49 protein-coding genes and 1 riboswitch (2 of these 50 only partly in view) are annotated in these 56,555 nt (G+C 64.1%); of the genes, 22 read left to right on the top strand and 27 right to left on the bottom strand.

Annotated elements, in window-relative coordinates:
* The 8 genes from ACZ5Z2_RS15210 to ACZ5Z2_RS15175 form a co-directional block, all read right to left on the bottom strand.
* Window positions 1-110, bottom strand: the 5' end (the start) of a protein-coding gene (locus ACZ5Z2_RS15210; RefSeq protein ID WP_464759430.1) for an NADH-quinone oxidoreductase subunit H. 820 nt of this gene lie to the left of the window's left edge; 110 of the gene's 930 nt are visible here — the first part of the coding sequence; its start codon is at window positions 108-110; its stop codon lies beyond the left edge, outside the window.
* Window positions 107-1,588, bottom strand: coding sequence for an NADH-quinone oxidoreductase subunit D-related protein (locus tag ACZ5Z2_RS15205; RefSeq protein WP_181303081.1), 1,482 nt, complete (start codon window positions 1,586-1,588; stop codon window positions 107-109). The genes ACZ5Z2_RS15210 and ACZ5Z2_RS15205 overlap by 4 nt, the downstream gene beginning before the upstream one ends.
* A complete protein-coding gene (locus ACZ5Z2_RS15200; RefSeq protein ID WP_181303080.1) occupies window positions 1,585-1,929 on the bottom strand; it encodes an NADH-quinone oxidoreductase subunit A in 345 nt (114 codons plus the stop codon). Before ACZ5Z2_RS15200 ends, ACZ5Z2_RS15205 begins: the two co-directional genes overlap by 4 nt.
* A 63-nt stretch (window positions 1,930-1,992) precedes the next feature.
* Window positions 1,993-3,282: an acyltransferase family protein gene (locus ACZ5Z2_RS15195; protein WP_181303079.1), complete on the bottom strand. Its 1,290-nt coding sequence runs from the start codon at window positions 3,280-3,282 to the stop codon at window positions 1,993-1,995.
* Window positions 3,283-3,435: 153 nt separating this feature from the next.
* Window positions 3,436-4,458: a c-type cytochrome gene (locus tag ACZ5Z2_RS15190; protein WP_464759429.1), complete on the bottom strand. Its 1,023-nt coding sequence runs from the start codon at window positions 4,456-4,458 to the stop codon at window positions 3,436-3,438.
* A 13-nt stretch (window positions 4,459-4,471) separates the two neighbouring features.
* Window positions 4,472-5,899 carry a copper resistance protein B gene (locus ACZ5Z2_RS15185; protein WP_181303077.1) on the bottom strand — a complete coding sequence of 476 codons (1,428 nt, stop codon included), beginning with the start codon at window positions 5,897-5,899 and terminating at the stop codon, window positions 4,472-4,474.
* The gene (locus ACZ5Z2_RS15180; RefSeq protein WP_181303076.1) at window positions 5,896-7,674 is read right to left on the bottom strand and encodes a copper resistance system multicopper oxidase; all 1,779 of its coding nucleotides are present in this window, start codon (window positions 7,672-7,674) and stop codon (window positions 5,896-5,898) included. Before ACZ5Z2_RS15180 ends, ACZ5Z2_RS15185 begins: the two co-directional genes overlap by 4 nt.
* Window positions 7,675-7,785: 111 nt before the next feature.
* Window positions 7,786-8,178, bottom strand: a complete 393-nt coding sequence (locus ACZ5Z2_RS15175) for a hypothetical protein (protein ID WP_464759428.1) — start codon at window positions 8,176-8,178, stop codon at window positions 7,786-7,788.
* A 117-nt stretch (window positions 8,179-8,295) separates the two neighbouring features.
* Here ACZ5Z2_RS15175 and ACZ5Z2_RS15170 point away from each other — a divergent pair, with 117 nt between their 5' ends.
* Complete coding sequence (locus ACZ5Z2_RS15170; protein ID WP_255436847.1) at window positions 8,296-8,835, top strand: hypothetical protein; 540 nt, start codon at window positions 8,296-8,298, stop codon at window positions 8,833-8,835.
* A 193-nt stretch (window positions 8,836-9,028) separates the two neighbouring features.
* Here the strand turns inward: ACZ5Z2_RS15170 and ACZ5Z2_RS15165 are convergent, their stop codons facing one another.
* Entirely contained in the window at window positions 9,029-10,468 is a 1,440-nt protein-coding gene (locus tag ACZ5Z2_RS15165) for a DUF6035 family protein (protein ID WP_181303166.1), read from the bottom strand.
* 456 nt (window positions 10,469-10,924) lie between these two features.
* Between ACZ5Z2_RS15165 and ACZ5Z2_RS15160 the strand changes: the two genes are divergently transcribed.
* The 3 genes from ACZ5Z2_RS15160 to ACZ5Z2_RS15150 all read left to right on the top strand — a co-directional run bounded on the left by ACZ5Z2_RS15160 (window position 10,925) and on the right by ACZ5Z2_RS15150 (window position 13,450).
* Window positions 10,925-11,881, top strand: a complete 957-nt coding sequence (locus ACZ5Z2_RS15160) for a DUF932 domain-containing protein (RefSeq protein WP_181303075.1) — start codon at window positions 10,925-10,927, stop codon at window positions 11,879-11,881.
* Between the two features lie 8 nt (window positions 11,882-11,889).
* Window positions 11,890-12,384: a JAB domain-containing protein gene (locus ACZ5Z2_RS15155; RefSeq protein WP_181303158.1), complete on the top strand. Its 495-nt coding sequence runs from the start codon at window positions 11,890-11,892 to the stop codon at window positions 12,382-12,384.
* A gap of 88 nt (window positions 12,385-12,472) precedes the next feature.
* Window positions 12,473-13,450: a YqaJ viral recombinase family nuclease gene (locus ACZ5Z2_RS15150; RefSeq protein WP_181303074.1), complete on the top strand. Its 978-nt coding sequence runs from the start codon at window positions 12,473-12,475 to the stop codon at window positions 13,448-13,450.
* Window positions 13,451-13,528: 78 nt separating this feature from the next.
* Here ACZ5Z2_RS15150 and ACZ5Z2_RS15145 read toward each other — a convergent pair whose 3' ends face one another.
* On the bottom strand, window positions 13,529-13,876 hold the full coding sequence (locus ACZ5Z2_RS15145; RefSeq protein WP_255436846.1) for a helix-turn-helix domain-containing protein: 348 nt from the start codon (window positions 13,874-13,876) through the stop codon (window positions 13,529-13,531).
* A gap of 295 nt (window positions 13,877-14,171) precedes the next feature.
* Here ACZ5Z2_RS15145 and ACZ5Z2_RS15140 point away from each other — a divergent pair, with 295 nt between their 5' ends.
* The 6 genes from ACZ5Z2_RS15140 to ACZ5Z2_RS15115 all read left to right on the top strand — a co-directional run bounded on the left by ACZ5Z2_RS15140 (window position 14,172) and on the right by ACZ5Z2_RS15115 (window position 18,851).
* Window positions 14,172-14,729, top strand: a complete 558-nt coding sequence (locus tag ACZ5Z2_RS15140; protein ID WP_181303073.1) for a DUF4339 domain-containing protein — start codon at window positions 14,172-14,174, stop codon at window positions 14,727-14,729.
* Between the two features lie 120 nt (window positions 14,730-14,849).
* Window positions 14,850-15,272, top strand: coding sequence for a hypothetical protein (locus tag ACZ5Z2_RS15135; protein ID WP_181303072.1), 423 nt, complete (start codon window positions 14,850-14,852; stop codon window positions 15,270-15,272).
* A gap of 213 nt (window positions 15,273-15,485) precedes the next feature.
* Window positions 15,486-16,385, top strand: coding sequence for a recombination directionality factor (locus ACZ5Z2_RS15130; RefSeq protein ID WP_181303071.1), 900 nt, complete (start codon window positions 15,486-15,488; stop codon window positions 16,383-16,385).
* Window positions 16,386-16,724: 339 nt separating this feature from the next.
* Entirely contained in the window at window positions 16,725-17,072 is a 348-nt protein-coding gene (locus ACZ5Z2_RS15125; protein WP_181303070.1) for a hypothetical protein, read from the top strand.
* Entirely contained in the window at window positions 17,065-17,406 is a 342-nt protein-coding gene (locus ACZ5Z2_RS15120) for a hypothetical protein (RefSeq protein WP_464759427.1), read from the top strand. Before ACZ5Z2_RS15125 ends, ACZ5Z2_RS15120 begins: the two co-directional genes overlap by 8 nt.
* Window positions 17,403-18,851, top strand: a complete 1,449-nt coding sequence (locus ACZ5Z2_RS15115) for a YfjI family protein (protein WP_464759426.1) — start codon at window positions 17,403-17,405, stop codon at window positions 18,849-18,851. The genes ACZ5Z2_RS15120 and ACZ5Z2_RS15115 overlap by 4 nt, the downstream gene beginning before the upstream one ends.
* Before the next feature lie 99 nt (window positions 18,852-18,950).
* Here ACZ5Z2_RS15115 and ACZ5Z2_RS15110 read toward each other — a convergent pair whose 3' ends face one another.
* The 8 genes from ACZ5Z2_RS15110 to ACZ5Z2_RS15075 form a co-directional block, all read right to left on the bottom strand.
* Complete coding sequence (locus ACZ5Z2_RS15110; RefSeq protein ID WP_464759425.1) at window positions 18,951-19,700, bottom strand: MobA/MobL family protein; 750 nt, start codon at window positions 19,698-19,700, stop codon at window positions 18,951-18,953.
* Between the two features lie 221 nt (window positions 19,701-19,921).
* Entirely contained in the window at window positions 19,922-21,364 is a 1,443-nt protein-coding gene (locus tag ACZ5Z2_RS15105) for a hypothetical protein (protein ID WP_464759424.1), read from the bottom strand.
* Complete coding sequence (locus tag ACZ5Z2_RS15100) at window positions 21,361-24,417, bottom strand: type III restriction-modification system endonuclease (RefSeq protein ID WP_464759423.1); 3,057 nt, start codon at window positions 24,415-24,417, stop codon at window positions 21,361-21,363. Before ACZ5Z2_RS15100 ends, ACZ5Z2_RS15105 begins: the two co-directional genes overlap by 4 nt.
* Window positions 24,418-24,522: 105 nt before the next feature.
* Window positions 24,523-26,181, bottom strand: a complete 1,659-nt coding sequence (locus ACZ5Z2_RS15095; protein WP_464759422.1) for an RNA-binding domain-containing protein — start codon at window positions 26,179-26,181, stop codon at window positions 24,523-24,525.
* 10 nt (window positions 26,182-26,191) lie between these two features.
* Window positions 26,192-28,153, bottom strand: coding sequence for a site-specific DNA-methyltransferase (locus tag ACZ5Z2_RS15090; protein WP_464759421.1), 1,962 nt, complete (start codon window positions 28,151-28,153; stop codon window positions 26,192-26,194).
* A 51-nt stretch (window positions 28,154-28,204) separates the two neighbouring features.
* Window positions 28,205-31,063: a hypothetical protein gene (locus ACZ5Z2_RS15085; RefSeq protein WP_464759420.1), complete on the bottom strand. Its 2,859-nt coding sequence runs from the start codon at window positions 31,061-31,063 to the stop codon at window positions 28,205-28,207.
* Window positions 31,060-31,743, bottom strand: a complete 684-nt coding sequence (locus tag ACZ5Z2_RS15080) for a DUF4391 domain-containing protein (protein ID WP_464759419.1) — start codon at window positions 31,741-31,743, stop codon at window positions 31,060-31,062. The genes ACZ5Z2_RS15085 and ACZ5Z2_RS15080 overlap by 4 nt, the downstream gene beginning before the upstream one ends.
* The gene (locus ACZ5Z2_RS15075; protein WP_464759418.1) at window positions 31,740-35,027 is read right to left on the bottom strand and encodes a helicase-related protein; all 3,288 of its coding nucleotides are present in this window, start codon (window positions 35,025-35,027) and stop codon (window positions 31,740-31,742) included. The genes ACZ5Z2_RS15080 and ACZ5Z2_RS15075 overlap by 4 nt, the downstream gene beginning before the upstream one ends.
* A 505-nt stretch (window positions 35,028-35,532) precedes the next feature.
* Here ACZ5Z2_RS15075 and ACZ5Z2_RS15070 point away from each other — a divergent pair.
* From ACZ5Z2_RS15070 to ACZ5Z2_RS15055, 4 genes are all read left to right on the top strand, one after another.
* The gene (locus tag ACZ5Z2_RS15070) at window positions 35,533-36,132 is read left to right on the top strand and encodes an anthranilate synthase component II (RefSeq protein WP_464759417.1); all 600 of its coding nucleotides are present in this window, start codon (window positions 35,533-35,535) and stop codon (window positions 36,130-36,132) included.
* Window positions 36,129-37,184, top strand: coding sequence for an anthranilate phosphoribosyltransferase (gene trpD / locus ACZ5Z2_RS15065; protein WP_464759416.1), 1,056 nt, complete (start codon window positions 36,129-36,131; stop codon window positions 37,182-37,184). The genes ACZ5Z2_RS15070 and trpD overlap by 4 nt, the downstream gene beginning before the upstream one ends.
* A gap of 64 nt (window positions 37,185-37,248) precedes the next feature.
* Window positions 37,249-38,043, top strand: a complete 795-nt coding sequence (trpC, locus tag ACZ5Z2_RS15060; protein WP_464759415.1) for an indole-3-glycerol phosphate synthase TrpC — start codon at window positions 37,249-37,251, stop codon at window positions 38,041-38,043.
* A 5-nt stretch (window positions 38,044-38,048) separates the two neighbouring features.
* On the top strand, window positions 38,049-38,747 hold the full coding sequence (locus ACZ5Z2_RS15055; RefSeq protein ID WP_464759414.1) for an HAD family hydrolase: 699 nt from the start codon (window positions 38,049-38,051) through the stop codon (window positions 38,745-38,747).
* A 144-nt stretch (window positions 38,748-38,891) separates the two neighbouring features.
* Here ACZ5Z2_RS15055 and ACZ5Z2_RS15050 read toward each other — a convergent pair whose 3' ends face one another.
* The 3 genes from ACZ5Z2_RS15050 to ACZ5Z2_RS15040 form a co-directional block, all read right to left on the bottom strand.
* Window positions 38,892-40,529 carry an NAD(P)/FAD-dependent oxidoreductase gene (locus tag ACZ5Z2_RS15050; RefSeq protein WP_464759413.1) on the bottom strand — a complete coding sequence of 546 codons (1,638 nt, stop codon included), beginning with the start codon at window positions 40,527-40,529 and terminating at the stop codon, window positions 38,892-38,894.
* Between the two features lie 93 nt (window positions 40,530-40,622).
* Window positions 40,623-41,099 (bottom strand): hypothetical protein, encoded by a 477-nt coding sequence (locus ACZ5Z2_RS15045; protein WP_464759412.1) that lies wholly within the window; start codon window positions 41,097-41,099, stop codon window positions 40,623-40,625.
* Entirely contained in the window at window positions 41,096-41,671 is a 576-nt protein-coding gene (locus ACZ5Z2_RS15040) for an RNA polymerase sigma factor (protein WP_464759411.1), read from the bottom strand. The genes ACZ5Z2_RS15045 and ACZ5Z2_RS15040 overlap by 4 nt, the downstream gene beginning before the upstream one ends.
* A gap of 119 nt (window positions 41,672-41,790) precedes the next feature.
* Between ACZ5Z2_RS15040 and ACZ5Z2_RS15035 the strand changes: the two genes are divergently transcribed.
* The 4 genes from ACZ5Z2_RS15035 (at window position 41,791) to ACZ5Z2_RS15020 (ending at window position 45,852) form a co-directional block, all read left to right on the top strand.
* Complete coding sequence (locus ACZ5Z2_RS15035; protein WP_464759410.1) at window positions 41,791-42,114, top strand: hypothetical protein; 324 nt, start codon at window positions 41,791-41,793, stop codon at window positions 42,112-42,114.
* A 135-nt stretch (window positions 42,115-42,249) separates the two neighbouring features.
* Window positions 42,250-43,212 (top strand): ABC transporter ATP-binding protein, encoded by a 963-nt coding sequence (locus ACZ5Z2_RS15030; RefSeq protein WP_464759409.1) that lies wholly within the window; start codon window positions 42,250-42,252, stop codon window positions 43,210-43,212.
* On the top strand, window positions 43,209-44,525 hold the full coding sequence (locus ACZ5Z2_RS15025; protein ID WP_464759408.1) for an ABC transporter permease: 1,317 nt from the start codon (window positions 43,209-43,211) through the stop codon (window positions 44,523-44,525). The genes ACZ5Z2_RS15030 and ACZ5Z2_RS15025 overlap by 4 nt, the downstream gene beginning before the upstream one ends.
* A gap of 382 nt (window positions 44,526-44,907) precedes the next feature.
* On the top strand, window positions 44,908-45,852 hold the full coding sequence (locus ACZ5Z2_RS15020) for a hypothetical protein (protein ID WP_464759407.1): 945 nt from the start codon (window positions 44,908-44,910) through the stop codon (window positions 45,850-45,852).
* A gap of 406 nt (window positions 45,853-46,258) precedes the next feature.
* Here the strand turns inward: ACZ5Z2_RS15020 and dinB are convergent, their stop codons facing one another.
* From dinB to ACZ5Z2_RS14990, 6 genes are all read right to left on the bottom strand, one after another.
* A complete protein-coding gene (dinB, locus tag ACZ5Z2_RS15015) occupies window positions 46,259-47,341 on the bottom strand; it encodes a DNA polymerase IV (protein WP_464759406.1) in 1,083 nt (360 codons plus the stop codon).
* A 36-nt stretch (window positions 47,342-47,377) separates the two neighbouring features.
* Window positions 47,378-48,259 carry an ATP-grasp domain-containing protein gene (locus ACZ5Z2_RS15010; RefSeq protein WP_464759405.1) on the bottom strand — a complete coding sequence of 294 codons (882 nt, stop codon included), beginning with the start codon at window positions 48,257-48,259 and terminating at the stop codon, window positions 47,378-47,380.
* A 13-nt stretch (window positions 48,260-48,272) separates the two neighbouring features.
* Window positions 48,273-48,349: riboswitch (S-adenosyl-L-homocysteine riboswitch) on the bottom strand.
* 157 nt (window positions 48,350-48,506) lie between these two features.
* Complete coding sequence (locus tag ACZ5Z2_RS15005; protein ID WP_464759404.1) at window positions 48,507-48,860, bottom strand: hypothetical protein; 354 nt, start codon at window positions 48,858-48,860, stop codon at window positions 48,507-48,509.
* Window positions 48,853-49,347, bottom strand: coding sequence for an RNA polymerase sigma factor (locus tag ACZ5Z2_RS15000; protein WP_464759403.1), 495 nt, complete (start codon window positions 49,345-49,347; stop codon window positions 48,853-48,855). The genes ACZ5Z2_RS15005 and ACZ5Z2_RS15000 overlap by 8 nt, the downstream gene beginning before the upstream one ends.
* Window positions 49,348-49,356: 9 nt before the next feature.
* On the bottom strand, window positions 49,357-50,130 hold the full coding sequence (locus ACZ5Z2_RS14995) for a hypothetical protein (RefSeq protein ID WP_464759402.1): 774 nt from the start codon (window positions 50,128-50,130) through the stop codon (window positions 49,357-49,359).
* Window positions 50,131-50,219: 89 nt separating this feature from the next.
* Window positions 50,220-50,543: a hypothetical protein gene (locus tag ACZ5Z2_RS14990; protein WP_464759401.1), complete on the bottom strand. Its 324-nt coding sequence runs from the start codon at window positions 50,541-50,543 to the stop codon at window positions 50,220-50,222.
* Between the two features lie 111 nt (window positions 50,544-50,654).
* Between ACZ5Z2_RS14990 and ACZ5Z2_RS14985 the strand changes: the two genes are divergently transcribed.
* From ACZ5Z2_RS14985 to ligB, 4 genes are all read left to right on the top strand, one after another.
* Entirely contained in the window at window positions 50,655-51,986 is a 1,332-nt protein-coding gene (locus ACZ5Z2_RS14985) for an APC family permease (protein WP_464759400.1), read from the top strand.
* Window positions 51,983-54,100: a beta-galactosidase gene (locus ACZ5Z2_RS14980; protein ID WP_464759399.1), complete on the top strand. Its 2,118-nt coding sequence runs from the start codon at window positions 51,983-51,985 to the stop codon at window positions 54,098-54,100. The genes ACZ5Z2_RS14985 and ACZ5Z2_RS14980 overlap by 4 nt, the downstream gene beginning before the upstream one ends.
* A 46-nt stretch (window positions 54,101-54,146) precedes the next feature.
* Window positions 54,147-54,923: an NRDE family protein gene (locus tag ACZ5Z2_RS14975; RefSeq protein WP_464759398.1), complete on the top strand. Its 777-nt coding sequence runs from the start codon at window positions 54,147-54,149 to the stop codon at window positions 54,921-54,923.
* Window positions 54,924-55,018: 95 nt separating this feature from the next.
* Window positions 55,019-56,555 carry the 5' portion of an NAD-dependent DNA ligase LigB gene (ligB, locus tag ACZ5Z2_RS14970; protein ID WP_464759397.1) on the top strand. Its footprint extends 149 nt past the window's final position, so only the first 1,537 of its 1,686 coding nucleotides appear in the window; it begins with the start codon at window positions 55,019-55,021; the stop codon falls past the right edge of the window.

Genomic DNA, 56,555 nt, shown 5'->3' with positions numbered 1-56,555 from the left:
GGCGGTCGCTGCGCGATGAGCGCGAATGCCAGCGAATCGATCACGGCAACAAAAACGACGCTGCCACCCAGCAGCACCAGCGTGCCGAGCCAGGGCATCAGCGCGCTCACATTGCGTGCCCGTGATGGGTGGCGCCGGCTTCCTCTGGCGGATCCTTGGGCGGGCGATACATGCGGCGCAGCACGGCCACCTCGAAACTGTTGATCACCAGCATCGCCTCGTTCCACTCCAGGCCGCGCAGCAGGGTGGCGAAAGCGTCATGGTTGGGTGCCGGCATGTTTGCCGCGTCATCGGCCGGCAGCGGATCATGCCCAACATCCCGTTCATCCGCGTGCGACGCCGCGGCGGGTGCAAGATCGCCGGCGCGGCTCGCCAAGTGCATGGATTGTTCGGCCTCGTCCAGCCATTGATGCAAACGCGCGCGGACGTCGCCATCGCGTTGTGTGAGCACACGAAAGTTCAGTTCGCGGTAAGCCCGATCGTAAAGCCGCTCATCCACGGCGTGGCCGGCCGCACGCAGCGCAGCGCCGCCCAAGGCCCGCGCCATTGGTGGATCGAGCTGGCCCAGCCCCGCGGGAATCGCGGCGAACGCCCCGCTTCGTACCAGCGCCCTACGCAGTGGCGCGATCGGAACGCTATCGCCGTGCTGGATGGCGCACGCCATTCGCCGGCAGCGCTCGGCTAGCGGGGCCAGCTCAAGCACCGCCAGCATTCTCGCCACGCCGCGCAAATGCTGCGCGGCGCGTTGGTGTTCGCGGTGAGCAAGCGTCCGCGCAATGCCGGGTGTATAGCGGCTGTCATCCTGGCCACGCTGCCCGGCCGAGGAGCCGGTCGCGTCGGAATCACCGAGCTTGGAGCCTTTGGAGGCTGCGGCACTGGATCCCTGTTTGTGCAGGATTGACGAGTCATCGAGTGGTTCGACCTCTCTGACAGCGGCAGCGTGCGCAGCGTGCGGTGACGAAGGCGGTGCCGGCCACAGCGGCGGGCTTTCCATGCGCGCGTGCTGAATCACATCACCCTGCAGAGTGAGCGTCAGCACCAAGCCCGCCGGCAGCGTTGGCATGAACGGACCCAGCCGCAGCGTGTAGGCATCGAGCGCGAGGCCGTCGCGCAGGTCGTCGTCGGTCATCGGCATGGGCCGGCCGTACGGCGTGCCACCCATCATGCCCTTGCCGCCTTGGCCGTATTCGCCGATACCGCGCCATGGCGCGGGGGGTTCATCCGGCAGCAGGTCCGATTCGGACGGGTGCTCACCGGTCAACAGTTGCCGATACAACTCGCGCAACGCCGGCACGGGAGCGGCGTCCGGCGGCAGCGTGCGTGGCGTGCCGAAGTGGGCGGGAATGTCGCTGGCCCAGCACAACGTGGCACGCGGGTGCGGCAACTGATCGTGCAGGCGGCGCAGGGATGCAACGTCTCGCTCTCGTACTCCACCGGCCACCAGCAGCACGCTGGCGTGACGTGGGCTCGCCACGCGCTCGATTTCCGCGCGCAGGCACAGATCGTCGACGCGATCGCTGGTGCCTTCCCCCACGGCGACGAACACCGCCACCGGTGCGGCCGCAGCGAGTGCGCGCAGTGCGCTCATTGCCACCGGAAAATCCCTTCGCGCCAGCCGTACACGAGGCCGACGGCGAGAATGACCAAAAACATGCCCATTTCCATGAGCGCCTTGCCGCCCTCGGCCACGAACACCACCGCCCACGGGTACATGAACATCATCTCCATCTCGAAGGCGATGAACAGCAGCAGCATTGGATAGCAGCGCAGGTGATAACGCTGCCATGCATGTGTCTTCGCCTCCCCGCCGCCCATGTACGGCGCCTGTTGCGAGTACGAGACGGCGCGGTCGTACCCCAGGTATCGCAGTGCCGCTGCAATACCTGCCGACCACGCTAGAACCAAAATCAGGGAAACGACATTGTTCACATCGATAGTCCACTTCAAACGCAGTGAAAGGGAGATGTAATGCACAGCGATTGGCTGTGCCGCCTACGAGTTGGACGCATCCTCCGCCGAGGGTGGCTGCGCCGTCGCCGTGTCGATGGCCCGGCCAGTCGCCGGTGCTGTATGCGCCTGCTTGGTTGGCGCCAGCTTCTTTTGCGCGCCCTGCGGGCCGGTTCCCGGCCGACCGCCGTTCATCAGCGCGAACACCGGTGGCAGCCGGCGTGCCAGCACCAGTCCCACGGACATGCCGATGGCCACGGTAATCGCCACGCTTGCCACGTAATGCGCGATCAGCCAGCCGTCTGCATGTGAGGCCAGCAGTGGCCACAGCAGAATCTTGACCTCGGCGATCAGCGGGTAGTGCGCCGAATGCAGAAAAAACGCCAGGCCGCCAAACCGCGCGATGGCCGCGCCCGTACGGGTTTGTGCCCACTGCTGAAAGCAGCCCCAGCAGGCGAGCACGCCCAGCAGCCGCATCGAGCGGGTAGCGGCGGTGAGCAGCTCGGGGCGATGCGCGCTGAGATCGATGAATAGCGGCGCCACGGTGCGCAGCGTGACCACTACCAGATAAGCCACCAGCAACCACCAGCTCGTCGTACGTCCGATGTGCAGTGGAACGCGGCGGATGCGCAAAAATCCGCCCAGATAGAAGAAGAACACTACGTCGGTACGGAAGAAAATCAGCAGATCGCTGCCGATGATCCACGCCACCCCGAGAAACGCCATGCCCAGATACGGCGTGTGCTTGAGCGAAAGCCAGAGCAGCGGGCTCACCAGCGCGGTCACGAACAGATCGCGCACGAACCAGAACTGGAAGCCGACCGGATGGGCGGTGATGCCGAAGATCGCGTTGACGAAATCCATCGCGCTGGCGTGGCCGAGCCGGATGTTCATCTGGCCCAGCAACGGGTAGGCCCGATTCCACACAAACAGCAGGGCCAGCACGGCCAGGTACAGCACGTTCCAAGACACCATCGGCAAGTAAACCGAGGTGAACCGCCGACCGATACGCTGACGCAGGCTGGCCGAAGCGTTGCCTGCGTCGAACGAAAAGAACAACCACCCCGACACCATGCTAAGCAGCGGCACCACGCTGAAAAAAAAGAACAGCGTGAAGCTGTTGACGAAGGTGGCCAGCCGATGCCCCGACGCCTCCATGCCCGAGAACGGATCGGCGCTTACGTCGGGATACTGCTCGTAATGCAGAAACACCAGCCCGACGATCAGCACAATCCGCGCGAAGCTGATGGTTTGGGAGATCGCTTGCGACGTCAGCGCCGGCGCATCTCCCCGCAGCCTACGGCTCGTGATCTGGAGATACTGCTCGAAGGCCATGTCCCATGCCTGTGGTCGAAAGAGGTATTGCCGGGCGCGATGGCCTCGCACAGCGCTCATCGAGGTGACGATGAGGCCGAACCCTTCATCCGCATGACGGGTCAGGGCCCTCGCTATCCTGCCCCGAGTTTTGCCATCTCTAGACGACCTAAATCAATGCGAGGCGTTTTGCTCCTCCGACTGCCACTGCACGGAGCTGATTTTCCATTGACTGCCGCGCTTCTTCAGGGTCAGTAATTCCCGGCTGCTCACCGCACTCGGCTGGGTGCGGGCGTGGATGGCGATCATGCTTTCGCTGCCGACCATGGCGGTGCCGCCCATCGGCATCGAGACCATCGATAGCGGCGTGACGGAGCTCGACTTCAGAAAGGCGATGTCGCCACTCAGATGATCGGCGGCGTACGCCTCGCGCGACTGCGTCTGGCCGCTTTCGCTGATGGTCGCCTCCGGTGACAGCAGGGCTAGCACCGCATCGCGATCGCCACGCTGCAGCGCCTGTTGGAACGACTTCGCCACGGCCTCGGCCTCCGGCGCCGCGCCGGGCTTCATGCCATCGAACGAAAGCGGTGCAGCGGCGGCATGATGGTCATCCGCGCCAGCGGCGGCGCCATCGCCATGATCGTGGCTGTGGCCGCCGTCGCCCATCTCCATGTCCTCATCCGGCGGTGCCCGGGCGACGATGTCCTTGTATTGCGCCGCCGTCATGTCCGGCAGCTTCTGCAGGAACGCGACCATGCTCCAGATCGCCGGGTCTTCATGGCTGAAACCCCAGGCCGGCATCGCACTCATCTTGACGCCGTGCTTGATTACCCAGAAGGCATCTTTTGGATCGACCCGTTCCTGCGCCAGGTTGGGCGGCTGCGGGTACAGCCCGGGGCGGATCTCCGAATCGGTTTGGCCGGGTGTGAGATGGCATTGGGTGCACATGGCCGCGTACTGGCCGGCACCTTTGAGGATCAGTTGCGGGTCCTCCAGGTCGGGCACCTTGATGTCTTGCGAGCGCATATGGATCGAGCGATCGCGCAAGGTCTGCAACGCCGAATGGACGAGCTTGGTGTGGTGATCGTCTGCGCCAATGTTGTAAAGGCCCGAGTAGACGAACGCGCCGGCGCCCAGTGCGAGAACCGCCAGAACCACGACGACTGTGATGCCGTGATGCTTGATATGTTTTTTCATGATGAATTCCCCTTCAGAACCAGATGCGCACGCCCGCCACGAACTGCGGGTCGAATACGGGTTGATGGTCCCGCCGTGCGTAACCGGCGGTAGCGCCGAAACGGCGCACCCAGTTCACGCCGACATACGGCGCGAACTCGCGGCGGATCTCATAGCGCAGGCGCAGCCCCAGCGAAGCGTCGGAGACGCCGGCGCCGATCCGGCGCACCGGATCGGCCTTGCCATAGGCGTTGAGCTCGAACTCCGGTGTGAGGATCAGCCGCTGGGTGAACAGCACGTCATAGGTGGCCCGAAAGCGGGCTGCGGTTCGACCCGACTGACCAACGTAAGCCGTGGCCTCCACGTCGAAAAAGTACGGTGCCAGACCCTCCACTCCGACGGCCGCCCAGGTGCGCCCGGGGCCCACGCCGATGTCCCGTCGAATGCCCAGCTGGGTCGACCAGTAGGTCGCCACCAGATGGTTCCACAGCACTTCAGCATTGCCGTCTTCGAGGCGTCCAGCGCTGCGCTCGCCCTCGCTGCGCAGCCACAGCTTGTCGGTGTCGCCGCCGTACCAGGCCTGCAGCTCCCAGGCCTGGCCGTTGGCGTTCCGCCCGTGCACCGCTTCGAGGTTGTCCAGCAGCAGTCGCCCCACCTTGGGCGGCACCATGTCCATGCCCGACATGTCGCCGTAGCCGACGCCGTCGGAATAATCGGGACTGCGCGCATCCGCCGGGGCCTTGCCGCCCTGCATGGCACCCATCGCCATGCCGGACATGCCGTCGCCGGAAGCATTGCCCGACATCCCGGACATCCCGGACATCGACGACGATGCCGACGGACTCGCGCCTTTGGCATGGTCTGCATGGTCCATCCCGGGCATTGCCCCCTGCTGCATGCCGCCCATGTCCATCGAGCGCATGTCCATCGTCCCTGTCGAGGGTGTCTTGGCGGCAGGGGCGGGATCGGGCATTTGGCCGTGCTTCATCCCGGCCATGTCGCCATCTTTTGCGGCAGGGCTGGACCCGGCTGCTGCCGGGGTGCTGGACGCGCTGGCCGGCATCGGCATGTTGCCCATGTCCATGCCATCCATGTCCATCGAGCTCATGGATGAAGGCGGGCTGCTGGATGAGGTCGCCGGTGCGGATCCGGAGTGTTGCATGCCGGACATGGCCCCATGGTCCATGCTGGCCATGCGATCGCCTTGCTCGGAGCGAGTAGTCCCGGATGCTGCCGGAGCCTTCGTGCTGGACGTGCTGGCGGGCATCGCCATGCCGCCCATGTCCATGGAGCCCATGTCCATCGAACTCATATCCATCGAGTCCTTCGCCTGGGCAGTGCTGGCGGACGATGCGGGCGCCGACTGCGCGGCGACCGGCAGTGCCAGGGCGCTACCGGCAGCGAGCGCAATGCCGAGCGCCACGCGAAGCGGGTTTTGCAACGTGCTGATGACCTGGCTCATGACACCACCACTTCGCGAAACATGCCCGCTTCCATGTGGTAGAGCATGTGGCAGTGGTAGGCCCAGCGCCCCGCGGCATCGGCGCTCACGGCATAACTGACCCGCTGCGCGGGCTGCACGCTGATCGTGTGCTTGCGTACCTGGAACGCGCCGTCGGGATTCTCCAGCTCGCTCCACATACCGTGCAGGTGGATCGGGTGAGGCATCATGGTGTCGTTTACCAGCACCACGCGCAGCCGCTCGCCGGCGCGGAAATGCACTGGCTTGGCATCCGTGAACGGCACGCCGTCGAAAGACCACATGTAGCGTTCCATGTTGCCGGTGAGGTGCAGCTCGATCTCGCGGCCGGGCTCGCGCCGGTCGATCGGTCCGCCGAGGGTGTGCAAGTCGGCGTAAGTGAGCACGCGGCGACCGTTGTCGCGAAGGCCCACGCCCGGGTCGTCCAAGTTCGTGCGCGGCATATCCACGTGCATGTCCACGCTGGGGCCGTACTCGGTGCGGGCGTGATGCACCGTGGGCCTCTTGTTCCCACCCATGTCCATCCCGGACATGCCGGCCATCCCGCCCATGTCCATGCCCTGCATGCCACCACCGCTGTGATCGCCATTCCCCATCGCCATGACGCCCATCATGTCCACCATCGCCAGTCTCGTACGCGGGTCCATCGCCGGCACCTCGGCCTGCATGCCCAGACGCGGCGCCAGCGTGCCGCGGGCATAGCCGGTACGGTCGATCGACTGGGCAAACACGGTGTAGGCGCGGTCTTCCTGCGGCTCCACCAGCACGTCGTAGATCTCGGCCACGCCGATGCGGAACTCGTCCACCGGTACCGGCTCCACGTCCTGGCCATCGGCGGCGATCACGGTCATCTTCAGGCCGGGAATACGTACGTCGAAATACGTCATCGACGAGCCGTTGATGAAGCGCAGGCGCACCTTCTCGCCAGGGCGGAACAGGCCACTCCAGTTGCCGTTGGGCGTCGTGCCATTCATCAGGTAGGTATAGGTGTAGCCCGACACATCGCTGAGATCGCTCGGGCTCATGCGCATGGTGTTCCACATCTTGCGCTTGGCCAGCGCAGCCTGCAGGCCCATGCTGCGTACGTCACTGAAGAATTCCGGCGCGGTCGGTTCGGCGAAGTTGTAGTAGTCGCTTTGGCGCTTGAGCGTGGCGAAGATGTGTTCGGGCGAGCTGTCGCTCCAGTCGTTGAGCATCACCACGTAGTCGCGGTCGGGGCGGTACCGCTCGCCGCCCGACGGCTCCACCACGATCGCGCCATACAGACCGGTCTGCTCTTGGAAGCGCGAGTGTGAGTGGTACCAGTAGGTGCCGCTCTGGCGCACCGGGAAGCGGTAGGTGAAGGTTTCTCCCGGCGCGATGCCGGGGTAGCTAATGCCGGGCACGCCGTCCATCTGGAACGGCAGCAGGATGCCGTGCCAGTGGATCGAGGTCGGCACCGCCAGCCGGTTGGTCACGCGCAGCGTCACGGTGTCGCCCTCGCGCCAGCGCAACACCGGGCCGGGAAGGCTGCCATTGATGGTGGTGGCGATACGCCGCGCACCGGTGAAGTCGACGGGCGTTTCGCCGATGGTCAGGTCGAAGGTGTCACCGCGCAACTGCGGTATCGCTGAGGCGGGCATTGCCGGGCCGGCGGCGCTCCACGCACGGCCGGGCGCCAGCAGCCCGAGGCCGGCCGCGGTACCGCCGGCTGCCAGGCCGAGCACGAAGTGACGGCGTGAACGATCCACCCCGTCGGGAGGAAGGAAAGGATTCATAGGGGGACTCCATCTGCGCATCCACGGGCATGGACCATGCTTCGTGAATCGTAAAGAACGCGGGCGTGGAGCCTGAGGCTCAACGCACCACAGAGGTCGTGCAGGGCAGAGTCAGACGGACGGCGGTCGCAGCGGCGGCGTCATCGCCATGGCCGGCGCATGGGGCACGCGAAGGTGAGCGAAACGCGGGAGCATCGGCAATGCAGCAGGCAGGCCGATGCGTGAAAGAGGCAGCGCGCTCGCACACATGGATGCGCACGTGCAGTGATTCGTGCCGGTGTGGTCAGCGCAACATCCGTCTTGTGAGGCCGGAGCCATCGCATGCTGGGCGTGCGTCTGGGAGCGGCTGGCCATCGACATCGCGGTCGCGGTCGCGGTCATCGCCGGAAAAGTTGGCGGCTGGGCCATGGCTGCAAAACTTTGAAGGACCAGTGCAAACCACGCCAGCAACCCGATCACCCGAAGGCGACGAGAGCGCTGAATTTGGTGGAGGGCAGGCATCATGGCCCTACTACCATAAGCCGGCGAGGCAACGGACTCAACCATGGAGTAGGGTTCATGCGCCTCGCCGGGTAGCCAGCGATAGGCTGTTAGAGCTTTATGCCGTAGCGAGGAGACGGAATGTCCGCACTTTCATTCGACACCGTCCACGCGCTTCTACAGCGCTGGCGCGCCGATCCTGGCGGCACGTATCAGAGCTGGTTCCTGTGGGAAAGGCGTTTGAAGCATTTCCGCTCCATCCGTCGCGGCCTGCAAGCGGTGGTAGAAGAAATCGATACAGGGACCTTTGGCACGGCGTACCGCGGATTATCGCTGGAGACCGTTGTGCACTCGATCGCCGAGCAGCGTCAGATTTTCAAGGGGGCCGATCACGCGTTCATGTGGAAACCGAAGCTGCGGATGTCCGGACATCTACGAAAATTCAGCGCATCAACGGGCGTTCGGACGATTCTTGCAGACGTGTCTGTGCTGCGATGGCGAACAGGCGCTGGTGGAGGCGGTCCACACGCTGGATGGGCATGCCATCGCGGGCTTGGGGCCGGCGGCAGCCAATCTCCTCTATTTCATGCACCCCACTCTCGCCATGCCGTTCAATACAGCCATCCTCAACGGCTACAACGCGCTGATGGGGGCGAAAGCTCGTCTCGGTCGCTGGGATAGCTATCTCACGATGCGCCGCCAGGTGATGACGCTCAACGAGTCACATCGCAACTTCTTGTCGAACGATCTGGGTGCCGTGGTGGGCTTTCTGTTCGACATAGGCAGCGGCCGCTATCCGCTGCCCGTCGAAAATTCGCCGGGGGCGTGGTCAGCCTGGCAACTTGAACCGCTGGTCAAGCAGGCAGGCGGGGGTTCACCCATTGCCCGGCGCGCGGTGGGGGGGCAAGACGTCGCGAGGTGCTTTCACCAGCGTGTCCGCCACTTCCGGAAACAGGAAGGCCAGCAGTGCGTCGAACTTCCGGTTAGGCAGGTAGGCGGGGTCCCCTTGGCGCATCCGCTCCCGGTATTTCGCGGCTTTTCTCGCCCACTTTCCCTGTGGGTCGTGGCGCCGGATGTGTTCGTGCCGGCCATAGGCCTCGAGCATGAGCCGGTAGATCCAGAGGGTCTCCTTCCGTTGCTCAAAGACGTGGTGGCTCAGCTCCACCAGGTTGGAGTGGCCGCTCCACACGGACCGGCCGTTCTTGGCCGAGTATGCAGCCTGCAGGTAGATGTGCGGCCCTCCATCCGCCCGTGGCGTTGCTGGCAGAGTCAGACCATGCCGGGCGAATTGCGCCACGAGGGGTTGCCACCGGTCCTGAACGGCTTCTAGGGAAGGCAGCTTGTGGCCCCAGAGGTCCAGATAGAACGCTTCCAGCGCATCACGGAGCGGTTGCTCACGGGCCAGCTTCTGCTGGTGCGTCAACGCTTGTGCGACCTTGGCCTTCTCGGCGTCGTAGTCGAAGAAGAACGAGCGAGGAACGCCATGGGCGCTAACGTCGTGCTTCAGCTCATCGAAGAACACCGTCTGCGCTTTTAGCCGGTTCTCAATCGTCTCACCCACAAGCGTCGGCACAGCCCACACGCATTCCAAGGCGAACCGTCCACTGGCTTTGGAGAGGGCAACCGTTTCCTCGGTCACCCGGAAGCCGTTGCGGTTGTTCGAGTAGAAGATGTCGTCTTCGGTGAGCCGGAAGTGGCCGGGGTCGAGGTCCTGGAAAAGCCACAGCAGGCGCACGCCCTCGTGCGCGTAGAACGACATCCGCTGCGTGATGACATGCAGGAAGGTGGTCGACAGCTGTGCCTCGAACACCACCTGTTCGCCGTTCCAGGTGCTCTGCACGTCGGGCTGGCGCCAGCGCGAACCATCGGCACTGACGAACCGGGTTTCCGGCTGGCTGTCCGAGAACGCCGGGTCGGCGTCGAGGCTTTCCAGCACGCGCGCCTTGAAGCGCTTGTGCGCCTCGCTTTCCTTCGCCCCGTTGAACCGTTGGGCGCAGATCGCCCGGTCGCCTTTGCCCACGATGCCCGAGCAGGCGGTGTTCTCGAATAAGTGCTTGAAGTAGAAACGTTCGCTGACCTTGTCTTGCATACGCAGCGAAGCGAGGAACATGCCGTGGGCGCACCAAGGGCACACGTATTGCGGGCGGCCCTCCTTGATCAGCGCCATCTTCTGCGCCACGCGTTTGCGTTCGACCACGTCGCCGTAGTCCCCGTCGCCAAGGAAGGATTCGAGCGATACCCACAGGCCCGACTGCCGGTCCAGCACGTGGGGATGGGTCTGATCTTTGGCGGCAAGCGCAGCGAGGCGGGTCATCGCGGTTCCTCCTTACACCACCCTGCCAGGGGCAGGTCTCACAGCGCGAGACAGGCGATGCCTTCCTCCTCCGGGAAGAGGGCCGCTGAAAGGGCAGGCAACTCCGCGTGCATGAAAACCTGCATCGCCGAGCCCTCAACTGCTGGTCTGAGACAGGCCTTTCCTAAACAAAGATATTTCAGATCTATATCACCCACATGAGGCGGGGAGCTTCTCGCCTTGCGTAGGGGACATCCGCTCTGATGCTCCCGCTTCACCGAGTAATTCCATGATTCCTGAAAAACCCGACCCGCTGACGTGCGTCCTGGTGGTGACCGCCGCACTGCTGCTGGGCTTCGTTCGCTGCTCGGGGAACCTCAACAAGGTTCCTTGAGCCCATTTAACCAAGCAGGACTCGCCGAAGGCCCGGGAAACCGGGCCTTCGGCGTTTATGCCGTCTGAAACGAGGAATTGAACATGCATCTGGTCGAATCGATCGCCTATCGAGGCGAGAAACCGTGGCACGGCTTGGGCAGTCGGCTCGAAGCCGGTGAGCCCATTGAGGTCTGGAGGGAGCGCGCCGGGATGAACTGGTCCATCGAAGATGCCGACGTGCGCTACGTGGTGGGGAACCAGGGGCTGGGTGTCATCCAGTCCTTCCCTAGCAACAAGGTGCTGTACCGCTCGGATACCAAGGCGCCGCTGGCGGTGGTCTCCAAGCGCTTCCAGGTCGTCCAGCCGGGCGAGATTCTGGAGTTCTACCGTGACCTGACCGAGGTAGGCGGGTTCGAGCTGGAAACCGCCGGCGTGCTGCGCGAGGGCCGCAAGTTCTGGGCATTGGCTCGCACTGGCCAGAGCGTCACGCTGCGCGGCAAGGACAAGGTCGAGGGCTACCTGCTGCTTGCTACGGCCTGCGATGGCACGCTGGCCACCACGGCGCAGTTCACCAGCGTGCGGGTGGTATGCAACAACACGTTGCAGATCGCGCTGGGTCACGGGCAAGGCGCCATCAAGGTGCCGCACCGCAGTCAGTTCGATCCGGAGGCGGTCAAGCGCCAGCTCGGCATTACGGTGTCATCCTGGGACGGGTTCGTCGCACGCATGAAGGCCTTGGTCGACAAGCCGGTGGATCCGGACTCGGCCGAGGGCCTGCTCCGTCGGGTCTTGACCTATCCGGGGCAGGACAGCCGGACTGCCGTGGTGAACGAACAGGCCGTGGCCACCGTGCGGGCGCTGTATGAAGGCGGTGGCCGGGGCGCCCAGATGGCCTCCAGTCGAGCGACAGCCTGGGGCCTGCTCAACAGCGTCACCGAGTTCGTCGACCACCACCGGCGAGCTCGCACCGAGGACCACCGCCGGGATGCGGCATGGTTTGGCCAGGGTGCGCAGATCAAGCAGCGGGCTTGGGACGAACTGGTCAAGGGGGTAGCCTGATGCGTGCCATGGCGGCAAGGAAACCCCTCGTGCACGTGACCTCCCACGAGGCCATCTCCCGTGACCAGGAGGATGCCGTCATCGCTCAGGCCCTGGGCATCCTGTCGGCAAGGGCGCTGACCCCGGGGCAGTTCATGAAGGATCCGCCAACCGCCGGACAGTTCTTTCGCCTGCGACTGGGCGAGGAGAGCCGGGAGCACTTCGAGGTGGCCTTTCTCGACAACCGCCACCGCCTCATCGCCGTGGAACGCCTGTTCTCCGGTTCCGTGGACGGGGCCGAGGTGCATCCACGCGTGGTGGTCCAGCGTGCGCTGTCCTTGAACGCCGTGGCGGTCATGCTGGCGCATAACCATCCGAGCGGAAATCCCGAGCCGTCCCCGGCGGATCGGATGCTGACCTCACGCTTGAGGGAGGCTCTGTGCCTGGTGGATATCCGCGTGCTCGATCACTTCGTGGTGACCGCTACGGACGTGGTCTCGCTGGCCACGCGCGGCCTGATGTAACCCGCACTGCACGTCGTCCCGCTCCTTCAGAGGAAGCGGCATACCGCCCGGCCCCATGGCCGGGCGTTTCTTTTTCAGGAGAGGAACCATGAAGAGACAGACAGCGTTGCGGCTAGTCGACACGCGCACGCTCGACCGGCAGCAGTGGTTGGAGGTGCGCCGAGGTGGCATCGGGAGCTCGGATGCGGCGGCCGCCGTCGGCCTGAATCCCTACAAGAGCCCGCTAGCCCTGTGGATGGACAAGACCGGGCGCGCGGTTGAACAGGAGGACGCAGCCGAGGACATGGACGATCCGCGCTACTGGGGCACCTTGCTGGAGCCCTACGTCGCAGCAGCTTACCAGCGCAAGACCGGTCGCAAGGTGCGCAAGGTCAATGCAGTCCTGCAGCACCCCACGTTTCCTTTCTTGCTCGCCAACCTCGATCGGGAGATCGTCGGAGACCCCGACGTCCAGATTCTCGAGTGCAAGACCGCCGGCGAGTTTGGCGCACGACTCTGGAAGGACGGCGTGCCGGACTATGTGCAGCTTCAGGTCCAGCACCAGTTAGCGGTAACGGGCAAGCAAGCTGCTGATGTAGCCGTGCTGTTGTGTGGCCAGCAGCTGGAAGTGCACCGCATCGAGCGCGACGACGAGCTGATCGGCCGACTGATTCTGCTGGAGACGCGCTTCTGGGAGCACGTGGAAACGGACACGCCGCCACCGGCCGATGGCAGTGAATCCTCCGCGAAGGCCTTGCGTCAGCTCTATCGTGACCAGGGCACGGTGCTCGACTTTACGGGCAACAGGGACCTCGATGGCGCCTTCAGTGCTCTGGTGTCGCTGAGGGAAGAACTGGATGCCAAGGAGCAGGAAGCCGAACGGCTCAAACAGGTCATCCAGCAAGCCATGGGGGAAGCCAGTAAAGCCTGCTTCAGCCGCGGCGAGGTCACCTACAAAGGCGCGAAGGAGAGCGCATCGTGGGACGTCAAGCGCCTAGCATCGGACCACCCTGATCTCGCGGCCCAATACGTCATCACCCGGCCAGGCGCACGGCGGTTTGTCGTGACTGCGAACAGTGCAGCGTGACCGAGCCGAACAGGGCAAGCAGAGCCTCGTGCCACGAGGTCTCCCGAAGACAGGGGCGCACATGCGCTCCTGCTTCCTTCAGGGGGATTTGGTGCCCTTGCGATCGCGCTTTTCGGCCATCTGCTTGGCCAGTGCCAGCAGCTTGGCGCGGTCTCCGCTAGGAAGCTTGGCGAAGGTGAGGAGCAACTCGGCCTGATCGTCCTTCTCAGCGAAGAGATAGGCGAGCGGCACACCGAGCGCCTCGGCGAGTGCGGCCGCCGTGTCCATGTCCGCGCGATTGACGCCCTGCTCGTACCGGTTGATGCGGACGCTTCCGTTGCTCTTGCTCTCCGACACCAGGCCTCCAAGCGCACGCTGTGACAGGCCGCGCAGTTCGCGTGCGGCCTTCAGGCGTGTCGCAAAGATGGATGCAATGGGCTTGGACAAGAGGCGGCAGGGCTCGGTCTAACAGCCCTCAGCATTGCGCAAGCCTGTACCGTGCGACAGACTATACTGCAGCAGTATATATCACACGACGAACAGGCCCCTCGCGGCCTGAAGCAGCCAGGGGGCACGCCTTGCGTCGCACGCACGAACGGCATGTCGCCGTGGCAGCTGATTGTCTGCCGCTGACACTTTCATCCCTTTCCGAGGGCCATGGCCACGCCATGGCTCCTTCTCTCGTGCGTCCGACAGCGGGCGCTTCTCAGTGTCACCCATACCCCACGCCAAAGGAGTGCAGATGGACGCATCAAATACCGAGTCGGTGAGCTGGTTCTATGAAACAGATGGGCAACGCAAGGGACCGATTACCGAAGAAGGCATGTTCGCCTTGATCAAGCAGGGCACCGTCACCTACGGCACGCTCGTATGGAAAGCAGGCTTCCCTGAGTGGCTGAAGGCTGAAGACAGTGAACTTCGAAGTCACCTGGAGCGCGTCGCGCCACCGCCGATCACGGGCAAGCACATCGGCAATGGCGTCGTGTGGACACTCGCGTTCGCGCCCCTTATCGGCTACATCCTCGAAAGCGCCTTCGCCTACGCGATCAACAACAGCGACAGCGCGGCGGATGCCGCCATGAGCGATTCGAAGTACTGGTTCATCACGCTCGCCCTGAATGTCGGTCTCTCCTATTTCGATGAGGGACGACTCAATCGCGCCGGCTACGACACAGGCAAATTCAAGGCCATGGCCTGGCTCGTGCCGGTGTACCTGTACAAGCGCGCCAAGGCGCTAAATCAGAGCCTCGGCTACTTCATCGTCTGGATGGTCTGCTTCGTCCTCACGATGATCGCCTGACGGTCTCCTCGCGATGCGCGGCCCGCGCATCCGCTTCTCTTCGTTCCCGATGCCGGACCAAACACCACCCCATGACGCCTGCGCGCACGGGTCTAAACCACTGTGACATGGAGCATGACAATGGCTGAATTTTTCACCGGACTGAGCACGATCCTGACGATCGTTGGCTGGTTCTTTTTCGGGTTCGGCATCGCCAACCGGATCCGCTTGCGCAAGAAGAAGATCACCCCCACCAAGCGCCAGCTATGGCAATGGTGGTTCCTGATGGTGGGGGCTTGGGTACTGGGCGGGATCTGCCTGCTGATTGGCAACCACATGGCCACCAGCCAAGCCCAAGCCGCGAACCCGGCCGTTGCCGAGCAGAGTTTGGCGGACTTCGAAGCCGCCCTAAGCAACCCCTCCACCACCGATACGGACCAGTGCGTCGACCAATGGGTCGATGCCTATCGCAAGGACGCCGGCGAGGATGCCGTGGTCACACAAGACCAGCTCGACGAATGGACGGGTTGGTGCAAGGAAGGCAAGCAAGCTCCGGCCTTCTGAAGCCCGGCAGCCGCCAGGCTGCCACGCGAGTCCATCCAACCAAGAGCCCGGCATGCCGGGCTCTTGGCGTTTCAGCTTCCGGAAAAACCGACAGAAACGAGGTGCAGATCGGACCGCCTATGCCGAGCCTCCCCAGAAAGCGGGGATGGAACGACCGTGTGCGTCCGCGCGTTGCTCCTCTCTCATTTCCCGAAACCCACGAGGAGAACAACCATGCTCAAGGGCCTGGCCATTACCCCACCCGCCATCGGGCGCATATCCATCGGCCGCGTGATCGAACGCAACGGCAAGCGGCTGCCCGAGAAGGACGACCAGTTCACTCTCACCACCCAGGTGCAGACCCGCGACGGCTGGGTACTACATCCGCTGGACGACGAGTTACGCAAGGCCGCTGGCGGGAAATTGCGGTCGATTCCCGTGCAGATGCTGTTCAATGACCCCGCCCTCAACCTGCGCGCGGACTACTCACTCTTCGATCGCACCAAAGGCCGGCCGATGTGCGTCGGCAACGGAGAGACCTGCCGGCGACGCGGCAAGGATGGCGTCGAGCAACTGCCTTGCTCCGGAGCGGATGCGTGCGGATTCGCCCAAGGAGAGTGCAAGCCCTATGCCCGCCTGCATGCGCTGGTAGACGGCGGAGCGAGCGATGAGCTCGACAGCTTCGTCCTGCGGACGACCTCCTACAACACAATCCGCACGCTCGCAGCCCGGCTGGAGTACTTCCACGCGGTGTCAGATGGGAACCTTGCCTGCCTGCCGCTGGAGCTCAAGCTGCGGGGCAAGTCCACCGCCATGAGCTTTGGAACACCGATCTACTACGTGGATTTAGTACTTCGCGCAGGGCTGTCGATGGAGCAGGCTGTCGCGGATGCGAAGCAGCTTGCCAAGCGCCGCCGCGAGGCGGGTGTCGACCAAAAAGCGTTGGACCAAGCAGCACACCGCGGCTTCGCCAACGGCGCCTTTGAAGAGCTCGAAGAAGATGGGTCAGCGGTAGTGGAGGAGTTCTTCTCCACAGGGGCTGCTGATCGAGCCTCTGACGTCGGCGCATGCGTCGAATCCGGGTTGAAAAGTCGCCTGGACGCTCGCGTAGCCGCTGCGACGAAACGTGCATAGCGGAGGAGGTGGTGGCGATGTTTTCTACCATAGGCGGTGCAGTGGTGTATGGCTTGGCCTCGTACGGGTTGGTCAAGCTCCTGCAGCAAAACGCAACTGGTGCGGCGGGGAGGTCGGAGCGGTGATGACACGATAACGAAGAGGGGAGGAGGGACGCCTGAGCGTCCCTCCTGATGCTAAGTCACTGTTTTTTTTGCTGCATAGCTGGTGAGAGAGCAACGCGATACGGGCTGCAAGAATCTTGAATTTTTCTCCGGCGAGGTATTTCACGGAAATGGATGGAATAGCCCCCGACCGCTCTTCGGAGCCGGTCGATCATCCATAACCAAGGAGAAGAACGTGAGTCAAAAGCAGCATGCCGATCGCACCACGCGCGCGCCGCGGGAGCGACAGTCGGCTCAAGTCCCGGTCACCTACTTGACCGATTTCCAGCATACGCCGTGGAAGCCCGATGGTCCCACCGTGCGCTTCCATGAGTTGCTCAAAGTGGTGCGTTTCGGGCGCAGCACTGCCTACAAAGTGTTCAAAAGCGACCCGACGTTTCCGAAAGGAACGCCGCTCTTCGACACGCCTCGCTCGCCCCGCTTTTGGTGGTACGACCAGGTGATCGCCTGGCTGCGTACTCGCGAAGCTTTGGCCAGCAATTCTGCGAACAATCGCCGCTGCAAGGAGATCAAGCATGTCTGAGCTGCAGGAATTCGAGCGCTTCATGAGCGAGTTGCAGGCCATCCAACCCAGCAGTCGGCGCCGGAACAGCGAAGCGTTCGCCGAGGCCTATGCCGAGGTCGAGCAGCGTTTGGCTGCGAAGGTGCCGCAGAAGGCGATTCTGACGGCCTTTAACAAAGCCTATGACTTGAAGCTGAGTCCGGTTGGGTTCCGCCAGCTGCTGGATTCGGAGCGGGAGCGTCGGCAGGCGAATGGGGATATGCCGCTGTGCCGCTCTTGCGGCCACCCGCTCGGTACTGCCGGTCACCAGGCGATCTTGACCGACGAAGGCGTCTCGGAAGGAGGTGAAGCATGAACGGTAGCGACTTTTTCCCCCAGCGCTATCCCTTGGATGCCTTTCTCATGCTGGTGCGAACGACGGCATGGGAACTGCAGCAGAAGGTTCAGGCCCCTGACGCGTTGATCGGTATGGGACTGATCGCCGGGATGGCTACGGCGTGCCAGGGCCTGTTTGATGTGAAGCTGCCGACCGGGCAGTGTCGGCCGACGTCTCTGAACCTGATCGCCATTGCAGAGTCTGGCGAGCGCAAGAGTACGGTGGATGCATTGGTCTTCGCGCCGCTGTATGAGCACGACTGTCGCAAGGCGAAGGCATTTCAGGCCGCGCTGGATAGCTACCAGGCGAAGCGCGAACTCTGGGAGGCACGAGGCCAAGGCCTGCGAAACCGGCTCGCTAAGGCGGTCAGCAAAGGTGAGGCGACCGAGGCGATTCAGGCAGATATGGGGCAACACGCCACGCTGAAGCCGACCAAGCCCCGCCTGCGACGGTTCATGCGCCAGAACATTACGCCGCGGGCAATCATGGATACGCTCCGTGGCGATGGAGAGTCGATCGCGATCACGACCGATGAAGGTCAGGTGATGTTCAAGAGCGAGACGATGGCGCAGCTTGGGCTCTTGAACAAGGCGTGGGATGGTGCAGCGATGTTGACACTGGACCGTGCCGAATTCGACCACGTCCTGGTGATGAACCCTCGCGTTACGATTAGCATCATGACCCAGAAGCAGGTGCTTCAGGCTTATCTGGCGAAGCATGGCGATATTGCCAAGGGATCGGGTCACTGGGCCCGGTATCTCTTTGGCTGGCCCGAGTCGATGAAGGGGTTTCGTTCGGTCAATACGGACGAGCATGTCTGGGAGTCCCTGCTGCTGTTTCAGGCGCGGATGCAGGAGTTGCTTGAAAAGTACGACGCCGTCAGCGAGTCGGGTGAAGTCAAGCGCGAGGTTGTCGAGTTTTCTGACGATGCGAAGGCGCGCTGGTTCGAACTATCGCAGCAGACGGAGTGGATGCTTCGACCCGGGGACTACCTGCACGACATCCACGACTTTGCATCAAAGATCATGGAGCTGCTCGGGCGACTTGCTGCAGTGTTCCATTGCTACAGCGGCGAGGAAGGTAAGGTGACGCTTGATACGTTGGAGCGCGCATTCACGGTCGTGCAGTGGCATTTGGAGGAATACAAGCGGATGTTCTCGCCACAGTTCGCGCTGTCGCAGGAACAGGTCGATGCGCAAGCGGTGTTCAAGTACCTCCGCGACAGCGTTTGGCAGGGCCCCCGCTCCGATACGCACGTTCCGAAAAACCATGTGCGCCAGTACGGCCCCGTCCGGGATCGTGATCGTCTCAACGCGGCGCTTCGCATCCTGGAGGCCCAGCGGGCTTTGTGGATCGTGGTTGCCCCCCGTGGCAAGCAGCGCTTCGTTCGGCTGAGCGATTGGTATTTCGGTGGCGGTCTGTAGCTTTCGATGAGATCATGCTGCCCCGGCCGGCAACGGCCGGGGCCTTTTGTCCGACGCCAGTGCTAGGGCAGGCACCCCGGCGAAAGCCGTGCCATTCTGCTACGAAGTAGCAAGAGTGGCAGAGCGTGGCGGTCCCCCGGCACTGCCAGTCGCCCTCAGAGTGGCGAATAAGGCCTTCTCGCTATCCGACATGCCCTTGATTCGGGCCGGCCCGAGATGACGCTCCGGCCGGCGCTGCAGCCCCTGCTCACGCAGGCTACGGTGGTCGACTCTCGCGTTGAAGCCGTGTTCTTCAAGGGCCTGGTTCTGGATATCGGCGATCTTCTTCCTCGTGGAGATCACTTGGTCGCGAAGCGCCATCGGCGACCTACCGCCGCTGTCCTTGCGACAGCCACCATCCTCCGGTCGTTCCGAGTTGTATCTCGCAAACATCCGTTCCGGTGGTCGACCGATCCCGTCTGGTACCCTGTCCGAATACATCAGGTGCATGTGCAGGTTCGTGATGCCGCCCAGTGAGCCCTCAGGTGCATGGACCGCGAGCTGGAAGGGTTTGTTACCGACCAGTTCACGGGCCAGTCCCATCGCGAGCGCACAGTTTTGCTCCAGGCTGAGCTCGTTTGGCAGAGCGATGACGTGCTCCCGGTAAGCGGCACCATTGGCCCGCTCGTAGGTATCCGCGGCTTTCCAGAACGTGGCCGGGTTGCCCTCTGTCCAGTCAGGCATGTTCCCGTTGCCCGCGTAAACCAGATCCTCCCGATCTGAATACCTGCCCAGCCGCTCGATGTAAGCGGCGTGCTCTTTGGCAGATCCTTTCCTGCCACTTTTGATTCGATGATGGAAGCTGGCCATGTACGTACTACCCTTTCTCATTGGTCAATAAAAAAGCCGACGAGATAGTTCTCGTCGGCTGCTATGAGACCGCTCCATGTAGTCCTGACGACGGCCCGGGGGAAACGGTATGTGCGCGTCCGTTATCCCCCTCCTATATCCGGTGATCAGGATTGGATGTTCTTGTCGTCGTTGCTGGATTTGGAGTTTGTCTCACTACATAGGGAAGGGTGAGTAAGAATTTACACCTCTGCAGTAAGCTCGGCTGCCCTAACTGCCTCCAGCGAGCAGTAGTCGTAGAGATCCTGAACCGCAGCGTCGCAAACGGCAACGTCATTGGACAGGTAGCAATCGGCATACTTGTTCAGCCGGGCCAGCTGGTACGCCATCCATGCCTCGTAGCGATTGGGTGTGCCGGTGATTGCCATGTAGAACTGGTTGAAGCGGCTGAACAATAACTGATTGATACCGTGTGGGATGTAGTCATGTTCGAACAGTTCTTGGGCGCTTCTTTCGTCATCCATCTGACGGAGCACGCCAGTGCCCTTTTCGGCTTGCGTCTGCCCCAGCCAGTAGGCCGAGTAATTGGTTTTGACCTTCTGCTGATGACGAATGGCGCAGAGTGCAGCAATAGAATCAGCTGCCGAGATATTTTTCGTGTCTAGCGAAATGACGCCCCACTCATGGTGTACGTAGGAGCAGAGCACTTTGCTAGCCGCGTTAACGATCTTCAGCAGATCCCTGCGTTCACTGGCGATGCCGGTCGCATCTTCAATCAACTTGGCCAACGCCAAGGCGTTGGTGTCAACAAACTTGGGAAATGCTTCTACGGATGTCACCGGGGTCAAGGGGTGAACGATCGAGCCAAAAGTGCCAGAGAGCTCGCGGCAGAACTCCTCGATCCTGTCCTTGATCGTATTGACCTGACCATCTACCTGCGACAGCTCGATGACCTTTTGGTACTCGCCGACGAAGTTTAGGAACGGAAGGATGCGCACATAGGTGTATATCGCTTCATGCAAGGGGCGGCTGGGCGCGTCGTTGGACTTGTGTGTGTACCGCTCAACTGCCTCGGCGAGATAGGTCAGCGCTTCGGCTATCGAGTTGGACCGCCCGCTATACCTAATGTAGATCGGCTCCAAAATCTCGATGTTCTCGCGGGCGATGCATTCAAGTAATTTTGGATACGTCAAAAAGGAGGTGTCTATCCGTCGCAGCACGAACGGATCCACTTCTTTGCTCAACGTCGAAAGAAGGTGGTCTACTATAGCTATGCCTTTCTGATTCCTCGACGCGGCTTCCGTCGTGTAAAACTCCAGCGTCGGCTTCCCGCCGCGCGTCGGGGACTTCAGCAGTCTGAAGAGTTGCGTGTCGTTGGTGTCGTTCGTGACATAAAGAAGCTTGATGGTTTTTAGCGTCGAGAGAGGGAGGTCCTCAGCGAGCTTGGGCTTGCGCACATCAGCTACCTCGCCGAGGAACGCGAATACGCCGTCTAGCGAATCGTACGTGATAGATGTCCCGCTCGAATCACTTTTTTTTGCATCGGTACCGGTGATTGTCTTGAACTTTTCGTAGTTGAGCTCTTCGAGCAGCTCTTTAACAGTGCCTGTTTGCTTTCCGCTCGGATCAAGGTTGCTGCCAAAATCAAAACGGGGTGTATACACGGTGCGTTCCTTGGTGGTCACTTCACGATCTCCATTAACTTGCCAAAACTGTCTACCACGTCGTACTTGACGTTCTCGGGAGCAAATCGACGGTTCATCTCGTCGAAGAACTTGCGAGCGCACCTGATCTTGGTCTTCTCGATCTCTCGCAGTTCCATGGATGACATGGAACCCTTGGTCTCGGCGACGAAGTAGATGTGTTTCACCGTTCCTTCCTTGAAGGTGATGGCCCAGTCGGGGTTGTAATCGCCTACCGGGGTGGGAATCAGGAAGCCGCGTGGCAGCTTGGCGTAGACGACCACCTCGTCGCAGGTGTCCAGCTCTGTCACGAACGCACGTTCGATCTTGGAGTCGGTCAGCACGTAGTCGTAGATATGTCGCGTGAGCTTGTCGCCGGCCTTGGTGAAGTCTTGCCTGGTCTGTCCGGCAGTGAAGATGTCCAGGTCGAACGTGTCCTCGACCGGGTCGTAGGCCAGGTGCTCGACGATGACTGTGGCCTTCTGTTCGTTGACCAGGCGAATGGCTTCGGCGATGAAGCTTTCCGGGTTGGTCTTGAACTGGGCGAACACGGCCACGTTGATCCCCTTGAGGATCTCGGCCACTGCTTGGCGGGTCAGCTGGGTTCCTTCGACCAGCTTGCCGATCAGGTCGTACTTCACGGCGGAGTGGACTGACTGCTTGTTGTATTCCACCGCGGTCTCTGAGACGCGGAACGCCTCGCCGTTCTTGAGATTGTCGGCAGTCACCGCATCGGCCTGCTCGCCGCGCTGAATGGTGTACTGCAGGGGCGTCACGCGCAGCCCCGTATCCTTGTCGTTGAGCGCGGCTACCGCCTTGCGCACAAGCTCATCCGAATCGAACTCCACGCTGTAAGCCGCCTTGCGGTTGATCCGGCTCCATAGGGCCTTGAACTCCTTCTTGTCGAAGTTGGCGTTGAGTGGGTTCCTTTTGGGCCGACGGCCGTCATCGATGTCGGGGAGCTGACTTTCGCTAAACAGGCTGTCGATCAGCTGGAAAACCTGCTCGGCATGCGGCTGTAGGTCGGGCGGCAGTTCGGCACGGGAGCCTCCCTTCTTGGCGCCGTGGTAGCCGGCAGAAATAGCATCGGCGTCGTCGATATAGTCGTTCTTCACCAGGTATTTGTAGATCTGCTTGGCCTGCTGGGGAGTAACCTGGATGTCGCCCGCTGCCGTCCTGAGTATCTTGCCTGCGAAGTATTCCTCGCTTGCCACCCTTGGGCGGTCGGACAGGGAGGCGCTGATGTCCTTCTGCAGCGCCGTCACAAAGTCCTTGTAGCTTTCGCTAGCCACTACGGTCAGCACATTGACGTCGTGGACGGTAGCCGGATTGTCCATGCGGTCACCTTGCTGGTTGACCGAAAGGCGCAAGCCGCGGCCCACCTCCTGCCGCCGCGAGATGGTGTTGTCGCTGTGCTTGAGCGCGCAGATGACGAACACGTTGGGGTTGTCCCAGCCCTCGCGGAGCGCCGAATGGGAGAAGATGAAGCGCACCGGTTCATCGAGGGAGAGCAGCCGCTCCTTGTCCTTCAGAATCAGGTCGTAGGCGTCCACGTCGTCGGATAGCCCGGCATTTTCACCGCGCGCGGCGACGGTGGGGTCAGCCAGGTGCTTGGTCTTCTTGTCGATCGAGAAGTAGCCGCTGTGGGTTCTGTCGGTCGATATGCTCTTCAGGTACTTGGTGTAAGGCGACTCCTCCAGGCCCAGAATTTCGTTGAGGTACAGCTCGTATTCCTCCTCGAAGATCCTTGCGTACTCCCCCTTTTCGTCCTTCGCCGCGTAGTCGCGGTACTTGGCGACCTCGTCAATGAAGAAAAGGGTCAGCACCTTCACGCCCTGCTGGAAAAGCACCTGTTCCTTGTCGAAGTGCGCCTTGATCGCCTCACGAATCTGGATGCGACGAAGTGCGGCTTCGTTCACGTCTCCCGTGGCATCGCCAACAACCAGTTCCACGCCATTGGTGAAGCTCAGGGTGTCGGTGATGGCGTTGATGTCGGCCACCACAAAGCCGGTACGGTACTGATCCAGCCCGTTGGACAGGTCGAATAGGTTGTCGCCCTTTGCGAGCTTGCGGACCACGGGCTTAATGTTGCCGTTGGCGAGCTTCTGTTCCAGCTCAACGCGTGCCACGGGCGGTTTCGATTTGGAAATCTCGATGCTCTGCAGGTACAGGTAAGCATTGGTGCCCGCGAGGCCTTTCACGGCGATCCCCCGCACCGCGATCTTTTTCACCAGCTTCTGGTTGTAGGCGTCCAGCGCGTCCAGGCGGTGAATCTTGTTGTGTGTGGTCTTGTGGGTGGCTGAGTAGCGCAAGACCATCAAGGCCTTGAACTCCTCCAAGGACTTCAGCGTCTGGGCGCCTTCCATTTTCTGTGGCTCGTCCAAGATCAGGATGGGCCGGTTGGCACTGATGACGTCGATGGGACGGCGCGACTGGAAATCATCCAGCACGTCGTAGATGCGTCGATTCTCCGCGCCTCGTGAGGCGAACGCCTGCACGTTAATCACCATCACGTTGATGCCGGCATCCGAAGAAAAGCTCTCCAGCTGGTGCAACTGCTTGGAGTTGTAGATGAAGAAGCGCACCTTCTTCTGGTAGCTCTCCAGGAAGTGCTCGGCGGTGATCTTCAGTGACTTGGCCACGCCCTCGCGAATGGCAATGCTGGGCACGACGACGATGAACTTGCTCCAGCCGTACTGCCTATTCAACTCGAAGATCGTCTTGATGTAGCAGTAGGTCTTGCCAGTGCCGGTTTCCATTTCGACATCGAGGTTGACCTTGGCCACCCTGGTCTTGCACAGCCCCTCGGAGACGGGAAGGTTCTTGCCCCGCTGAACCTGCTGAATGTTCTCCAGCAGAGAGCCGTCGGTCAGAGTCAGATCGGCGTTGCGGAAGCCTGCTTCAGAGAACAGGTCCTCCACGCCCTTTTTGGCTTGACCCGGGTCGATGCGGTAGCTGATGGCTTCTGGGCTGGCCGGCGGCTGACCTTTGAAGCAGTCCACCACTGCCTGCACGGCGTCTGTCTGGTAGGCCTGGGTCTTGAACTTGAGCTTCATGATGTCCCTGGGGGTATTTCTTTCTGCAGTGCTTCTGCATCTAGGAGGCGCAGAAAGGCATAACCCGTTGAAAAATATGGAAAGGTTTTGATGGAAGCCCCGCGTTCATTCTGCAAGCTTCCACACCGGCTGACCCCGTGTGCCGGTATTGCGGATACGCCCTGCGCGCCGCAGATTGGTCAGTAGGTTGGCGATCTTCTTGTCCTTCTGCACGTCCGTCAGCGCTTCGCTGAGCTTGGGTAGCAGCAGTTGATTGATCTCGGCGCGACTCGCTTCGCCGTACTTGTCCAGGTAGTCGGTGAGCAGCTTGGCGTAGAACTCGTCATCCTGGGCGCGGGTACGGATGTACGCGGCCTTGCTGGCGGTTGCCGCGGCTACCGTCGCCGAGACGTAGTAGTTCGGCTTGCGCCCTTCGATCAACCCGGCTCGCCTCAGTCGGATCACAGCCTCATCCGGGATAGGCAGCTTTTTCTGCACCCTATCCAGCGCCAGCACGTCGGCCAAAGGCAAATCCGTCTTTTGGATCAGCAGGCGGCTGTAGGCCGGGTCGACCACGCTGCCATAGATCGTCATCTTCACAGCGCCGGCTTCGCTTAGGTCGTAGTCGGGCATCGGAAAGTACCGACGGGCTTGCCCCTTGTAGATCTCATGGATGCCGTAGCCCATGGTGTCGATCATGTTTAGCTCGGCCATCGCGCTCGCCAGGAACGGATTGCGATAGCGACGAGGTGTCTTGTGGCCCTGAACGTATTCCTCAGGCAGCCCTTCGAAGAAGGTGCCTTCGTTCTCAAACACCAGTCGGTCCGGCAGCTCCGTCATCAGTACCCGGCCGTTGCGGGTGTAGTCCTGATGGGCGATGCAGTTGTGCAGGGCCTCCAGCACGATCTTCTGGTCGTACTTGGACACCTCCACCGGCAACAGCTCATTCTGGGGAAGCAGGCGCAACTGAATATTGCGAATGCGCTGGTACAACCGCGTGGTGTTCAGCAGGAAGGGCGGGCCGAAGTGCTCATAGGCACGTTCGGGCCCTTCCAGCTTCCATGTCAGCTGCGCCGGATTCGGTGACAGATGCCACGTCGCCTCGGCCTTCCCGAGAAGGAGCAAGGCCGCGCGGGTGACCTGGCCGTTCTGGGTCACCCTCGCTCTATCGAGGAAGGTGGCTAGCGACCAGTTCATCACCTCATCGGGCGCAAAACGGTTGGCGTACTTCTGGGCGAACGATTCACGCGCCTTGCGTACGGCGTCGCCATCCAGCTCAGCCAGCGTAGCTCCCGGCACCACTTGCGCCGTCCAGTCTTGCATAAGGGTCTGCTGGCGGATCTCGTCCAGCTTGTCCAGCCCCAGTGACACGAGGCTTTCGCCGACGCGGGCGTAGTAATGCCCCTTCCACGCAATCGGGATGCCACGTGGCGCTGCCGGAATCTCGAACAGCACCACCCGGCCGGCCGGATCGTCCAGTACGTGGATGTCTCGAAAGGCGATGCTTGGCTCGGTGCCTTGCGCCATCTGTCCTTTCAGTCCGTCCAGCCGTTCGCGCTCAGGGCGGTAGTTGCTTCCCACCACGGCGCGGGTCTTGTCGTTGACGCCAAACACCAGCCACGCCCGCTCCGCTCCGCGCAGATTGGCTTCATTGCTCAGCGCGGAGAAGTACTCGCCGATCGTGTCTGTCTTGTAGTCGTTGCTGGCCTGCTTGAACTCGACTACTTCGTTCTCCCAGGTGGCGATCAGTTCGCTTAGCAACCGCCTCAATTCCGCCTGTTCCATCGTGACGTCCTCAGATGCACTTCACGTCGGTGGCGGGCGACAGCAGCCTGAAAATCTGCTCGACGTTAATCTTGACGGCGCTGTCCTTGAACCCCGCGTCGCGGAACACCACGCGCAAAGGCTTGTGCGTGGCCAGCTCTTTCACAAAGGCCTCGTCGATGCCGCCATGGGCATCGAAGCAGGCGGCTAGTGCATCGCCATCGACGAAGAACACTTCCTTGTCCTGGATCGTCTGCTTGGCGATGGGTAGGGCCAGATCGACGCCCCAGTCGAGCATCACCTGGAACAACAGATCCTCAGCCGTGCGGTCAGGCCTGATGTTGTCAACGAAGAGCTCAATGTTGGCTTTGTCCAACACATCTGGAGCGTAGTAGACATCGGCCATGTTGGAGACGTCGATCCTCAGCGCGCGGAAACCCGTATCCACGTGACCTGTAATGAGGTCCGAGGCCACCTTCTTTCCCGCTTGGCGCAGGCGCTGCTTCGTGATTTCGGCGATGGTTTCGTAGCCAGCGCGACCCGTCGGCTCGGGAAGCTGGACGAGTACGTAGCGACGTTTGGAGCCGTGCGCCGCGTTCACCTTCATGATGGCGTGCCCGGTGCTACCTGATCCAGCAAAGAAGTCCAGGACGACGTCCTCAGGCCCCGTTGCCAGTTCAATCAGCTCAGCCAGCACGTCCGTGTTTTTTGGAAACTGAAACCATCCCTTGCCAACCAGCTCCTCAACCTCAAGCGTTGCCGAACGGCCATCTCGATAGAAGACCGATGAGAACGGCTCGCTGTCGATCTCGAACAGATAGCTTTTACGAGTCGGGATCGTTGTTTCGTCCGGCCCAAAGTGGATCCGCGGCGGAACCTGTGCGAGTGCCCACTTGGTTTTTTCTTCGTCCCATCGCCACCCGGTCGACGGCTTCTTGCAGGGCTTTCCTGTGACGGGGTGAAGGATGTCATGGCGAGGTCGCGACTCCCGGCCGTCATCTGGTCCCGCAAAGTTATCGGCAAAATAGAGGCCGCGATCATCCGACCAGTTGTAATGCTTGTGGGCTTTGCGCGGGTCGCCGCTAGGAAGTTGTTTGTACCAGGCCATCATTGCAGCGCGGATGGACTCGTGGTCTCCGCCCAGATTGACCTTCATCTCGTTGTATTTTGCGAGAACCTCATCCGCCCCTTCCTTCGGCCGTCGCCAAGGGCCTTTGGCGAGCACAGCCGTCTTGTCACGGACGTAACAAAGCACGTACTCGTGCACTTTAGCTATCAGTTTCGAGTCACCCTTTTTGGATCGCTGCCAGACAATTTGACCGACGAAGTTCTCTTCACCAAACACCTCGCCGCAAACCTTGCGAAGGTTGTCCGATTCATTGTCATCAATGGAGATGAAGATGGCCCCGTCCTCCCGCAGCAGATTCCGCGCAAGCTTGAGCCGAGGGTAGATCATGCTCAACCAGTCAGAATGGAACCGGCCGTTGGCTTCTGTGTTGGCGATCAACCGTCCACCTTCCACATCAGTCTGATTTGACTGTCGCAAGTAGTTATCTACGCTGTCGCTGAAGTCGTCTTCGTAGATAAAGTCCTTGCCGGTGTTGTACGGCGGATCGATGTAAATCATCTTCACCTTGCCAAGATACGACTCCTGCAGCAGCTTCAACGCGTCAAGGTTGTCGCCTTCGATGAACAGGTTTTTAGTGGTGTCGAAGTCCACACTCTCCCCGCGGCACGGTCGCAGCGTCTTGGCGATCGGCGCGTTGGCTGTCAGCAGCGCCTCACGCTTGCCCGGCCAGTCCAGGCGATAGCGCTCCTGCGGACCTTCGACGAGCGACTCGGAAAGCTCTTGCCGCAACTGGTCGAAATCCACCACCAGCTTCACGCTGCCATCTTCGCTCCTAGCCTCGGTGACGCAGCCGGGAAACAGCGCGCGGATGCGGGCGATGTTGTCCTGGGGGAGGTTGGGGGAGTGCATGTCCAGTTTATCCATCGTTTTTCTGCTTCTTGGGTCAGCTGGCTTGGCGCTGCTTGCAACGAGCGATCAGCCTGAGTGAGTAATGCGGTTGGTCAGATGCGTGGGCAGGTGTCCAATGACCACTCTGGCAGCATCGGCGTCGTACCAAAAGTAAAGCCGAAAAATAGTGGCCGGGTCGAAGCCAACGCCGGCTTTAAGGTGTTGGTCCAGCCAGATGTCGCGCCCGTCGTACTGTCGCCGGTAGTCCCGCTTGTAGCGGTGGTCGTCGAGTGCGGTACCTACGGCCGAGAGCTCCAGTCCTAGCTCGGCAAGGGTTTGCTGGCTTGCTTGGAATGGGGCGGGGTCGTCTTTGTCGCGAGTGCGCATGGGGACGTAACAGCGTGCAAGGTAATCCAGCGCCTTGTAGGCCAGTGGGATGTTCTTGAACGGTGATTCACGAGCGGCTTTGGCCGCTTGAGGCAGCAGCACGAGCTTGTTGTCGCCGTAAACCTCAACCCAATCCTCCAACTCGTCCCAAGAGTCGGGGTAATAGCTTTCGTCGGTCGTTTCATCCTCTAGTGGATCGCTTTCGCTCCACTTGGTTTGTAGCTGATATCGTCTGCGCCGTAGCTCCTCTCGTGCATCATCGCGTTCGCGACGGGTAGCCAGCAGCTCCTCTCGCAGGTCTATGAGCTGTGCGTCTAGCTCATTCGCCTTCGTCCGATGAGCAGCTAAGGCGGACTCCAGCTCTTCCCGGATAGCTTGAAGCCGACTGATTTGCTCGTCTTTGGAGGCTGCGGCATGCGAGGCTTGAGCGCGTAAGGCGGCGAGCCGCTCTTCCGAAGTGCGAAGACGCTGTGCAGCAAGGTGTTGGCGGATGACCTGGAAGGGTGGGACGCGTTCGTCCAGATCCTCGGCTGCTGTGCTGGTTGCGCAGGCCTCCTCGAAGAGGTCGTTGACAAGCCACTTGGGCAGTTGATTGCCTTTCAGGGGCCATACTGGATGCAGGAAAGGATCGGACGCGGTGGTGAAGCCGGGGCGATACAGCCGCACGGCATGGCCGTAAACCGAGCGCTCCCGTCCTAGGCGTCGGATGAGTTCGTAAGACACAGGTGTGTCTATGCAGACGACGTGAGCCACACCCGTGAGGCGCCTTGCTAGTTGAGCAGCCGAAGCGTCGATAGGCCCAGAAATGACGATGACCGGCTGAACCCGTTCGGCGTTCAGAAGTAGTTGAACGAGTGGTGGCGCGTCCTTCTCGCTGGGCAGATGTGTGGCGGTATTGAGCAATGCGGAGCCCGCATCCATCAGTCCGACATCTTTGGCGATGTCCGCGACAACTTGAGGTACGCCACTGGCCACCGGAAGAGGCGCTTCTTCGCTACTGCGGACCTGGATGAGGCGCAAGCCAAGGGCTGGTAGGTCGCCATTGATAAGTGTGGCCTCGACACGCCAGATGGCGCCCTGTTCCATAGATCGGCGGTCGTCGAAGCGAAGCGACCAGATGCGCGTGCCATCACTCTCTATGGTGACCTCACCATCTGGCGACTCGATGTGGTTGTTGCCAATCGGGTCGTTAGCTCGGAAGCCCTTGTTTTTGAGCCATTGCAGGATGCTCGCCCTGGTCTTGCTGAAGGTTTCGTCTTTCGCTTGGTTTGCACGTCCCAGGCGCGCGGCGAGAGCCAGCACATTGACTGTGCCGGCGCGCCTCGAAATGCGCGGTCGCGGTGGTCGCGTATTGGGTGCGTGGCCGGGTCTAGGCATGCTAGCGGGGCCGGCGTCAGCGGCGCCATTCTCGGCGGGGCGCTCTTGCACTTCCTCAAGCGCGCCCTTCGCTGCCACCTTTCGATCAGGTCCCTGAGGAGGGAGATGGGTGCCGGGCGCGTCTGGATCGCGCTTGTCTAACTCGACCAACACTTTCGCGACCCAGAGCAGCAGGTTGAGACGATCATCGTCTGCCGACTGGCCCGCCGCTTCGGCAGGTGCTTGGGCCAACAAATCAGCAGTCGTAGCGAGTGTGCTCCAGGCTAAAGACTCGCCACTAGAGCCCTCGGTCGCGTTGCAAAATCGCCCTGTATAGAGGTCGATGTAACCCATAGGTGGTACGCAGACGACGCGAGCGACTTTGCCCTCAACAGACACAGACGTTCGTGTTGCGATCGTCGCTGCAACCTCGGTTTGATTCTCCCTCGCCACGCCGCGGCCGATATGGGTACGCAGACATTCGTAGCCCATAGCAAGCGCATCTATCGCTTCCTTGGCGGGCTGGATAGCGTGCTCCTTCTTGGGGGGCGTCGCCGACAGCCACCACGTGCTCTGCCCCAGGTGTTGGGGTTCGCCATCAGCGAGATCGAACCCGATCGTTTCGCTGGTTGCGAATCCGTAAGCGCGGAGGAGCGCGCCTACGAGCATCGCCTCTGCATGGAGATGACAAGAGATGAGGCATTTGTGCCCTGCGGCAACTGTGCGTAACGACTCCGCCAACGCTACCGTCCGCTCGAAGTCGTCTGGGACAGGGAGGACCGTAAGATCTGGTGGCGTATCCAGACTTTGTAGATGTTTATCCCAGCTCTTCAACAGAACTTGCTGTGGAGGCTGAAAAAGTATGGGCTTGGGTGCCTTTCCGTACTCGGGACGCCTTGATGTGCACACGGTGATCGCGTGCTTACGCGCTGGGTTAAGCGTCTTCGCATAGAGCGTAAGCCAACGACCACCGGCCTCTGCGTACCAGCCACCAGCGTCTGCAAACAGAAGGTTTATGTTCGCCTTGGAGTCGATCTCGGGGGCAAGATGGGCTATCGCAAAAAAGGGTCCACCGTAGACGGTGGCGAACCTTAGCTGCGCTTGTTCCTTGAAGCGGCTTATGAACTTGCCGTCGGCGCGATCTTGGATTGCAGCGTTATATGCGCATGCCGTGGTCATCATGAAGGCTTTGGTGTCACTCATTCATTCGTCTCCAGCAACCTCAGTTGGTGCCTGAGCTCTCGCACCGCGGCGTTGATCTCCACTTTACGATTGAACTGCCTTTCCTTCTCAAGGCGTGCGACGGTCTTATCTACCTCGCGCCGCATGGCCTGCACTTTCCCCGTGCGCTCTACTAAGTCGGCTAGCGATTCCCGCGGCCGTGCTGGCAGCGGTATAAGCGGTGTGAGGAGTTGCTCGTACAACCTGCCAAGGTTCAATGCGATCGGCATGGGCGCGCGCGGGAGGTCCGCTGACAGCCAGCCGCTCGCGAAGTAGTCCGAGATAGTCCAGCGATCTGAGGCCGCCTCGCTGGGGCGCTTGTAGGCGGCAACGACCTGCGTGCGCTCCCCGAAGGTCAGCTCGAAAAGAATGGGGAATTGCACCGCGCCGTCGATGCAGCGCAGCACGTCGCGGTGCAGCTCCGGTGTCTTGAGCTGGAGACGGAAAATCTGGATCTCCGGCACGCCGGGCCGGGCAGGCAGGTTGATGGTTTCCGGAGCGAGCTTGTATTGCCAGACGATCTGTTCGACCTGTTTGACGAACAGATCTTTGAGCCGGGTGTTAGCCCCGCTGTGTTCGTAGATCTTGCTTTTGGGCAGCGTGCGGCCAAAGGCGGCCTGTTCGGGGTAGCTGACTAGAACGGAAGAAGGGGCTTGGTTCATTCCGCGTCCTGGATCACCAGAAAGGCGATCAGCTCGAAGTCGTCCAGACCCGAGATGGTGTGCGTGAGTGCCGTCGTCCTGCCACCGCTGAATAGGCTGTCCAGATCTTTCTCCTCCTTGACCTCGATCATCGAACGGATGGCTTGCCCCAACAGGTCGGAGTAGGCCTCCATCTTGCGCCCGTCCGCTGTCTCGTGATTGAAGCGCTGGCATAGCTCCAGGAAGGGTTCCGATTGCCCCTTGCAGCAGGTGCGGGCCAGGTCGAGCAGGCGCTTTACCTCGGTGTGGTCGTGGATGACGTTGCCGTCGCGATTGATGTAGACGATGTAGTAGGGGTGCAGCCGGTTGTGCTGGGGAACGTTGGCGGCCGGGTTCACGGCCGAGTTGCGATTGCGCAGGGTGAAAATCACGCCGGGCTGCAGCCCCAGCTCGGGGTTGGCGCGCACGATGGCGTGCATGCCATTGGGTATCTTGTCGAGATCGCCGTGCGCCTTGACATAGTTCAACAGGTCCATGCGGAAGTCGTTGAGGCCAAGATCGGTGATGGACACGCCCGTCTTCAGGTCTTCCAGCTCGATCACCTCCTCCTGCAGGCGCCGCAGCTGCTCTTTGCGGTAGGACACGTCGTTGGCTTGCGCGGAGAGCACGTTGTCGTCGCCGGTGGCGGTAACGTCGGCGATCATCATCCGGCTCTCGACGCGCTCCTTCAGGTTGATGTACTCGTCCAGCGAGATGTCCGGCCAGTAGTTGACCAACTGGATGCTGCTGTTGGGCGAGCCGATGCGATCTACGCGACCGAAGCGCTGGATGATCCGCACCGGGTTCCAGTGGATGTCGTAGTTGATGACGTAGTCGCAATCCTGAAGGTTCTGACCTTCGGAGATGCAGTCGGTGCCAATAAGGAGATCGACTTCCGTCGCTTCGTTCGGCAGCACGACCGCTTTCTCTTTGGAGCGGGGAGAGAAGAGCGTGAGTAGCTCCTGAAAGTCATAGCCTCTCGCGAGGGTCGACTTGGGCGCGCCCTTTCCCGTGACCTTGGCGGTGTGCAGGTCTCGGCTGGTTAGTAGCTCAGGAGCAAGATTTGCGTACAGGTAGTCTGCCGTGTCGGCGAAGGCAGTGAAGATCAACACCTTCCTGTTGCCGGGATTGATCGGGTTGGCGATCTTGTCCAACACAAGCGCTTTGAGGTGTTGGAGCTTGGCGTCGTCGTTAGGCGTGATCTTGTTCATCGAGGCAAGAAGCGCCTCGATGACGTCCAGGTCACCTTTAAGTTCGTGTTCCCAGGACGGCAAGTCCATATCGACGAGGCTAATCTTGACCTTGCCGCCAATGAGGTTGTCACCCTCATCCAAATCGAGCAGGTCGTCGTCTTCGGCGTCGAGATCTTCCAGTACGTCGGTCAGGTCGCCCACACTGGCAGCGCTGTCGGATCGGTTGAAGGCGGCGATCTTGGCCAGCGTACCTTGATGATTTTTGCGTAGCGACTCTAGCGTAAGCCGGAACGAGGCCACAGAGCTTTCCAGTCGCTTGAGCAGGTTCACCGTCATGAGCGCTTGCAGGCTCTTTTCACGGTCGACCTGACGCAGCGTCCCCTTGCTGCCGACCTTGGTGTCGTACATCTCCTCGTACTTCTTCAGGCGGCTTGGCAGGATGTAGCTGACTGGGGCGTACACGGCGAGCTTGAGCCGGGACAGCTGCTCAAAAATCTCATTGAAGCCCATCACGTCCGATCGTTCGGTCAAGGGGCGATGGAACGACAAGGGTTTGCGTCGCTCGGGGAAGGGGCCAATGTCCTTGGTGTCGTAGAACGTCTGGATATGCTTCCGCGAGCGCGCGATGGTCACGCTGTCCAGCAATTCGAAGAAGTCAAAATCCAGTGCATCCAAAATCGCTCGCGGCGTGCGTTCCTCCGCTGGTAGCTTGGACCAGGTGTTGAAGGCCGCTTGGGCGTTGCGGAAAACTTCTTCCACAGACTTGCTGGTGCGCAGCTTTTTGCTGAGGTTTTCCGAATCCCCTTCGTACGCCAACGCCAGCTGGTTGCGCAGATCGGCGAACCGGTTGTTGACTGGTGTGGCCGAGAGCATGAGCACCTTCGTCTTCACGCCCTCGCGGATCACCTGGTTCATCAACTTCTGGTAGCGGGTTTCCTTGTCCTTGTAGGCATCGTTGTTACGGAAGTTGTGCGACTCGTCGATGACGACCAGGTCGTAGTTGCCCCAGTTGATGCGATTCAGTGGTGTGCCGAACGATTCGCCGCTGGTGCGGCTCAGGTCGGTGTGGCAGAGCACTTCGTAGTTGAAGCGATCGCGGGAAAACAGGTTGGTCTTGAGGTTGCGGTTGTAGTTGAGCCAGTTGTCCGCGAGCTTCTTGGGGCAGAGCACCAGCACCGACTTGTTGCGCAGCTCGTAGTACTTGATGACCGCGAGAGCGGTGAAGGTTTTGCCCAAGCCCACGCTGTCGGCCAGGATGCAGCCGCTGTAGGTCTCCAGCTTGTTGATGATGCCGGTGGCGGCATCCTTCTGATAGTTGAAGAGCTTGTTCCAGATCAACGTGTCTTGGTAGCCCGTGCGGTCGTTGGGCAGCACGTCTTCGTCGATATCGTCCAGGAACTCGTTGAAGATGTTGTAGAGCATCAGGAAGTAGATGCTTTCCGGAGAGTTCTCCTGATACACCGAGGCGATGTGGTCGCAGATCTGCGCGGTGACGTCTTCGAGCTTTTCCGGGTCATTCCAGATTTGATCGAAGAGGCTCAGGTACTGAGCCGTAAGCGTTGGCTCATCGATCTTGTTGACGAAGTTGGAGACTGCGTTGCCTTGCTGGTAACCCAGGTCGACAGCGGTGAAGCCATGTAACGGCATATAGGCCGTGTCTGCGCCCATCGACTGGGCACAGACAAACTGCTGCATGGGAGCTTTGCTGCGGTTGCTCTTGAACCTGGCCTTGCGCGCGAGCCAGTCGGCGCATTCCTTGGCAATGGCGCGTTGTGTGAGCTTGTTGCGCAGCTGGATCTCGAACTCGCTGCCGTAGAGGCTGCGCTCGCGGTCCAGCTTTGAGATTTGAAACTCACGCCGCTCCCGACGGATCTTGTCGGTCACTTCGTCGGCGACGAAAGTCGGCGTGGTGAAGATGAAGCTGAGCTCCTCGATCTTCTCCAACTCCGCCTTCAAGGCCTCATAGGCGTACATCGAGAAGCAGGATGCGGCGACCTTAAGCTTGGTGCCGCGCTTGAGGCTTTGCTTAAGGTCGTCGCCGAGGAGGCGGTTGATGTTGTCGATGATTTCCATCAAGCGAACCTCGGGCCGACAACGACGTGTAGGTCGGCCTGAAGGTCATGCGGTCGACGTGCTTCAAGTGCGGAAGCATGTGCGGCGTCGTCTGGTAGGAGAGCACAGGCGAATTGCGCACGGGCAGTACGGTAGGTGGTCAGATGACCTGGCATCACCGACGTCTCGGGAGCGGCGAGGGTAAGGCTGTCCCAGTCAAGGCCTTCCATGTGGTTGCTTCTCCCCGTGTCGCCCCCTGGGGCAAAGTCCTCGTGATTCTCGCATGGCGGCATTACGTCGCGCTCCCACGGCTCACTGGCCCGGCAGCCTGGCCGGGGCGCGTTTTGAGCATCCAATCGAGGCGTTCGATGTCGAGTTCAGCGAGGACTGCATACGTGCAAAAATGCGGATCCGGCGCGGTTCAGTGCATCCGATTGGGTATCAGCGAAGTATGCGGGTATTTAAGCGGGTATCGCAGCTTGACGGCTCGATCGTCACCCATTTGAATCAAAGAGATACAACGCGTATGTTGCTGATGATCGACAACTACGACAGCTTCACCTTCAACCTCGTGCAGTACCTCGGCGAGTTGGGGCAGGCGGTGAAGGTGGTGCGCAATGATGCGCTGGACGTGGCGGGCATCCGCGCGCTGCAGCCTTCGCACATCATGATTTCGCCGGGGCCGGGCACGCCCGACGACGCGGGCGTGTCGCTGGACGTGCTGCGCGAACTGTCGGGCGAGGTTCCGGTGTTCGGCGTCTGCCTGGGCCACCAGGCCATCGGCCAGGCCTTCGGCGGCAAGGTGATCCGCGCCAAGCAGATCATGCACGGCAAGACCTCGCCGGTGCGCCATCGCGGGCAGGGCGTGTTCGCCGGGCTGCCCGATCCGTTCGAGGCCACGCGCTACCACTCGCTGGTGGTGGAGCAGGGCTCGCTGCCGGATTGCCTCGAAGTCACCGCGTGGACGGAGAACGCCGACGGCTCCATCGACGAGATCATGGGCCTGCGCCACAAGACCCTGCCGGTGGAAGGCGTGCAGTTCCACCCCGAATCCATCCTCACCCAGCACGGCCACGACATGCTGGCGAACTTCCTCGGCCTGCCGCGGCGGAAGCTGGCGGCATGAGCGCGCGGGAAATCACCATCACGCCGCAGGAAGCCCTGCAGCGCACGATCGAGCACCGCGAGATCTTCCACGACGAGATGATCGCGCTGATGCGCCAGATCATGGCGGGCGAGGTGAGCCCGCTGATGACCGCGGCCATCGTCACCGGCCTGCGCGTGAAGAAGGAAACCATCGGCGAGATCACCGGCGCGGCGCGCGTGATGCGCGAGCTGGCGCACAAGGTGGATGTGCCGGGCGACACCGGCCACCTGCTCGACATCGTCGGCACCGGCGGCGACGGCGCCAGCAGCTTCAACATCTCCACCGCATCCATGTTCGTGGCGGCGGCGGCCGGCGCGCGCATCGCCAAGCACGGCGGACGCAGCGTGTCGTCCAAGTCCGGCAGCGCCGACGTGCTGGAGGCGCTGGGCGCGCGCATCGACCTCAAGCCTGCGCAGGTGGCCGAGTGCCTGGCCGAAACCGGCATCGGCTTCATGTTCGCGCCCAACCATCATCCGGCGATGAAGGTGGTGGCGCCGGTGCGCAAGGAAATGGGCGTGCGCACCCTGTTCAACATCCTCGGGCCGCTGACCAACCCGGCCGGCGCGCCGAACATCCTGATGGGCGTGTTCCACCCCGACCTGGTCGGCATCCAGGTGCGCGTGCTGCAGCAGCTCGGCGCGCGGCGCGCGCTGGTGGTGTGGGGACGCGACGGCATGGACGAGATCTCGCTGGGCGCGGCCACCCTGGTCGGCGAGCTGCGCGACGGTGTGGTGCGCGAGTACGAAGTGGAGCCGGAGGACTTCGGCCTGGCCATGGCCTCCAGCCGCAACCTGCGCGTGGCCGACGTGGCCGAGTCGAAGGCGATGCTGGAACAGGCGCTGGCCGGCGAGCGCGGCGTGCCGCACGACATCGTCTGCCTCAACGCCGGCGCGGCGCTGTATGCGGCGAACGTGGCCGATTCCATCGGAGCCGGCATCGACCTGGCGCGCGCCACGATTGCCAGCGGCGCGGCGCGTGCGAGAATGCGCGACTTCGTGCAGGCGACACAGCGGCTGGCCGGGATGGCATGATTGGCTTGACGGTGCGACGACATTTGCGCCGCCACGATGCTCCGGCCCCGACTCCCCCAAGCCCATGACCGACATCCTCAATCGCATCCTCGCCCGCAAGGCCGAAGAAGTCGCCGAACGCCGCTCGCGCCTGCCGCTGGCCGAACTCGTCGCGCGCATCCCCGACCTGCCCGACACGCGCAGCTTCGCCGCGGCGATGGAGGCGAAGATCGCCGCCGGCAAGCCCGCGGTGATCGCCGAGGTGAAGAAGGCCAGCCCCAGCAAGGGCGTGATCCGGCCCGACTTCGACCCGGCGGCCATCGCCAAAAGCTACGAGAAGGGCGGCGCGGCCTGCCTCTCCGTGCTCACCGACAGCGACTTCTTCCAGGGCAGCGAAGCTTTCCTGCAGCAGGCGCGCGCGGCCTGCTCGCTGCCGGTGCTGCGCAAGGACTTCATCATCGACCCGTACCAGGTGCACGAGGCGCGCGCCATCGGCGCGGACTGCGTGCTGCTGATCGTCTCCGCGCTGGACGACGACGTGCTGCTGCAGCTCTCGCTGCAGGCCGCCGAACTCGATCTCGACGTGCTGTGCGAAGTGCACGACGAGGAGGAGCTGGAGCGCGCGCTGGCGCTGCCGGTGCCGCTGATCGGCGTCAACAACCGCAACCTGCGCAGCTTCGAGACCTCGCTGGAAACCTCGCTGCGGCTGCAGGAGCTGATGGAGTACGACCGCATCCTGGTCGCCGAGTCCGGCATCCGCACGCCGGACGACGTGGCGCAACTGCGCGAGGGTGGCATCAACGCCTTCCTGGTCGGCGAGGCGTTCATGCGCGCCGAGGATCCGGGCGCGGAACTGAAGCGTCTGTTCGGCACGAAGTGAAGCCCATGCAGCACGAAGACATCGAGCCGTCCGCGACCACGGGCGAGGAGGCGGCGTCGCCGCGCGTGGCGCTGTTCGACTTCGACGGCGTGCTGCTGCACGGCGACGCGTTCGCGCTGTTCGTGCGTAGCCGCTACGCGCGCTCGTGGCTGCGCAAGCTGCTGGTGCTGCCCTGCCTGCCGTGGTTGCTGCTGGTGCTGCCGTTCTCGCGCCGGCTTGCCCTGCGCACCCTGGTGCATGTCGCGCTGTTCGGCACGGGCGAGGCGCGCTACCGGGCGCAGGCGCAGGCCTTTGCCACCGAGCTGGTGCAGCACTCGCGCCGCTTCAACCGCGACGCGCTGCGCCGGCTGCGCCGCCACCAACAGGCCGGCGACCGCGTGATCGTGGTGACGGGCTGCGAGCAGGCACTGGTGGGCGGCATCCTCGACCAGCTCGGCCTGGGCGACGTGGAGCTGCTCGCCTCACGGCTGCGCGCTTCCGCCCTGGGCATGCGCACCGGCTTCCACAACATCGGCGCGAACAAGCTCAAGGCGCTGGCCGCGTACGGCGTGCGTGATTGGCAGGTCGCCTACACCGACTCGCTGATGGACGTGCCCATGCTCAAGCCCGCCGCCGAACCCGTGCTGGTCAACGGCACGCCCAGGCTGTGCAAGAAGATGGATGCCGCGCTGGGGCGCGTGGTCGGGCGGGTGGAGTGGCATTGATACATCCAGGCCGTTCGCGCTGAGCGTAGCCCGCCCAGCGGACGCACGCGGGAAGGCACCATGGATGGTGTTGGCCTTGAGGAGCGAGGAAGTCGAAGCGTCGCGTCTGGCATGCCCTTTGACTGCGCGCCCGCGGCGCTGCGCTCAGGGTGAACGGGGCGAGGCGATAGCCAGCGCCACCGCCTCCGCCACGCGGATGCCGTCCACCGCTGCTGAAAGGATCCCGCCTGCGTAGCCCGCGCCCTCGCCGGCCGGATACAGGCCGCGCGTGTTGAGGCTTTGCAGGTCGTCGTCGTTGCGGCGGATACGCACGGGCGAGGAGGTGCGCGTCTCCACGCCGGTGAGCATCGCGTCGGGCAGCGCGTAGCCGCGGATCTGGCGATCGAAGGCGGGGATCGCGGCGCGGATCGCCGTCACCGCGTAGTCGGGCAGCGCGCTGGAAAGGTCGGTGAGGCACACGCCCGGCTTGTATGAGGGTTGCACGTCGCCGAAGGCGCGCGATGCCTTGCCGGCAAGGAAATCGCCCACGCGCTGGCCCGGCGCGCTGTAGTCGCCGCCGCCCATCTGGAACGCATGCGATTCCCAATGCCGCTGCAGCGCGATGCCGGCCAGCGGGCCTTCGCCGTAGGGGGCGTAGTCGGCCGGCGCGATGTCGCAGACGATGGCTGCGTTGGCGTTGCGCTCGTTGCGCGAGTACTGGCTCATGCCGTTGGTGACCACGCGGCCGGGCTCGCTGGTGGCGGCCACCACGGTGCCGCCGGGGCACATGCAGAAGCTGTACACCGAGCGGCCGTTGCCGACGTGGTGCACCAGGTGGTAGTCGGCCGCGCCGAGGATGGGGTGGCCGGCCTGCGGGCCGAAGCGGGCCTGGTCGATCAGCGACTGCGGATGCTCGATGCGGAAGCCGATCGAGAACGGCTTGGCCTCCACGTACACGCCGCGCGCATGCAGCATCTCGAAGGTGTCGCGCGCACTGTGGCCCAGCGCCAGCACCACGTGGTCGCTGCGCAATTCCTCGCCGCCGGCCAGCCGCACGCCGCGCACGTGGCGCTCGCCGTGCGCGTCGGTTTCCACCAGCAGGTCGTCCACGCGCTGGCCGAAGCGGATCTCGCCGCCCAGCGCTTCGATGGTGTTGCGCATGTTCTCCACCATCGTCACCAGCCGGAACGTGCCGATGTGCGGCTTGCTGACGTAGAGGATCTCCTCCGGTGCACCGGCCTGCACGAACTCGGTCAGCACCTTGCGGCCGTGGTGCCGCGGGTCGCGGATCTGGCTGTGCAATTTGCCGTCCGAGAACGTGCCCGCGCCGCCCTCGCCGAACTGCACGTTGGAGTCCGGATGCAGCTCGCGCTTGCGCCACAAATCCCAGGTGTCCTTGGTGCGCTCGCGCACCGCCTTGCCGCGCTCCAGAACGATGGGGCGGAAGCCCGACTGCGCCAGGATCAGTGCCGCGAACAGGCCGCAGGGGCCGAAGCCGATCACGATGGGCCGGTGTTCCAGCTTCGCTGGCGCCTGCGCCACGAAGGTGTAGCCGGTGTCCGGCGTGGGCTGCACGTGGCGGTCGCCGGCGTGGCGCGCCAGCAGCGCGGCTTCGTCGGCCACCTCCACGTCCAGCGTGTAGATCAGCGCGATGGCGCCGCGCTTGCGCGCGTCGTAGCCGCGGCGGAACACGGTGTAGCCGCGCAGCGCCTCGGGCCGGATGCCGAGCTTGGCGCGGATCGCGGCGGGCAGGGCGTCTTCCGCGTGGTCGAGCGGCAGCTTGATGTCGGTGAGGCGCAGCATCGGCGAGGCTTGGCAGGGCGAGGCTGTGGATTTTCGCAGATTCGCGGGCGCCTTCCGCGGCCCGCCGGCAGCCCCGCGAAGGAAATCGGTGGATCAGGCGGCGGGGTGGTGCGCCGGCCGCAAGCTGAGCAGCCACGTCGCGGTCATGCAGGCGCCCAGCGCCAGCAGCCATTGGGCGCCCGGGGTGCCCGGAGACGGCAGCAACTGGCGGAAAGCCGGCAGCCACGCGTCGCCGTAGAGGACGGTCACCACGCCGGCCGACACGGCCAGCACGGCGATCAAGGCGGCGGTGAGCGCCCATTCGAGGCGCGATTCCGCGGCCTGTCCCCGCGCCGGTGCGGCGGCGGCCCGTGCCGCCATCTGCCGGGCGAAATCGGCGGGCAACGCCTCGGGCATGGGTTCGCGCAATGCCCGCGCCAGCAGGCGGTAGCGGCGCACGCGGCCGTCGCCATTCGACGGGTCGAGGCCAAGGCGCTCCGCGCGCAGCGCGCGCTCCTGCGCCTGCCATTCGCGCTCCTGCGCGGGGTCATCGAAGGGAACGTCGTCGAAGGGAGGAAGGTCGTGGTTCATGCCGCAACTCCTGTCCGGTTTTCCAGTGCCTCGCGCAGGCGCAGGCGCGAGCGGAACAAGTGGCTCTTGATGGTACCCCCGGCCAGCCCGGTGATGCGCGCGATCTCGGGGATGGGGATTTCGTCGAGGTGGTACAGGGTGAGCACGGTGCGCTGCACGGGCGGCAGCGCCTCGATGGCTTCGTGCAGGTGGCGCCGGGCTTCCTCGTCCGCGAAGGCGGCTTCGAGGTCGAAGCCGTCGCCGATGTTTTCCAGCAGCGCCGCGCCTTCCTCGTCGTGCGCCTCGACCAGCGGGATGCGCTTGTGCTGCAGGTGGCGCAGGGCGATGGTGTATGCCACGCGGCCGATCCAGGATTTCAGCGCGCTCTCGCCGCGGTACTGGTGCAGGCACTGGTGCACGCGTAGGAAGGTGTCCTGGCACAGCTCGCGGGCGTCCTCCGGGTTGCGCACCATGCGCTGCACGATGTGCCAGCACAGGCCCTGGTGCTCGCGCACGAGGCGCTCGAACGCGCCGGGCCGGTTGGCCAGCACGGCTTCCGCCAGGGCGCGGTCGTTGGGGTGGGCGTCATCCATGACGCAAGGGATACAGGCAGGCGCGCAACGGTTGCAGCGCGTCGGCTGCAACCGTTGGCCGGCGGCCGGTATCCATGGTTCCGAAGCCAGTCATTCCACCCGACCATCCGGAGGTACCCATGAACATCGACTTCGTTCCGATTACGTTGTTTGTCTGCATCGCCTACGCCATCAAGGTATGTGTGGACGCGATGGTGCGCAAACGCATGGTGGCCACCGGCGGTTCGGCCGAGCTGGTCACCTCGGTGCTGCGCGACGAGGAGCTGCGCCGCCGCCATTCCTCGCTGCGCTGGGGCATCGTGCTGCTGTCGGTGGCGCTGGGCTTCGGCCTGATCCAGTGGTTCGGCTGGCAGGAAGTCACGCCCGGCCTGGTCGCCGTGCTGGCGGGCGCCACCGGCCTGGGCAACCTGGTGTTCTTCGTGGTGTCGCGCAGGATCGGCTGAAGCCGCCGCGGCGCGGGCATCGCCGGCATGCCCGCGCACGGACAGGGATGACCAAGGGCAGGGTGGTTCGCCGCCCGCGCCATGCTAAGTTGGGCGGCGACGGGTCGGGGAGACCCACGAACAGGGAGAGCGCGCGTGTCCACGCCCAGCGTCAGTGTCGAATCGGTGACCAAGCGGTTCGCCGGCCATACCGCGGTGAGCGGCTTGTCGTTGCAGGTGCCGTCCGGCGGCATCTACGGCCTGCTCGGCCCCAACGGCGCCGGCAAGTCCACCACCATCCGCCTCATCATGAGCATCCTGCAGCCGGACGAGGGGCGTATCGCGCTGTTCGGCGCCAGCGGCAACAGCCGCGACCTGTCGGCACGCATCGGCTACCTGCCGGAGGAGCGCGGCCTGTACAAGAAGATGAAGGTGCTCGACCATCTCGTCTTCCTGGGCGAGGTGAAGGGCATCGCGCGCAACGACGCGCGGCAGCGCGCGCAGGCGTGGCTGGAGCGCCTGGAGATCGCCAACTGGGCGCAGAAGAAGGTGGAGGATCTCTCCAAGGGCATGCAGCAGAAGGTGCAGTTCGCCGGCGCGCTGCTGCACGAGCCGGAGCTGGTGATCCTGGACGAGCCGTTCTCGGGTCTCGACCCGATCAACGCGCAGGTGATGAAGGACATCGTGGTGGAGATCGCCGCCGCCGGCCGCACCGTGCTGTTCTCCACCCATGCGATGGAGCAGGCCGAGCGCATGTGCGACCGCGTGGCGATCGTCGCGCGCGGCAAGCTGGTGGCCAACGGCACGGTGGCGCAGGTGAAGGCCGACTTCGGCGGCCGCCACGTGGCGCTGGGCTTCGCCCACGACCGCCATCACGCCGATGCGGTGCTGGCCGATCCGCGCCTGGTGGCGCGGCTGGACGACTACGGCGCCAGCGCCGAGTTGAAGATGGCCGAGGGCGCCGAGCCCGGGCAACTGCTCGCCGCGCTGGTCGGCGCCGGCGTGGGCCTGCGCCGCTTCGAGGTGGTGGAGCCTTCGCTGCACGCCATCTTCGTTGCCAAGGTCGGCGCCGATCCCGACGCCGATCCCCTGCCCGCCGCCGCCGGAGCCGTCGCATGAACAAGACTTTCGCCGTGGTTCGCCGCGAATACGTGGAGCGTGTGCGCACCAAGGCCTTCCTGATCTCCACCATCCTGCTGCCGGTATTCATGCTGGCGATGGCGGTGCTGCCCATGCTGATGATGAGCGGCGGCGACCACACCAGCCGCGTGGCGGTGGTGGACGCCTCCGGCACCGGCCTGGGCCAGCCGGTGGTGGCCGCGCTCGATGCCGCCACCTTCGGCGACGGCAAGGCAGCCAAGCCGCGCTACGAGGCGACGCTGTTCCCCGCCGACGCCGCGAGCCTCGACCAGGTGCGCGACGGCCTGATCGCCAAGGCCGGCTTCGCCAAGGGCAAGGGGCAGGACGGCTGGGACGGCGTGCTGGTGCTCGATGCCAACACGCTGGCCAGCGGCAAGCTGCGCTACTACGGCGACAACGTCGGCTCGCCCGAGGGCATGAGCCGGCTGCAGCGCGACATTTCCAAGGCGCTGGCCGGCGTGCGGCTGGCGCATGCCGGCGTGGATCAGTCGCTGGTCGCCAAGGCGATGGCGCCGGCGGACATGGACACCGCCAAGGTCACCGACGGCAAGCTCACCGGGCAGAGCGGCGAAGCCTCGTTCGCGCTGGCCTACGCGATGGGCTTCATCCTCTACATCGCCATCATCACCTACGGTAGCCGCACGCTCACCTCGGTGATCGAGGAAAAGAACTCGCGCATCATGGAGGTACTCACCTCCTCGCTCACCCCGTTCCAGATGCTGATGGGCAAGGTGCTGGGCGTGGGGCTGGCGGGGCTGACCCAGATGGGCATATGGGTAGGCACGGCCTTCGTGCTCGGCAGCCAGGGCCCGCACCTGGCCGGCGCGTTCGGCATGGGCGCGGCCGCCGCGGGCAAGTTCGCCATCCCCGGCATGCCGCCCGCGCTGCTGGTGGTGTTCCTGCTCTACTTCACGCTGGGCTTCCTGATCTACGGCTCGCTGTACGCGGCGATCGGCGCGATGTGCAACACCATCCAGGAGGCCCAGCAGTACGCGGTGTTCGTCACGATGAGCATCGTGGTGGGCTTCATGGCGATGTTCAGCCTGATCAACGACCCCTCGGGCGCGCTGGGCACCACGATGTCCTTCATCCCGCTGTTCGCTCCGTTCACGATGCCGGTGCGCTGGTCGATGACCGCGGTGCCGCCGCTGCAGCTTGCGCTGTCGCTGGGCCTGATGGTGCTGGGCCTGCTCGTCTGCGTGTGGCTGGCCGGACGCATCTACCGCACCGGCATCCTGATGTACGGCAAGCGGCCCACGTGGGGCGAGGTGTGGCGGTGGATTCGGGCGTGAGTGTCAGGCCCAGGAAAGTATCAAGTGCTTTCGCCGTGGCTTTGGCTCTCTTTTCCACGGTTGCGTGGAGCGCATCCGGATGTGTTCTACCGAAGCCGACCAAGGACGAGACAGGGCACTCGGATCCTGCTATCTGGGGCCCGGTGCTTCGTATGGCGGCGACCGGCATCGTTGTCAAGAACGATGCGGGGCCAAGTACGAGAGCCATCGCGATCCAGTTAAATAGCAAGACGGTGTTCCTTGATATGCAGGCTGCGCGAATCAACAGGCCTGCGGCTGATGCCAGGATTTATGTCTGGGTGTGGCTGGAAGGCTGCGCCGTTTAGCTCCTGCGTCATGCGCACAAAATCATTGGAGGTCGAAAATGAAAGGCATTGTGATCATGTTTGCCCTCCTGTTGCCTGCGGCATTGGCAGCCCAGACTGCCGACTTTAGGGCGGAGACAAATAGATACTACTCGGGTGTTATGGATGGAAAATATGCATTCAACATGGTGCTTAGCATGGAAGGTGACGCATGCATGGGGAGTTATTACTATCTGAAATACAAGAATCCAATATTCGTCTATGGGAAGTGTAGTGATTCGGCGTTTGACTTGCAGGAACAGCCTAGGCAGTTGGGTTACACGGCGGGCGTGGGCTTCAAAATGCCGGGTCATCACAACATCATGACAGGTGAAATTGTTGGAAACGGTCTCTCTGGCTATTGGCATGCTCGCGGGAAAGAAAAGTCTTTCCCCTTCTTTGCTAAAGAGGTCGAGCCTGATAAAAAAGCAATACTTGAAAACGCCGTGGGCACATATGAGCTGTCTGGTGTTTCAGCGTTCTGTTGTGCAAACAGCATGGCGGACTATATAAAGGACGGCGGCTCATGGAGTACAGCCGAGTCGGCTATTTCAAATGGTAGGCGAGAGTCATCTGATTCTTCGATCAGCAAAAAAGAAGAACGTCTACTCTCTTCATTCACATTGGTACTGGATGAGTCTCTGGAGATAAGGCTGTACTCCGCCGGGCAATTGATCGCAACCCTTCCATACACAAGCGGAAGTGGTTTTTATGTAACAGATATAACACAGCAGGAGGACAAGAAGAACAATATAGGGCGCATATTCAAATACAAGGATGTTGACACATTCATAGGGAATGTTGTCCATATGGCCACGACAGACAAGTTTAAGCTCTTGCCATATGTTCCAGCGCCGCTTCAGGACGAATCGAGCCGTCACGCTATTTCTGTGGATTACGATCCGGTCGCAATGGAGTTCCAGATCGCCATCATAAGCGAGCAATGCTGTGACAATGCAACGCTGTACCTCCGCAAGAAATGAGAATGCACGTATAAAAACTCGGTCAACCGGACGCTCACCCCGTAACGCGGGTCTCACGTCAGTTACCTCAGGTGTCAGGTGTCGCATGTGGGTGATGGAGTGATGAATCCACAGGCCGCAGACTCCCCGCCAGCATTCGGGTTTGCAAGCTCAATGCCACTCTCGATGCGTGGTTGGCAAACATCCGGTAAGTCGGCGAATTCACGCGGCAGCGCCGTTTACTCGACTCGGCTATGGCTGGTTTGCTCGAATCGACCACTCTTAACTATCGCGAGCACCGTGGCTTTCGATCCGCACAGCGGGACGGCCTATACCTTCTGCCGCGCCCTGTGATTGAACAGGGCGTGGCCAAGTCTCTCGGCGGCGCCTGACTCATCCGGGCATTTGCCACGCGCAGGCGTCGGTGTTAGCCGAACAACTCGTACTGCGCCACATACTGGTCGGCCTCCACGAAGCCAGCCAGGCCCACGCCGACGAGGCGGTAGAGCGCATCAGCGGGGCGTTCCACCCTCTCACGCAGCGAGCAGGCGATCTCGGCCAGCTCGTGTTCGGAAGCTGGGCGCTGCGCGGGCGTGAGGCTGCGCGTTAGCGTGTGGAAGTCCGCGGTCTTGAGCTTCAGCACCACGGTGCGCGCGATGCGGCCTTCGTCGGCTTCGCGCTGGTGTGCGGCCCAGGTCTTGCCGGCGAGCCGGCGGATGTGCGGCTCCAGTTCGTCCAGCTTGAGGTCGTGCTCGAAGGTGTCTTCGGCGGAGACCTGCAGCGTGGGGCGGTCGGGCGTCACCGGATGGTCGTCGATGCCCAGCGACAGCTCGTGCAGGCGCCGGCCCCAGCGGCCGAAGCGCTGTTCCAGCTCTTCCGCGGCGAATGCGCGCAGCTCGCCCACGGTGGCCAGGCCCAGCGCGGCGAGCTTGCCTTCCATTACCTTGCCCACGCCGGGCAGGCGGCCGATGGGCAGCGGCGCCAGGAAATCCAGCACCTCGCGCGGGCGCACCACGAACAGGCCGTCGGGCTTGCGGAAGTCCGAGGCGATCTTGGCGAGGAACTTGTTAGGCGCCACGCCGGCGGATGCGGTGAGCTGCGTCTCCTCGCGGATCGCCGCGCGGATCGCCTCGGCGGTGGCGGTGGCCGAGGGCAGGCCGGTCTTCGTCGCGGTGACGTCGAGGTAGGCCTCGTCCAGCGACAGCGGCTCGATCAGTTCGGTGTGCCGCGCGAAGATCGCCTGCACCTGCCGCGACACCGCCTTGTAGCGCGTGAAGTCCGGCGGCACGAAGATCGCGTGCGGGCACAGCCGCTCCGCGCGCACCGCCGGCATCGCCGAGCGCACGCCGAACTTGCGCGCCTCGTAGCTCGCCGCGCACACCACCGAGCGCGCCCCGCGCCACGCGACCACCACGGGTTGGCCGCGCAGCGAAGGGTCGTCGCGCTGCTCCACCGACGCGTAGAAGGCGTCCATGTCGATGTGGAGGATTTTGCGCGGTGGAGTGGGCACGGTGCAGGCGATTCTAGAGCCTGCCCGTGACGTGGCCTACGTTCGCCGCGCCAGGGTCGCGAGCCGTGCGGCGAGCCGCTGCGCGTAGCGCTCGGCCGCGTCGGGTCGCGCCGCGAGATGCAGGAACGGTTCGATCAGCTCCGCCTCCATCAGCAGGAAGCGTCCGTCGCGCAGCACGCCGTCGATGCGCGCATAGGCCGTGCCGGCGTGGCCGGCGCGATCCACGGCGGCCAGCACGGCCCGTGCCCCGGCGAGTGCCGCCGCGGGCGGCTCGGCGGGTTCCGCGCTGCCGCCGTGTTCGCCCTGCACGCGGTAGTCGCCGGCTTTCGGCAGCTTGCGCACGGCGTGGCTGTAGTCGCCATCGAAGAACAGCAGCGACCATTCGCCGTCGCGCTGTATCTCAGCCACGAACGGCTGCACCAGCCAGTCGCCGTCAGGCAGTGCGGCGACGGCCTGCGCGAACGCCGGCTCGCCCGCGATGCCGCGCAGCGTGCGCCATGCGCCGCCGCTCACGGTGGGCTTCACCACCACGTCCTGCCCGTGCATGGCCTGCAACGTCGCCGGCAGCTCCGCCGTGTGCGCGAGCCGGGTGGGGATGGTGCCCACGCCGAGCGCGGCCAGTTCCAGCAGGTAGCGCTTGTCGCTGTTCCAGCGCAGCAGGCGGCTGTCGTTGACGGTGGGCACGCCCAGCGCGTCCAGCCTGTCCAGCCAGTCGAGGTACTGCGGATAGCGCTGGAAGTAGTCCCACACGGTGCGGATCAGCACGGCGTCGAAGCGCGACCAATCGACGTCCGGGTCGTTCCATGTGCAGGGCACGGGATGCACGCCGAGGCGGGCGAGCGTGGCGACGAAATGCGCGTCGTCGGGGTGGATGCCGGGATGTGCGGCATCCGTGGCAAGGGCGAGTTGGATGGACATGCGAACCCTCCGGTACGAGAGGGCGCCCTTGTCGACGAGGATCGCGGGCCGAGCGTGGCGGATGGCTCCGTCGCAGCACCCCTCGGCACGGACTGCGCGGCGCGAATGCCGACGCAACAGGGGGCATCGCCAGGCGATGCATGGCGCGCATTCTTCGGCGGCGCGGGGCGGCTGTCAATCGGGAGCATGTTGCGTGCCTGCTCGCGATCCTGGCCGCGAGGGTGCTGTGCCGCGCGCGGCGTTGAATTCACTGTCCGGCTGGCGGTGTCGAAGCGATCAGGTAGATGCGCGCATCGGGTTGGTCGTTCGCCAACGGCAGGGCGGCGCCATGCTCGACATGGATGCCGTGGGGCAGGGGCGGCGGCGTCGTGGTTTGGAGCAGGGCTTGCGTCAGCGCATCGGTGGCGCGTTCGCGGTTGACGAAGCCGGGCAGCCAGATCAGCGCCAGCAATGCCAGCGCGCCGGTGCCGGCCAATGCGGGCAGCCAGTGCGGGAGGCGCCGATGGGCCGGCTCGCGCCGCGTGCGCAGGCTGTGACGCAGGCGCGCGAGGCCGCCGGGTGGTGGTGTGAGTTCGGGCAGCAGGTGCGCGAGTTCACGCATGGTCGGGTTCTCCCAGCAGGGTTTTCAGTCGCTGCATGGCGTGGTGCTTGCGCGAGGCCACGGTGCCGGCGGGGATGCCGAGTACGCTGGCGATCTCGGCGCCCGCAAGGCCACTGAATTCGGCCAGCAGCAGTACGTCGCGCGAGCTTTCCGGCAGCTTGCGCAAGGCTTGGCGCAGGCGGCGGGTGGCGAGAAAGTCGTTCTCGCCGCCCTCGTACGCCAAGCCGTCCGCCTCGTCCAGCGGCGCGAAGCGCCACAGGCCACGCCAGCGCAGGCGGTTCTTCGCCAGGTTGAGCGCGGTGGCCCACAGCAGGGCATCCAGCGTGGCCTCGTCCACGCGCGTGCGCTGGGCCCACACGCGCATGCAGGCGTCGTGGATCACGTCCTGGCAATCCTGCGCTTGCCACAGCAGGCGATAGAGCACGTTGAACAACGGCTTCTCGATCCGCCGATAGCAGGCTTCCAGCGCTTCTTCGCGCAGCGTCATGCGCCGCGCTCAGGCTTTGGCGGGCAGGCGATCCACGCGCAACACGAGCAGGCGCAGGAGGGGTTTGTCGGGGCAGGGCGACGCCGTGTTGCCGGGCGACATGGGTATTCCAAAGTTTCTGGGGCAGCCGCCAGGCGCCTGCGCCAGCACGATGTATTGACCGAACGTGGTGTCGATGTCGGTGTCGAGCGCGCCCAGGCCATAGCCGCCGTTGTCGACATAGTTCAGGTGCAGGCGAGCCGTGTCGCCCTTGGTCGCGGTGATGCGGAACTGGAACTTGCGCTCGTACGAGTTATCGGCGGTGGTCAGCGAGCTGAGCTCGTTGCTGGTGCCGATGAGGGAGGCAAGCTGGTTCAGGCGAAAATGCAGCGGGCCCATGTTCTGGCGCAGCGAGGCGAGGCTGCTGGCGAGGTTCTTCAGCGCAGGATCGTCGTCCCCGGCGCCGGGTTCGCCGTCGACCACCCAGAAGCGTACGTCGAGTTGTATGGGGGCGCCTTCAGCAGGCGCGGATTTCGCCAGTGCCTCGAGCGCCTTGTCGATCGAATGCTGCGCGGGTTCCGGCGCGTACACCAGCAGTTTGCCGGGCGAGGGCATCGTGACGTTCGCGGTTTTTCCCAGTGCATTGCCCAGGGCTTCTGCGAGCTTGCCGGTTTGCTCCGCCGGCACGTCGTAGATCTTCAGTTCCATGGATGCCGCATCATTGCCGGTGGACGCCGCCTGGCAACCTCCCAGCGCCAGCATGGACAGCGCGCCGATGGCGGCGTATCGAATCAGGTGCTTCATGCGATCCCCTCGCAGCGGCCGGATGGCCGCCTTCCCGACTGTATACACGCGAGCGCGGATTTTCTTCACCGCCGCCGGAAGGACGGATTTCAGCCGGCATCGTCCCAGAACACCTCGACCGCATCGGGATTCATGAAGCCCCAGATGGGTGTGCCCAGCCGCACCAGGCCATTGCGGATGCGATGGGCGGATTCGTCGTAGGCGGAGATGCGGTAGACCATCTGGTACTTTGAGGTGGTGAACCACATCGACAGCGGCATGAGGCCCCAGTTTTGCCTGGCGTGCAGGATGCGCAGGCCATTGGCGTTGGCCCAGTCCTGCAACAGCGCCCTGGCGTTGCGGTAATGGCGCCAGCTCAGCCAGATGGCGCCGGCGATCAGCAGCAGAAACAGCAGCGGAGTGGTTCTGGTCATCGCGCCCCCGAGGATTTCCCGCGCGCAGCGTGAGCCGTCTCCGGCAACCGCGCAAGCGATTGCGCCGATGGGGACTGGCCGAACCCCCGCCGGCCATGCCAAGGTTGTCGGATGACGACGACTGCCAGCTCCCCCGCCTACCTGCGCCGCCTCGGCGTGTGGGACGGCGCCATGATCGTGGTCGGCGGCGTGATCGGCGCCGGCATCTTCCGCACCCCGGCCACGGTGGCCGAGCGCACGGCCTCGGGCCTGCCGCTGCTGATGCTGTGGGTGCTGGGCGGCCTGCTCACGCTCACCGGCGTGCTGTGCTACGCGGAACTCGGTTCGCGCCGGCCGCACGCGGGCGGCATCTACCTCTACCTGCGCGAAGCCTTCGGCATGCTGCCGGCTTTCCTGTTCGGCTGGACGATGGCGCTGATCAACTACCCCGGCAGCGTGGCGGCGGTGGCGATCACCTTCGCCGACTACCTGTGCAAGGCCGCGGGGCTGTCCACCGAATGGGTGACGCCGGTGGGCGTGGCGGCCATCGTGTTCATCGTGGGCGTGAACTTCACCGGCATCCGCGCCGGCGCGATGCTGCAGAACGTCTTCGCGGTGCTGAAGCTGGCGGCGGTGGCGCTGCTGGTGGCGGTGGGCCTGGTGCTGGCGCACGGACACCTGGGCGGCGTGCTGGCGGCGGACCCCACGCGCACGGTTTCCAGCGGTGCCTTCGTAGGCGCGCTGCTGCCGGTGCTGTTCACCTACGGCGGCTTCCATTACTTGAACGACCTGGCCGGCGAGGTGCGCGACCCGCAGCGCACCCTGCCGCGCGCCCTGCTGCTGGGCATGCTGGGCGTGGTGGCGGCCTACGTGCTGGCCAATGTCGCCTACCTCACCGGCATGGGGCACGCGGGCCTGGCGGCCAGTTCCGCGCCGGCGGCCGACCTGATGCGGCGCCTGTTCGGCACCGCCGGCGAGAAGGTGATGGCCATCGGCATCGCCTGCTCCACCTTCGGCTATTGCAGCATCGCCATCGCCGGCGGCGCGCGCGTGCTGCAGACCATGGGTGCGGACGGCGCGCTGTTCCGCGCGGTGGGCCGCATCGACGAACGCAGCCGCGCGCCGCGCGTGGCGCTGGCGCTGCTGGGCGGCTGGACCATCGTGCTGATGCTGTGGGGCAACTTCGGCCAACTGGTGGACTACACCACGGTGGGCGAGTGGCTGGGCCATGCGTTCGGCATCGGCACGCTGTTCTGGTACCGCTGGAAATTCGTGGACGAGCCGGCGCCGTACCGCGTGCCGTGGTTCCCGCTGATGCCGCTGGTGTTCGTGCTCACGGTGCTGGCCGTGATCGCCGCCACCGTCGTCACCAATCCGCACGACGCCGGCATGAGCCTCGTCATCATCGCGCTGGGCGTGCCGGTGTACTGGGTGTGGCAATGGCTGCGGAGGAGAGCGACATGAGGCGGATCTGGCTGGCGGGTGTCGTTGCGCTGTTCGCCGTGCCGGCGATGGCGACGGAAGTGGCCGACTTGACGGCGTCGTCGGCGCACCTCGACCTGCAGCAGGTCGTGCGAACCGCCGCCACGGAAACCGCGCAGGACGGCGTGAGGCAGCAGCGCTACACCTTCCAGCCCGCCGCGCAGCCGCAGATCGTGGTGGCGCCCGCGCAGGGCGCGTGGAACTGGCAGGGGCAGGGCGAGCTGCACCTGCGCGTGCAGAACGCTATGCCGTGGGCGGTAACCCTGGTGGTCGACATCGACGGCGTGGACGCGAAGCAGCACCTGCACGCCGTGGTGGGCCTGCCCGCCGGCCCCGCGCAAACCCTGGTGGTGCCGCTGCGCGCCGTCTCGCCGCTGACCTTCGGCATGCAGGCGGGGCCGACGCGGCCGTTCGACGACGGCGGCAAGCGCGTGCTGGTGGCGACCACGGTGGAGGGGAAGCTCGATCTTTCCGCCGTGCGCGACGTGCGCCTCTCCATGCCTGCGCCTCGGGCCGCGCAATCCATCCTGCTCGGCCGGTTCGACGTGGTATCGGGCGAGTCCGCGCTGCGCGGCGCCTACACCGGCATCGTGGATCGCTACGGGCAGTACACGCGCGAGGACTGGCCGGAGAAGGTCGCCGACGATGCCGCATTGCGCGCCGCCGTGAAGCGTGCGCCGCCCGCCGCGTCGTCCGCCGGCGAGGATCGCTATGGCGGACGTCTGGACGTCCATCTGCAGGCGACCGGCTGGTTCCACACGCAGAAGGCCGGTGGCCGCTGGTGGCTGGTCACGCCGGACGGCCACGGCTTCTTCTCGCTGGGCGTGAACACGGTGAAGGCCGACGACACGCGCACCTACGTGCAGGATCGCACGTACATGTTCCGCGACCTGCCGCCGGACAGCGGCGCGTGGGCCGCGTTCCACGGCACCGGCGACAACCGCAACGCGCAGCAGGGCGCGGGCGCCGGCCGCTGCTGCGACCACGGCCAGTGGTTCGACTTCTACGCCGCCAACCTGTACCGCGTGGACGGCCAGGGCTGGCTCGCCGCGTGGCGCACGCGCACGCTGGCGCGCCTGCGCGCGTGGGGCTTCAACACCCTCGCCAACTGGAGCGATCCCGCGCTGGGCGCGATGCACAAGCTGCCGTACACGCGCGAGCTGGACATCCGCGGCGATTTCGGCAACGTCGCCACCGGTTACGACTGGTGGGGCCGCATGCCCGACCCCTTCGACCCGCGCTTCGTGCAGGCGGCGGACGCGGCGGCGGCCAGGGCCGCGCAGGGCGTACGCGACGATCCGTGGCTGCTGGGCTACTTCGCCGACAACGAGTTGTCGTGGTCGGCCTACGGCCCGCAGGGCCGCTGGGCGCTGGCCGTCGGCACGCTGCACGGCGCGGCCAGCAGCGCGGCCAAGCAGGCCTTCATCGCCGAGCTGAAAAAGAAGTACGGCACGCCCGCCAGGCTCGCGGCGGCATGGGGCGTGGCACTGGCATCGTGGGATGCGCTGGACGCCACCGACTTCCCCGCGCCCGCGCCGGACGAGGCGCATCCCGCCATCGCCGTCGACTACAGCGCCTGGCTGACCCGCTACGCCGAACAGTTCTTCCGCACCGTGGCCGCGGCCATCCATCGCCACGATCCGCACCATCTCTATCTCGGCAGCCGCTTCGCGGTGAAGACGCCCGAGGCCGTCGCGGTCTGCGCCCGCTACTGCGACGTGGTGAGCTTCAACATCTACGCCGACGTGCCGCAGCACGGTTTCGACGCGGCGGCGATGCGCAGGCTCGACAAGCCCGTCCTCATTTCCGAATTCCATTTCGGCTCCGACGATCGCGGCCCGTTCGGCAAGGGCGTGGTGTCGGTGGCGAGCGAGGCGCAGCGCGGCGAGGCCTATGCGCGTTACCTGCGGGCGGCCGCAAGCGATCCGGACATCGTGGGCACGCACTGGTTCGAGTACGTGGACGAACCGGTGACCGGCCGCCTGCTCGACGGCGAGAACGGGCATTTCAGCCTGGTGGGCATCACCGACATTCCGTTCGCGGGTTTCGTCGAGAGCGTGCGCGAGGCAAACGCGAAGCTGCAGCCAGGGCCGTGACCGTCGGCAGGGTTATGCTTGCGGATCGATTTCTCCGGAGCCGCCCATGTGCCTGATCGCCTTCGCCTGGCAGGCCCACCCGCGCTGGCGCCTCGTGCTGGCGGGCAACCGCGACGAATTCCATGCGCGGCCCAGCGCCGTGCTGGCGCGCTGGAGCGATCTGCCCATCGTCGGCGGACGCGACCTCGAAGCCGGCGGCACGTGGCTGGGCGCGACCGATGCGGGGCGTTGCTGCGTGGTCACCAACGTGCGCGATCCGCGCGACCCGCAGCAGGGCGCCTCGCGCGGCCTGCTGGCCACCGATTACCTCGCGGGCGAGGCGGATGCGGCGACGCATGCGCAGGCGCTACTGGCGAGCGCGGCGGGCTATCGCCCGTTCAACCTGCTTACCTTCGATGCGCGCGACGCGTTCTACCTCGGCAACCGCCCGGAGCCGCGCGCCGAGGCGGTGACGCCCGGCGTGCACGGCCTGTCGAATGCGGACTTCAACACGCCATGGCCGAAGACGCGCGCGCTGATGGCGCGCCTGGACGCGTGGCTGGCCGACGGCGACGACGAGGATTTCGCGCCGCTGTTCGTCGCGCTTGCCGACGAGCGGCAGGCGCCCGACGCGGAACTGCCCGATACCGGCGTGGGGCTGGAGCGCGAGCGACTGCTCTCCAGCGCCTTCATCCGCGGCGAACGCTACGGCACGCGCGCCAGCACGGTGGTGGCGATCGGCCACGACGGGCGGGGCGCGATCGTCGAGCGCCGCTTCGGGCCGGCGGGCCGCTTCCTCGGCGAAAGCCGGCTGGACATCGGCATGCGCGCCGCCGCGGATTGAGGTTGCGCGCCTACGCCACGCGGCGCGCCCCGCCGCCTGATCGCGTGCGCCACCGCGGTTAGCGTCGTCGCTCCCATCCCGATTGGAGCGCGCGCATGCGCATCGCCTGCCTGTTGCTGCTGCTGATGGTCGCGTCGTTCCCCGGCATGGCGCATGCAGGCGATTGCCCTGCCTGGCCGGCCGACCGGGCGCGCCAGGAAATGGCCGCGTTGCGCGATCGGCTGGACGGCTGGAACCATGCCTACCGCGTAGAGGGCGCCTCGCCGGTAAGCGATGCCGTGTACGACCAGGCCGAACAGCAGCTCGCGGCATGGCGGCAGTGCTTCCCCGCGCAGGCGCCGGTGCCGTTGGCGCACCTGGCCGACGACGGCGGGCGCGTGCTGTCGCCGGTGGCGCAGACCGGCCTGGCCAAGCTGCCGGATGCGGCGGCGGTGGCGGCATGGATGCAGGCGCGCGGCAACCGCGACCTGTGGGTGCAGCCCAAGGCCGATGGCGTGGCGGTGACGCTGTTGTATCTGGACGGCTATTTGCGGCAGGCCAGCAGCCGCGGCGACGGCCTGCACGGTTCGGACTGGACGGCGCAGGCGCGGTTGATCGATGCGATTCCCGAGCGCTTGCCGAATACGCCGTCACGCGTGGTGCTGCAGGGGGAACTGGTGTGGAACCTGCCCGGCCACGTGCAGGCCGAGGCGGGCGGGATGAACGCGCGCTCGGCCGTGGCCGGCGCGCTGGCGCGCAGCACGCTGGATGCCGCCATCGCCGCGAAGATCGGCCTGTTCGTATGGGACTGGCCCAGCGGCCCGGCCGACATGCAGGCGCGGCTCGCCGGCCTGCGCGCGATGGGTTTCGCCGACAGCGCGGCGCTCGCGCAGCCGGTGTCCGGCATCGACGAAGTGCGGCGCTGGCGGGAGCAGTGGTACCGCCACGCATTGCCGTTCGCCGCCGACGGCACGGTGCTTCGCCAGGGCCATCGCCCGCCCGCCGGCACGTGGAAAGCCAGCCCGCCGGATTGGGCGGTGGCGTGGAAATATCCCGCCGCCACCGCGCTGGCCGAAGTGCGCGCAGTGACGTTCACCGTGGGGCGCAGCGGGCGCATCACGCCGGTGCTGGAACTGGCGCCGGTGCGGCTCGGCGACCACCGCGTGCAGCGCGTGAGCATGGGCTCGCTCAAGCGCTGGCGCGAACTCGACGTCCGCCCGGGCGATCGCGTCGAGCTCGCGCTGGCGGGGCTGACCATTCCGCGCCTGCAGTCGGTGGCATGGCGCGCGGCGCAGCGCGCCGCAGTGGATGCGCCGGATCCGGTGGATCACGGCCCGCTGACGTGCTGGCGGCCCACGCCCGGATGCGAGGCGCAATTCCAGTCGCGGCTCGTCTGGCTGGGCGGCAGGCAGGGCTTGCGGCTGCGGGGCGTCAGTGCGGGCACGTGGCAGGCGCTGACGGATGCCGGCCTGATCCATGGTCTGGCGGATTGGCTGAATCTCGCGCCTGCACAACTTGCGATGCTGGATGGGCGTCGCGCTGCGGCCCTGACGCTGGCCGTGTCCAAGGCGCGCGGGCGGCCGTTCGGCGACTGGCTGCGCGCGTTGGGCGCTCCGGACGCTCCGGACGAGGCGGCGGAATCCGGTTCGGGCT

The organism is Rhodanobacter sp. G1 (genome assembly GCF_055397855.1).
The sequence above is the reverse complement of the archived record's forward strand: the minus strand, read 5'-3'. Positions and strand labels throughout refer to the sequence as shown.

Bases quoted from the DNA above. Each gene is read 5' to 3' on its own strand.
- ACZ5Z2_RS15205 (WP_181303081.1), bottom strand. From the start codon at position 1,588: ATGAGCGCACTGCGCGCACTCGCTGCGGCCGCACCGGTGGCGGTGTTC.
- ACZ5Z2_RS15195 (WP_181303079.1), bottom strand. From the start codon at position 3,282: ATGGCCTTCGAGCAGTATCTCCAGATCACGAGCCGTAGGCTGCGGGGA.
- ACZ5Z2_RS15190 (WP_464759429.1), bottom strand. From the start codon at position 4,458: ATGAAAAAACATATCAAGCATCACGGCATCACAGTCGTCGTGGTTCTG.
- ACZ5Z2_RS15185 (WP_181303077.1), bottom strand. From the start codon at position 5,899: ATGAGCCAGGTCATCAGCACGTTGCAAAACCCGCTTCGCGTGGCGCTC.
- ACZ5Z2_RS15180 (WP_181303076.1), bottom strand. From the start codon at position 7,674: ATGAATCCTTTCCTTCCTCCCGACGGGGTGGATCGTTCACGCCGTCAC.
- ACZ5Z2_RS15175 (WP_464759428.1), bottom strand. From the start codon at position 8,178: ATGATGCCTGCCCTCCACCAAATTCAGCGCTCTCGTCGCCTTCGGGTG.
- ACZ5Z2_RS15170 (WP_255436847.1), top strand. From the start codon at position 8,296: ATGTCCGCACTTTCATTCGACACCGTCCACGCGCTTCTACAGCGCTGG.
- ACZ5Z2_RS15165 (WP_181303166.1), bottom strand. From the start codon at position 10,468: ATGACCCGCCTCGCTGCGCTTGCCGCCAAAGATCAGACCCATCCCCAC.
- ACZ5Z2_RS15160 (WP_181303075.1), top strand. From the start codon at position 10,925: ATGCATCTGGTCGAATCGATCGCCTATCGAGGCGAGAAACCGTGGCAC.
- ACZ5Z2_RS15155 (WP_181303158.1), top strand. From the start codon at position 11,890: ATGGCGGCAAGGAAACCCCTCGTGCACGTGACCTCCCACGAGGCCATC.
- ACZ5Z2_RS15150 (WP_181303074.1), top strand. From the start codon at position 12,473: ATGAAGAGACAGACAGCGTTGCGGCTAGTCGACACGCGCACGCTCGAC.
- ACZ5Z2_RS15140 (WP_181303073.1), top strand. From the start codon at position 14,172: ATGGACGCATCAAATACCGAGTCGGTGAGCTGGTTCTATGAAACAGAT.
- ACZ5Z2_RS15135 (WP_181303072.1), top strand. From the start codon at position 14,850: ATGGCTGAATTTTTCACCGGACTGAGCACGATCCTGACGATCGTTGGC.
- ACZ5Z2_RS15130 (WP_181303071.1), top strand. From the start codon at position 15,486: ATGCTCAAGGGCCTGGCCATTACCCCACCCGCCATCGGGCGCATATCC.
- ACZ5Z2_RS15120 (WP_464759427.1), top strand. From the start codon at position 17,065: ATGTCTGAGCTGCAGGAATTCGAGCGCTTCATGAGCGAGTTGCAGGCC.
- ACZ5Z2_RS15115 (WP_464759426.1), top strand. From the start codon at position 17,403: ATGAACGGTAGCGACTTTTTCCCCCAGCGCTATCCCTTGGATGCCTTT.
- ACZ5Z2_RS15110 (WP_464759425.1), bottom strand. From the start codon at position 19,700: ATGGCCAGCTTCCATCATCGAATCAAAAGTGGCAGGAAAGGATCTGCC.
- ACZ5Z2_RS15100 (WP_464759423.1), bottom strand. From the start codon at position 24,417: ATGAAGCTCAAGTTCAAGACCCAGGCCTACCAGACAGACGCCGTGCAG.
- ACZ5Z2_RS15095 (WP_464759422.1), bottom strand. From the start codon at position 26,181: ATGGAACAGGCGGAATTGAGGCGGTTGCTAAGCGAACTGATCGCCACC.
- ACZ5Z2_RS15090 (WP_464759421.1), bottom strand. From the start codon at position 28,153: ATGGATAAACTGGACATGCACTCCCCCAACCTCCCCCAGGACAACATC.
- ACZ5Z2_RS15085 (WP_464759420.1), bottom strand. From the start codon at position 31,063: ATGAGTGACACCAAAGCCTTCATGATGACCACGGCATGCGCATATAAC.
- ACZ5Z2_RS15080 (WP_464759419.1), bottom strand. From the start codon at position 31,743: ATGAACCAAGCCCCTTCTTCCGTTCTAGTCAGCTACCCCGAACAGGCC.
- ACZ5Z2_RS15075 (WP_464759418.1), bottom strand. From the start codon at position 35,027: ATGGAAATCATCGACAACATCAACCGCCTCCTCGGCGACGACCTTAAG.
- ACZ5Z2_RS15070 (WP_464759417.1), top strand. From the start codon at position 35,533: ATGTTGCTGATGATCGACAACTACGACAGCTTCACCTTCAACCTCGTG.
- trpD (WP_464759416.1), top strand. From the start codon at position 36,129: ATGAGCGCGCGGGAAATCACCATCACGCCGCAGGAAGCCCTGCAGCGC.
- trpC (WP_464759415.1), top strand. From the start codon at position 37,249: ATGACCGACATCCTCAATCGCATCCTCGCCCGCAAGGCCGAAGAAGTC.
- ACZ5Z2_RS15055 (WP_464759414.1), top strand. From the start codon at position 38,049: ATGCAGCACGAAGACATCGAGCCGTCCGCGACCACGGGCGAGGAGGCG.
- ACZ5Z2_RS15050 (WP_464759413.1), bottom strand. From the start codon at position 40,529: ATGCTGCGCCTCACCGACATCAAGCTGCCGCTCGACCACGCGGAAGAC.
- ACZ5Z2_RS15045 (WP_464759412.1), bottom strand. From the start codon at position 41,099: ATGAACCACGACCTTCCTCCCTTCGACGACGTTCCCTTCGATGACCCC.
- ACZ5Z2_RS15040 (WP_464759411.1), bottom strand. From the start codon at position 41,671: ATGGATGACGCCCACCCCAACGACCGCGCCCTGGCGGAAGCCGTGCTG.
- ACZ5Z2_RS15035 (WP_464759410.1), top strand. From the start codon at position 41,791: ATGAACATCGACTTCGTTCCGATTACGTTGTTTGTCTGCATCGCCTAC.
- ACZ5Z2_RS15025 (WP_464759408.1), top strand. From the start codon at position 43,209: ATGAACAAGACTTTCGCCGTGGTTCGCCGCGAATACGTGGAGCGTGTG.
- ACZ5Z2_RS15020 (WP_464759407.1), top strand. From the start codon at position 44,908: ATGTTTGCCCTCCTGTTGCCTGCGGCATTGGCAGCCCAGACTGCCGAC.
- ACZ5Z2_RS15010 (WP_464759405.1), bottom strand. From the start codon at position 48,259: ATGTCCATCCAACTCGCCCTTGCCACGGATGCCGCACATCCCGGCATC.
- ACZ5Z2_RS15005 (WP_464759404.1), bottom strand. From the start codon at position 48,860: ATGCGTGAACTCGCGCACCTGCTGCCCGAACTCACACCACCACCCGGC.
- ACZ5Z2_RS15000 (WP_464759403.1), bottom strand. From the start codon at position 49,347: ATGACGCTGCGCGAAGAAGCGCTGGAAGCCTGCTATCGGCGGATCGAG.
- ACZ5Z2_RS14995 (WP_464759402.1), bottom strand. From the start codon at position 50,130: ATGAAGCACCTGATTCGATACGCCGCCATCGGCGCGCTGTCCATGCTG.
- ACZ5Z2_RS14990 (WP_464759401.1), bottom strand. From the start codon at position 50,543: ATGACCAGAACCACTCCGCTGCTGTTTCTGCTGCTGATCGCCGGCGCC.
- ACZ5Z2_RS14985 (WP_464759400.1), top strand. From the start codon at position 50,655: ATGACGACGACTGCCAGCTCCCCCGCCTACCTGCGCCGCCTCGGCGTG.
- ACZ5Z2_RS14980 (WP_464759399.1), top strand. From the start codon at position 51,983: ATGAGGCGGATCTGGCTGGCGGGTGTCGTTGCGCTGTTCGCCGTGCCG.
- ACZ5Z2_RS14975 (WP_464759398.1), top strand. From the start codon at position 54,147: ATGTGCCTGATCGCCTTCGCCTGGCAGGCCCACCCGCGCTGGCGCCTC.